The organism is Pseudactinotalea sp. HY160, from assembly GCF_009372055.1.
In the GTDB taxonomy this organism is placed as follows: Bacteria; Actinomycetota; Actinomycetes; order Actinomycetales; family Beutenbergiaceae; genus HY158.
Genome location: NZ_WHMT01000008.1, coordinates 111,754 through 155,940, shown reverse-complemented (window position 1 = coordinate 155,940; position 44,187 = coordinate 111,754). Strand labels below are relative to the sequence as shown.

The 44,187-nt window shown below is 71.0% G+C and carries 41 protein-coding genes and 1 tRNA gene (1 of these 42 only partly in view); 10 read left to right on the top strand and 32 right to left on the bottom strand.

The features are described from left to right. The 8 genes from GCG21_RS09860 to GCG21_RS09815 form a co-directional block, all read right to left on the bottom strand. The coding region (locus tag GCG21_RS09860; RefSeq protein WP_194165038.1) for a MucBP domain-containing protein at window positions 1–1,629 on the bottom strand (1,629 nt) is incomplete at its 3' end. A gap of 497 nt (window positions 1,630–2,126) precedes the next feature. Next, window positions 2,127–2,729 carry a disulfide bond formation protein DsbA gene (locus GCG21_RS09855; protein WP_152909504.1) on the bottom strand — a complete coding sequence of 201 codons (603 nt, stop codon included), beginning with the start codon at window positions 2,727–2,729 and terminating at the stop codon, window positions 2,127–2,129. A gap of 103 nt (window positions 2,730–2,832) precedes the next feature. Continuing rightward, entirely contained in the window at window positions 2,833–3,291 is a 459-nt protein-coding gene (locus GCG21_RS09850; protein WP_152909503.1) for a PTS glucose transporter subunit IIA, read from the bottom strand. Beyond that, the gene (locus GCG21_RS16265; protein WP_194165037.1) at window positions 3,288–5,402 is read right to left on the bottom strand and encodes a hypothetical protein; all 2,115 of its coding nucleotides are present in this window, start codon (window positions 5,400–5,402) and stop codon (window positions 3,288–3,290) included. Before GCG21_RS16265 ends, GCG21_RS09850 begins: the two co-directional genes overlap by 4 nt. A 109-nt stretch (window positions 5,403–5,511) precedes the next feature. Further along, window positions 5,512–5,745 carry a glucose PTS transporter subunit EIIB gene (locus GCG21_RS09830; RefSeq protein WP_153878540.1) on the bottom strand — a complete coding sequence of 78 codons (234 nt, stop codon included), beginning with the start codon at window positions 5,743–5,745 and terminating at the stop codon, window positions 5,512–5,514. A 154-nt stretch (window positions 5,746–5,899) separates the two neighbouring features. After that, a complete protein-coding gene (locus GCG21_RS09825; RefSeq protein ID WP_152909499.1) occupies window positions 5,900–6,685 on the bottom strand; it encodes an ATP-binding cassette domain-containing protein in 786 nt (261 codons plus the stop codon). After that, window positions 6,675–7,706, bottom strand: coding sequence for an ABC transporter substrate-binding protein (locus tag GCG21_RS09820; RefSeq protein WP_194165036.1), 1,032 nt, complete (start codon window positions 7,704–7,706; stop codon window positions 6,675–6,677). The genes GCG21_RS09825 and GCG21_RS09820 overlap by 11 nt, the downstream gene beginning before the upstream one ends. Window positions 7,707–7,786: 80 nt before the next feature. After that, window positions 7,787–8,770 carry an ABC transporter permease gene (locus tag GCG21_RS09815; RefSeq protein ID WP_152909497.1) on the bottom strand — a complete coding sequence of 328 codons (984 nt, stop codon included), beginning with the start codon at window positions 8,768–8,770 and terminating at the stop codon, window positions 7,787–7,789. 452 nt (window positions 8,771–9,222) lie between these two features. Between GCG21_RS09815 and GCG21_RS16260 the strand changes: the two genes are divergently transcribed. The 3 genes from GCG21_RS16260 (at window position 9,223) to GCG21_RS09800 (ending at window position 11,329) form a co-directional block, all read left to right on the top strand. After that, complete coding sequence (locus GCG21_RS16260; protein ID WP_194165035.1) at window positions 9,223–9,423, top strand: LPXTG cell wall anchor domain-containing protein; 201 nt, start codon at window positions 9,223–9,225, stop codon at window positions 9,421–9,423. A 599-nt stretch (window positions 9,424–10,022) separates the two neighbouring features. After that, window positions 10,023–10,451 carry a globin gene (locus tag GCG21_RS09805; RefSeq protein WP_227993610.1) on the top strand — a complete coding sequence of 143 codons (429 nt, stop codon included), beginning with the start codon at window positions 10,023–10,025 and terminating at the stop codon, window positions 10,449–10,451. Beyond that, on the top strand, window positions 10,448–11,329 hold the full coding sequence (locus tag GCG21_RS09800) for an acyl-CoA thioesterase II (protein WP_152909494.1): 882 nt from the start codon (window positions 10,448–10,450) through the stop codon (window positions 11,327–11,329). Before GCG21_RS09805 ends, GCG21_RS09800 begins: the two co-directional genes overlap by 4 nt. A gap of 104 nt (window positions 11,330–11,433) precedes the next feature. Here GCG21_RS09800 and GCG21_RS09795 read toward each other — a convergent pair whose 3' ends face one another. From GCG21_RS09795 to GCG21_RS09760, 8 genes are all read right to left on the bottom strand, one after another. Further along, window positions 11,434–12,864, bottom strand: coding sequence for a glycoside hydrolase family 3 protein (locus tag GCG21_RS09795; protein ID WP_152909493.1), 1,431 nt, complete (start codon window positions 12,862–12,864; stop codon window positions 11,434–11,436). A 130-nt stretch (window positions 12,865–12,994) separates the two neighbouring features. Further along, the gene (locus tag GCG21_RS09790) at window positions 12,995–13,534 is read right to left on the bottom strand and encodes a thioesterase family protein (RefSeq protein WP_152909492.1); all 540 of its coding nucleotides are present in this window, start codon (window positions 13,532–13,534) and stop codon (window positions 12,995–12,997) included. Between the two features lie 138 nt (window positions 13,535–13,672). Further along, window positions 13,673–15,355, bottom strand: coding sequence for an energy-dependent translational throttle protein EttA (gene ettA, locus GCG21_RS09785; protein ID WP_370517429.1), 1,683 nt, complete (start codon window positions 15,353–15,355; stop codon window positions 13,673–13,675). A gap of 90 nt (window positions 15,356–15,445) precedes the next feature. Next, a complete protein-coding gene (locus GCG21_RS09780; RefSeq protein ID WP_194165034.1) occupies window positions 15,446–15,982 on the bottom strand; it encodes a single-stranded DNA-binding protein in 537 nt (178 codons plus the stop codon). A gap of 334 nt (window positions 15,983–16,316) precedes the next feature. Further along, window positions 16,317–17,003, bottom strand: a complete 687-nt coding sequence (locus GCG21_RS09775) for a hypothetical protein (protein WP_152909490.1) — start codon at window positions 17,001–17,003, stop codon at window positions 16,317–16,319. A 121-nt stretch (window positions 17,004–17,124) separates the two neighbouring features. Next, a complete protein-coding gene (locus tag GCG21_RS09770; RefSeq protein ID WP_152909489.1) occupies window positions 17,125–18,336 on the bottom strand; it encodes a hypothetical protein in 1,212 nt (403 codons plus the stop codon). A 225-nt stretch (window positions 18,337–18,561) separates the two neighbouring features. Next, complete coding sequence (locus GCG21_RS09765; RefSeq protein WP_152909488.1) at window positions 18,562–20,010, bottom strand: GTP-binding protein; 1,449 nt, start codon at window positions 20,008–20,010, stop codon at window positions 18,562–18,564. Then, a complete protein-coding gene (locus GCG21_RS09760) occupies window positions 20,007–21,620 on the bottom strand; it encodes a hypothetical protein (protein WP_152909487.1) in 1,614 nt (537 codons plus the stop codon). The genes GCG21_RS09765 and GCG21_RS09760 overlap by 4 nt, the downstream gene beginning before the upstream one ends. Before the next feature lie 130 nt (window positions 21,621–21,750). Between GCG21_RS09760 and GCG21_RS09755 the strand changes: the two genes are divergently transcribed. Then, window positions 21,751–21,823 (top strand) — tRNA-Arg (locus tag GCG21_RS09755). A gap of 90 nt (window positions 21,824–21,913) precedes the next feature. Here GCG21_RS09755 and GCG21_RS09750 read toward each other — a convergent pair. From GCG21_RS09750 to GCG21_RS09710, 9 genes are all read right to left on the bottom strand, one after another. Then, complete coding sequence (locus GCG21_RS09750; protein ID WP_152909486.1) at window positions 21,914–23,158, bottom strand: site-specific integrase; 1,245 nt, start codon at window positions 23,156–23,158, stop codon at window positions 21,914–21,916. 799 nt (window positions 23,159–23,957) lie between these two features. Beyond that, the gene (locus tag GCG21_RS09745) at window positions 23,958–24,209 is read right to left on the bottom strand and encodes a hypothetical protein (protein WP_152909485.1); all 252 of its coding nucleotides are present in this window, start codon (window positions 24,207–24,209) and stop codon (window positions 23,958–23,960) included. Beyond that, complete coding sequence (locus GCG21_RS09740) at window positions 24,206–24,841, bottom strand: hypothetical protein (RefSeq protein WP_152909484.1); 636 nt, start codon at window positions 24,839–24,841, stop codon at window positions 24,206–24,208. The genes GCG21_RS09745 and GCG21_RS09740 overlap by 4 nt, the downstream gene beginning before the upstream one ends. A 470-nt stretch (window positions 24,842–25,311) precedes the next feature. Then, window positions 25,312–25,668 (bottom strand): hypothetical protein, encoded by a 357-nt coding sequence (locus tag GCG21_RS09735; RefSeq protein WP_152909483.1) that lies wholly within the window; start codon window positions 25,666–25,668, stop codon window positions 25,312–25,314. 228 nt (window positions 25,669–25,896) lie between these two features. Then, window positions 25,897–26,151, bottom strand: a complete 255-nt coding sequence (locus GCG21_RS09730; protein ID WP_152909482.1) for a hypothetical protein — start codon at window positions 26,149–26,151, stop codon at window positions 25,897–25,899. Further along, window positions 26,148–26,516: a hypothetical protein gene (locus GCG21_RS09725; protein ID WP_152909481.1), complete on the bottom strand. Its 369-nt coding sequence runs from the start codon at window positions 26,514–26,516 to the stop codon at window positions 26,148–26,150. Before GCG21_RS09725 ends, GCG21_RS09730 begins: the two co-directional genes overlap by 4 nt. Beyond that, complete coding sequence (locus tag GCG21_RS09720) at window positions 26,513–26,716, bottom strand: helix-turn-helix domain-containing protein (protein WP_152909480.1); 204 nt, start codon at window positions 26,714–26,716, stop codon at window positions 26,513–26,515. Before GCG21_RS09720 ends, GCG21_RS09725 begins: the two co-directional genes overlap by 4 nt. 400 nt (window positions 26,717–27,116) lie before the next feature. Further along, window positions 27,117–27,464, bottom strand: coding sequence for a hypothetical protein (locus GCG21_RS09715; protein WP_152909479.1), 348 nt, complete (start codon window positions 27,462–27,464; stop codon window positions 27,117–27,119). 497 nt (window positions 27,465–27,961) lie between these two features. Next, complete coding sequence (locus GCG21_RS09710) at window positions 27,962–28,432, bottom strand: hypothetical protein (protein WP_152909478.1); 471 nt, start codon at window positions 28,430–28,432, stop codon at window positions 27,962–27,964. A 219-nt stretch (window positions 28,433–28,651) separates the two neighbouring features. Between GCG21_RS09710 and GCG21_RS09705 the strand changes: the two genes are divergently transcribed. Together GCG21_RS09705 and GCG21_RS09700 are read left to right on the top strand one after the other, a co-directional pair. Further along, window positions 28,652–29,146, top strand: coding sequence for a MarR family transcriptional regulator (locus tag GCG21_RS09705; protein ID WP_194165033.1), 495 nt, complete (start codon window positions 28,652–28,654; stop codon window positions 29,144–29,146). Continuing rightward, window positions 29,143–30,714, top strand: a complete 1,572-nt coding sequence (locus tag GCG21_RS09700; RefSeq protein ID WP_152909476.1) for an MFS transporter — start codon at window positions 29,143–29,145, stop codon at window positions 30,712–30,714. Before GCG21_RS09705 ends, GCG21_RS09700 begins: the two co-directional genes overlap by 4 nt. A gap of 40 nt (window positions 30,715–30,754) precedes the next feature. Here GCG21_RS09700 and GCG21_RS17270 read toward each other — a convergent pair whose 3' ends face one another. From GCG21_RS17270 to GCG21_RS09670, 6 genes are all read right to left on the bottom strand, one after another. After that, on the bottom strand, window positions 30,755–31,684 hold the full coding sequence (locus GCG21_RS17270; RefSeq protein ID WP_370517428.1) for an NADP-dependent oxidoreductase: 930 nt from the start codon (window positions 31,682–31,684) through the stop codon (window positions 30,755–30,757). Beyond that, entirely contained in the window at window positions 31,681–32,595 is a 915-nt protein-coding gene (locus GCG21_RS09690) for a DUF4349 domain-containing protein (RefSeq protein WP_152909475.1), read from the bottom strand. Before GCG21_RS09690 ends, GCG21_RS17270 begins: the two co-directional genes overlap by 4 nt. A gap of 114 nt (window positions 32,596–32,709) precedes the next feature. Next, entirely contained in the window at window positions 32,710–33,204 is a 495-nt protein-coding gene (locus tag GCG21_RS09685) for an SRPBCC domain-containing protein (protein WP_152909474.1), read from the bottom strand. Between the two features lies 1 nt (window position 33,205). After that, window positions 33,206–33,544, bottom strand: a complete 339-nt coding sequence (locus GCG21_RS09680) for a helix-turn-helix transcriptional regulator (protein WP_152909473.1) — start codon at window positions 33,542–33,544, stop codon at window positions 33,206–33,208. A 92-nt stretch (window positions 33,545–33,636) separates the two neighbouring features. Then, window positions 33,637–34,818, bottom strand: coding sequence for a GDSL-type esterase/lipase family protein (locus GCG21_RS09675; protein ID WP_152909472.1), 1,182 nt, complete (start codon window positions 34,816–34,818; stop codon window positions 33,637–33,639). Window positions 34,819–34,914: 96 nt separating this feature from the next. Beyond that, window positions 34,915–38,469 carry a family 20 glycosylhydrolase gene (locus tag GCG21_RS09670; protein WP_194165032.1) on the bottom strand — a complete coding sequence of 1,185 codons (3,555 nt, stop codon included), beginning with the start codon at window positions 38,467–38,469 and terminating at the stop codon, window positions 34,915–34,917. Window positions 38,470–38,706: 237 nt separating this feature from the next. Here GCG21_RS09670 and GCG21_RS09665 point away from each other — a divergent pair, with 237 nt between their 5' ends. Then, window positions 38,707–39,753 carry a LacI family DNA-binding transcriptional regulator gene (locus GCG21_RS09665; RefSeq protein ID WP_228759928.1) on the top strand — a complete coding sequence of 349 codons (1,047 nt, stop codon included), beginning with the start codon at window positions 38,707–38,709 and terminating at the stop codon, window positions 39,751–39,753. Window positions 39,754–39,764: 11 nt separating this feature from the next. After that, window positions 39,765–40,430 (top strand): phosphatase PAP2 family protein, encoded by a 666-nt coding sequence (locus GCG21_RS09660; RefSeq protein ID WP_152909470.1) that lies wholly within the window; start codon window positions 39,765–39,767, stop codon window positions 40,428–40,430. A 2-nt stretch (window positions 40,431–40,432) separates the two neighbouring features. Here GCG21_RS09660 and GCG21_RS17265 read toward each other — a convergent pair whose 3' ends face one another. Then, window positions 40,433–41,992: a PfkB family carbohydrate kinase gene (locus tag GCG21_RS17265; RefSeq protein WP_152909469.1), complete on the bottom strand. Its 1,560-nt coding sequence runs from the start codon at window positions 41,990–41,992 to the stop codon at window positions 40,433–40,435. A gap of 413 nt (window positions 41,993–42,405) precedes the next feature. Between GCG21_RS17265 and mgtE the strand changes: the two genes are divergently transcribed. Next, entirely contained in the window at window positions 42,406–43,746 is a 1,341-nt protein-coding gene (gene mgtE / locus GCG21_RS09650; protein ID WP_152909468.1) for a magnesium transporter, read from the top strand. A gap of 70 nt (window positions 43,747–43,816) precedes the next feature. Continuing rightward, window positions 43,817–44,187, top strand: the 5' portion of a protein-coding gene (gene orn, locus GCG21_RS09645) for an oligoribonuclease (RefSeq protein ID WP_152909527.1). The gene runs 352 nt beyond the window's last position; 371 of the gene's 723 nt are visible here — the first part of the coding sequence; it begins with the start codon at window positions 43,817–43,819; its stop codon lies beyond the right edge, outside the window.

Sequence of the window (44,187 nt, the reverse complement as noted above, 5' to 3'; positions counted from 1 at the left end):
ATCCTCAGAAGTCGAGGGGAACACCTCGTTACCATCCTCGTCCACATGCTCGACAACAACCGTCGACGACGGCGGAACCGGCTTGTACACGTACGTCACCACAGTGGTGCCCTCGGTGTACCGACCCCCCGCGTTACCCGGGACCTCGATCAACTCGTAACCAGGAATCTCCACCTGCGACGTGTCGTAGTCCGCACCGACCTTGTCCTTGTCAGTGACCTGCGGAGCAAGAACGTTACCGTCCTCATCCACATGGTTCACCTCGAGGTGCCCAGCCTTGGCGTACACGTAAGTGACCGTCGTGGTCTGCCCGTCCTCGGGGAAGGAACCCTCCGAATTCTCCGGCGTCTCAACAAGGATCCAATCCTCGTCCTCGACCGGGACCGTGGAGTAGTCACCCTCAGGCGCCCCATCCTCAGAAGTCGAGGGGAACACCTCGTTACCATCCTCGTCCACATGCTCGACAACAACCGTCGACGACGGCGGAGCGTCCCAAAGCCCGGCATCCACGTTAGTCCGCTCCGGGTTGGCCGCATTGATGGTAATGGTTCCAGTCTTACCGTCCGCGCCGGCGTCCGAGTCGATGCTCGTATCGCTGGTCGCGTACTGGACCGTCGGGACGAGGCCGTCGGGGTAGTCAGCGAACTGTACCGAATAGTCACCGAAGGGGAGTCCGTCGAAACGATACGCGCCATCACTACCCGAGGTCGTTTGAGCGACCACGGCGCCATCGGTGTCGAGAAGCTGAACAGTGACTCCCGAAACCGAGGACTCGACGTTCGAGCGGATGCCGTCGCCGTCATCGAGCCACACTTGGCCATCGATGGAGCCCAGCGGCAGTCGCAGCGAGATGCGCTGCTTGTCGTAGTTGGCCCCGCTTCGGTCGCCCGTCCCTACAATCGTCTCGCCATTCTCGACATTGGCACCATTGATGCCGTCGAAGAGACCACTGGTCGAGAAGAAACTTGAGTCCGTGGCATACGTCGTACGATTGAAAGCCGTGTAGGGAGTTGCTCGGCTCGCGAGTTCGAACGTCAACGTTTGGAAGGTTCCCTCGAGGACAACAGAGCCACAGCCGGCGGTGACGGGGCTGGGCCCATTACCAAGCGTGCTCTTAGCATTGCGGCTGACAGTGCACTGAGTCCAGGTGTTTAGGTCCTCAACCTGGAGGACATTGCCTTCCACCTTAAGATTCGTGGCGCCCGTGGACAGTTGTCCGAAGCCGACACCGGTGGTGGTCAGAGTCCACTCGGTTGCGTTGAACGAACCTCGGGCGGCGTACCCTGCGGACGAGTAACGGTATCCGCCCAGTCCACTGATGTCCATGACCGGGTCCGTCACCGGCTGATCGAAGGTCAGGGTCAGGGTTCCGACGTCGCAGGATCCGTTGAAGTTCTGATGCGCGGACGTGCCGACCGCACCGCCACACCCTCCCGCCGCATTGGTGATAACGCCGAGTGCAGGCAGGCCACCAGGATCGGGTGAACCGGCGAACATATTGCTCTGGCCGCCATAGCTGCTCTGGTACTGACCATTGGTGAGGAAGCTTGTTGCGTCGGTCAGGTCGCTATCTTGCACGAACGTTGCGGTGACGCCGATGGAGCCTAGACCGGTCTCGATCGTCGTCATACCTCCGAGGTGACCACCTCGTTCCGCGCTCTGACTCTCGGAGATGTCCGGGCCGGTCAGGGTCCACGTGTCGTTGAAACCGTAACCGTTCTGCGTGGCTGCGAGCGCCGATGTAGCGAACCCTCCGCCTCCAAGGACAGTGGTCGCGAGGATGCCTGTAGTGGCGATCGCCAGGCTACGCCTCCACCATCCTCCTCCGCGAGGTGTGAGTCTCAAGGAATTTCCTTTCATAGGTTGTCCGTCGGAGTAGCGAAGTCGCCCGACCGAACGTTATGGGGTCTGGCTGATGCTATCGATCAACGCAAGACTAGACAACCGTCTCGAGATATCGGTCACACCGCGGACGCCTCCCGACCAGCCACGATCCGAAGATCCTTGATTTACCCAACACGGAGGGATGAGAAGCATCACAGTGACGTCATAAATAGGGCGCCTACGAATTCGTGGGCGTCCTCACGTGCCTATGCGGAGGGTTCGGCCTCCGCCGATCGAGTGGGTCAGTCGAAGATCGGTCCCTTGGTCCGGGTCCGCTTGAGCTCGTAGAAGCCCGGGTAGGAGGCGACGGCGACGACGCCGTCGAACACCCGTCCGGCCTCCTCCCCGCGGGGGGCGGGGGTCATGACCGGGCCGAAGAAGGCGGTGCCGTCGACGGCCACGATCGGGGTGCCGACGTCCTCCCCGACGAGGTCGAGTCCGCGCTGGTGCGAGGCCCGCAGCGATTCGTCGAGTTCCTCCGAGCCGGCATAGTCGATCAGCTCCGACGGCAGGCCGACCTCGGCGAGCGCCTCGACGATGATCTGCTCGTAGTCACGGCGCCCGCCGGGGTGGATCCGGATGCCGATCTCGTCGTACAGCGGCTTGACGTGCTCCTGCCCGTGCAACTCCCGGGCGGCGTTGACCACCCGCGCCGGGCCCCACGCGCGGTCCATGAGCTTGCGGTACTCGGGGTCGACGTCCTGACCCTCGTTGAGCACCGAGAGGCTCATGATGTGCCAGGTGACGTCGACGTCGCGGACCTGTTCCACCTCCCCCATCCACCGCGAGGTCATCCACGCCCACGGGCAGGTCGGGTCGAACCAGAAGTCGACAGCCGCACTCATATTGCTCCTTCTCTCTCCATTGTCGGCCGGCCCATGCCGGCACCACACATCCGGGTGAACCCACCCGGATCGGTCGTTGTTCCGCCTCCGCGCGGCGATCTCGTCACGCGAGCGTGAAGAGCCGCTCCCCCGGGCCCACCGCGGTCCCGGGTGCGGCGGGCTGCTCGACCCGGGCGGCGCCGAGCGCGATCACGGGCACGAGCGGGCTGAGCGCTCCCAGGGCGGACAGGTCCCACGTGATGAGCGGGTCGCCGGCGCGCACGTCGGCCCCGACGGCGGTGTGCGCCCGGAACGGGGCGCCGCCCAGGGTCACCGTGTCGATGCCCAGGTGCACGAGGATGCCCGCGTCGCCGCTCTCGATCACGAACGCGTGCGGGTGGAGCACGGCGACCCGCCCGTCGAGGGGGGCGAGCACCGAGATCGCGCCCTCGCCCGCCGCGCCGGTGGCCCGGGCCGGATCGATCGCGAGGCCCGGGCCGACCAGTTCCTCGGCGAAGACCGTGTCGGGCACCGACGCGAGCGCCACGATCTCGCCGGCGAGCGGGGCGAGTACAGCGATCATCGCCCGGCCCCGCCCGCAGGCTCCCCCGCGAGTTCACGCAGGTCGGCCGCGATCGCACCGACGAGGGAGGTGAAGCGCACGGATCCGGGCACGTCGTCCACGAGCACGGCCCGCCCGGAACCGTCGGCCAGCGGCAGCCGCCCGCTGGGATAGCCGCCGGCGGGATCGGGCATCGACTGCGGGCGCCGCTCGCCCACCGCGTCGGCGAGCGCCACCGAGACGAGCCGGGCCGGGGTGCGCACGAGCGCCCGATAGAGCGCCTCGATCACCTCCCGCTCCGTGGCCTCGAGCGGGAGGAGGTACTGCTCTCGCAGCGCGGTGAGGGTGCGCTCGCGCCGGCTCTGGACCGCGAGCCGCGCGCCCGGCAGATCCTCGAGGAGGCCGAGTCGATCGGCCAGGTCGAGGTGCTCCCCGGCGAGGAATCCGGCGCTCGGAATCGTATCGACGACGACGCTCGCCAGCGTGGTCGTCGGCAGCTGGGCGGGGCCCAGGTCCCAGACGCGCGCGGTCCGCCAGAACTCGCCCGCGAGCTCGCGCGCGGCATCGGCCTCCGAACCGGCCGCCGAGCCGTCGGCCGGTCCGCCAGCCGGGCCGGGCGCCGGACCGTCGGTCTGATCGTCCCGGGCCTCGCGGGCGTCAGCGCGGCCGGTCGCGGGCTCGTCGAGCACGAGGAGCCGGTTCCCGGCGGCGGCGGCGGCGATGAGGCTGCCCACGTCGGTCAGTTCGGATTCGGCGAGCGCGGGGTGGAGGGGGCGGTCGATGCCGGTGTCCGCAGGCAGGTGCACGAACAGCCCCCCGCAGGTGCGACCGGCTGTGCGGATCCAGTGCGCCCAGCGCAGCGACGGGTCAAGGGTGCACCAGGTGGCCGCGCGGGCCGCCTCCAGGTCGACCGGGGCGAGGATCCCGATCGTCATTCCCGCGATCCGCGCGGCCCGCTGCGCCCGCGCGGCCTGCTCGGTGCCGATCCACGCCAGCCACGTGTAGAAGCGTTCGGGCGAGTCCGTACCGGCCTCCGGGGTGCCCGCGGCCTCGACGCAGGCGCGCGCGTGCTCGGCCAGCAGCTGCCCGCCGCGTTCCCGGAACACGGCGAAGGCCTCCTCGCGGGCCGCGGAGCGTCCGGCCGCGTAGATGGTCTCGAGTGCGGACCGCTTCGCCTCCCAGGCGGCCGCCGGGTCGATCGCGGCGGCGTCGGTGTTCCACGGGCGCACCGCCTCGGTTCCCCACTCCACGAGGGTGCGCTGGGCCCCGGGCAGGTAGGCCACCTCGCGGATGTCCTCGGGGCGGATGTGGATCGGGTCCGGGAAGGGCCCGCGCGGCAGCCCGGATCCGCCCATCCGGGCTGACTCGGCTGAATCTGACGCACCTCCTGCAGCGACTCGATCGGCTGGATCGGCTGGATCGGCTGGATCGGCTGAATCGGCTGGGCTGCCTGCAGCGACTCGAGCGGCTGGATCAGCTGGATCAGCTGAAGCGGCTGGATCGGTGTGACCGGCCGGCGCGAGTCGCGCGACCGGAGGATTGAGCTGGAGGAAGTCGGCCCCGGCGCGGGCCGCGACGACGGCGAGGTCGGCCAGGTCGGCCCAGTCCCCGATCCCCCACGAGCGCGCGCTCCGCACGGCGTGCAGGTCGAGGCTCAGCCCCCAGCCTCGGCCGCCGTACTCCTGCCGGCCGAACCGGGGCGGGCGGTGGATCGCGGCCTGCTCGCCGCGGCCCGGTGGGGCCTCGGGGCCCTCGCCGCCCGCTCGCACGACGGCGGCCTCGAGGCCGTCGGGCTCGGGCGCCACGATGACGGGGGCGCGCGCCGTGCTCAGCTCGCCGGCATGGTCGATCGTGGCCACGAGTTCGTGCCAACCCGCGGGAACGCCCACGAGCGAGAAGCGTGCGCGACCCAGCCGGGCGCCGTCCACAAGCTCGGCGGGAGTCCAGTCCTCGACCTGGGCGAGCAGCGCCTGCCCGCCCTGCTCGAGCTCCGCCCGCAGCAGCACGTGGGCACCGTCGGGAACGTGCACGGGAACGGTCGCGCCGGCGCCCACGCGGCCCAGCACGAGCGGCGGCAGCACCTCGCGCCAGCGATCGTCGACGGTGACGGCTCCCTTGAGCACGTTTTCCACATCTCTCCCCTGGTGTCGGGACGGGTGTTCCATGATTTTGCCAGACGCCGGGCGGGAGCGGACACGACGACGCCCCCGAACGCGCGTCCGGGGGCGTGAAGGTCTCGGTTCAGCTCCGCAGCGCCCGCACGTTCTCGGCGAGCACGTCGGCCTCGGGGCCGACGACGACCTGCACCACCCGCCCGGAACGGACCACGCCGAAGGCGCCGCTCGCGCGCAGGGCGTCCTCGTTCACGAGGCCCGGGTCCGTCACCTCCACGCGCAGCCGTGTGATGCACGGTTCGAGCTCCACCACGTTGGTGCTTCCGCCAAGAGCCGCGAGGATCTCTTCCGCCTTACTCACTGTGTCTCCTGCTCCCGCTTTTAGTGTGACTCAGGCCATTGTAGGCCGACGGACCCGCCGATGCGCCAGGAAGCGGATGATCGGGTTCGAGACCGACGGTCGGCGTCGCCTCCGACGCGATGAAGCGGGTCCGGGTCGCCTCGGGTCGTCGCCGTCAGGCGAAGTCGGTCCCGGTGGCCTCGTGCACGCCGGTGATCATCGCAACGACCTCCTCGGGTTTCGTGTCCCGGGTCTCGAGGTGCCCGACCATGCGGCCGTGCCGCAGCACCCACACCGTGTCCACCAGGTCGAATACCTGGCGCAGGTTGTGGCTGATCATCAGCATGGCGATCCCCTGACGCTTGAGGCCGCGGATGATCTCCTCGACCTTCGCGGTCTCCTGCACGCCCAGGGCCGCGGTCGGCTCGTCGAGCACGATGATGCGCGATCCCCACCCCGCCGCGCGCGCGATGGCCACGCCCTGCCGCTGCCCGCCCGACATGCCGAGCACCGGCGCGTGGAGATCGGGGATCTGCACGCCGGTCGTGGCCAGGATGTCGCGGGCCTTGGAGCGCATCGACTTGACGTTGAGGACGCTGAACGGGCCCAGCCGCAGCCGGTACTCCTCGCGACCGAGGAAGAGGTTGGCCGCCACGTCGAGGTGCTCCGCCAGGGCAAGCGTCTGATACACGGTCTCGATGCCGGCCCTGCGGGCGTCGAGGGGCGAGTGGAAGTGCACGATGCTGCCGCCGAACCACACCTGCCCACGGTCGGGGGTGTCGGCGCCGGTCAGGATCTTGACCAGCGTCGACTTCCCGGCCCCGTTGTCGCCCACCAGCGCGACGTGCTCGCCCTGACGGACCTCGAGGTCGACCTCGGCCAGCGCCTGCAGGCCGCCGAAGCGCTTGCTCACCTTGCGCGCCTGCAGGAGGGGTCCGAGCACCGTGGTGCTATTGGACATACTGCAACCAGGGGTCGTCGTCGGGCAACGGCGGGTTCGAACAACTCGGATCGAGGATGGCCTGATACTTCTCCTCGTTCATGTTGTCGGTCGTGACGGCGTAGATTCCGGTGTCCTCGCTCTTGACCTCGACGCCGTTGCGGATGTGCTGCACCATGGCCACGACCGAGTCGAAGCCCATGCGGAACGGGTTCTGAACGATGAGGGCGCTGATCTCGCCGGTGCCGAGCGACTTGACCTCGTCCGGCGCGGCGTCCCAGCCGACGAGCGTGATCTTGCCGCTGAGCCCGCGCTGCTTCACGGCCTGCGAGGCTCCGATCACGGACGGCTCATTCGATCCGAAGATGCCGTCGAGGTCGGGATGGGCGGTGAGGATGTTGTTCGCGACCGTCAGGGCCTTGTTGGCGTCACTCCCGTCGGCCTGGTCGGCCACGAGTTCGAGACCCGGGTAGTCCTTCAGGCCGGTGGTGAAGCCCTTCTTGCGCTGGTCGTTGGTCATCGACCCGGGCTGGAACTCGATGAGGGCGACCGTTCCCTTGCCATCCAGGTACTGATTCATCAGCTTGGCCACGTGCTTGGCGCCGGCGATGTTGTCGGTCGCGAAGATCGGCACGTTCTGCGGGTCGGTACCGGAGTCGATGTTGAACACCGGAATCTTGGCATCCTGCGCGTTCTTGGTGACCGACACGAGCGCCTTCGAGTCCGTCGCCGCGTAGATGAGACCGTCGACGTGCTGATTGATATAGCCGTTGAGCATGTCGACCTGTTGGGTGATGTCGGTCTCGGCCGAGACGCCGTTCCACTCGACGTTCACCCCGTCGAGCTTCGAGGCGGCGCATTCGGCCCCCGCCTTGACGTGCGTCCAATAATCGAAGCCGACGGCCTTCGGAACGACGGCGATCTGCAAGGTGCCCGAGCTCTCCTCGGCCGAGGGCGACTCGCCGGCGGAGGCCCCGGGCGACGGGCTCTCCGTGTTCGAGCCACTCCCGCACGCGGCGAGGACGAGCAGCGACAATGACATCAGAGACGTGGTGACTGCAGCTTTGACTTTGGTTGACATGATTATTCCGATCCTGAGACGCGTGAGCGAATCACTCCTGACTATGCGGGCTCCTCGACGGATTGAATATGGCTACGGTTGGTGATCTGCTTGCGCCGGAATTGATCCCAGGCAACCGCGAGCCAGATGACGACGCCGATGATGACGTCCTGGACGTAGATGTTGATGTCGAGCAGGACGGACCCGTTGCGGATCAGCTGGATGAGGAACGCGCCGATGATGGCGCCCGACACCCGCCCCTGACCGCCGAAGAGGCTCGCCCCGCCGATGACGGCCGCGGCAATGGCGTCGAGCTCGAGACCGATCCCGAAGTTCGGTTGGCCGGAGGCCACCCGGGACGTGGCGATCATCCCGCCGAACCCGGCGAGTACTCCCTGGGCGATGTAGACCATCACCAGGTAGCGCCGCACCGGGATGCCGACCAGCCGGGAGGCCTCCTCGTTCGACCCGACCGCGTAGGCGTAGCGGCCGAGCTTGGTCCGGTTGAAGATGAAGGAGAAGACGATGATCACGACGATGAGGCATACGGCCGGAACGGGGATCGAGACGAGTTCCCCCTGCCCCAGTACGGAGAAGCCTGCGGGCAGCCCATAGACCGCGACCGAGCCGGTCGCGATGAAGGTCAGCCCCCGTGCCACACCCATCATGCCGAGGGTGGCGATGAACGGCGCGAGCCGGGCCCATCCGACGAGGGCGCCGTTGACGAAGCCGATCAGGCCGCCGATGAGGAGCGCGATGACCGTGGCCACCGGCCAGGACAGGTGCGCATCGACCATGAGCAACGCACCCAACACCCCCGTGAGTGCGGCGACGGAGCCGACCGACAGGTCGATCCCCGCGGTGACGATCACCAGCGTCATGCCGACGGCGATGATCGCCGTGACCGACCCTTGCACGGCGACCGCGCTCAGGTTGGTGAAGGTGAAGAAGTACGGGGACAGGATCGTCATGACGATCCCGACGACGATCACGGCAGCGAGCGCGGCGAGTTGGGAGATCCAATCGCTGACCCGTTGTCGTAGCATGTCGACCCCTTTGGGATGTCCACTTTCGATGCTAAGGAGCACGGAACCGGAGCGTCAACGGGAACGCGACCATCGCGTTTCGGCGATCCGGGCGGCGGGGCGCGCACCGCGCGGGCGCCCCGTTTGCGGCGGTGACGCGATGACTCGATGACGCGGCCGAACGCGGGATGGCACCCGGTCCACGCGAGGTGGCGCCCGGCCCACGCGGGTGGCACCCGGTCCACGCGGGGTGGCACCCGGTCCATGCGGGGTGGCACCCGGTCCAGTCGAGTCGGCCTTCGCGACACCCCGCGTTCGTGGACCGGGCACGGCTGATACCGTCGGCCGCAACGCATGCGTCCCACCCCGTCGACACGGGGCCCGGTCAACACGGGGCGCCGTCAAGACGGGTTCTGGTCCATATGGGGTCCGGTCACCACGGGGCGCTGCCGGCCGAACCGAATGGAGCACCGATGAACCGCACCACCCGCCTGTCCTCGTTCGCCACGGTCGTCCTCCTGCTCTTTGCCCCGAGCGCCGCGGTGGCGGCCGACGGCCGTCTCGCCGACACCGGTTCCACCTTCCCGATCGGGCTCGGCATCGCCGGCGCCATCGTGCTCCTCGGCGGGATCGCCGCGTTCGTGATCTCGAAGGTCCGCAAGCGCAGCGAGTAGCCCGGCGCCCGACCGACCAGGGCCAAACCGCCATTTCGCACGCCCACCAGGGCCAAACCCGTGCTCCACGCACCGATTTCAACGATTCCACCCTGCTCGCCACGCCAGACCCCGAGGCCCGCATTGCTCAGCACTGTGGCCCGACCGATCCCCGAGAGGGATCGGCGACTCGCCAGGTCGACCAGGGCCGATCCCTCGCTTCGCCGGCCGACCAGGGCCGATCCCTCGCTTCGCCCGCCCACCAGGGCCAAACCGCCATTTCGCCCGCCCACCAGGGCCAAACCCGTGCTCCACGCACCGATTTCAACGATTCCACCCTGCTCGCCACGGCAGACCCCGAGGCCCACGCTGCTCGCCACAGCAGACCCCGAGGCCCGCGCTGCTCGCCACGGCAGACCCCGAGGCCCGCGCTGCTCGGCACGGCAGGCCCAATGGCCGACCTGCTCGCCACGGCAGACCCCGGATTCCGCCCTGCTCGGGGCGCTGGGCCCGGCGGCTACCCTGGGGGCGTGAGCGATCCTGCGATTCCAGCCCCCGGTCCCGAGCCCCGCGCGAGCGAGCCGGGCGCGCCCGGGCGACTGGGCGTCGTCCCCACGCAGTTGCGACAGGCGGCCCCGCGGCCGGCGCGGCGACCCGCCCGCGAGGACAGCTTCTGGGCGCAGGTGGGCGGCACGGCCACGTTCACGAAGATCACCAAGCGCTTCTACGAGCAGGTGGCCGACGACCCGGTCATGCGGGAGATGTACCCGGAGGAGGACCTCGGGCCGGCCGAGGAGCGGCTGCGACTGTTCCTCGAGCAGTACTGGGGCGGACCCACGACCTACTCCGACACGCGCGGCCACCCGCGGCTGCGGATGCGGCACGTGCCCTACGCCGTCACGCCCGCGGCCCGGGACCGGTGGCTCGCGTGCATGCGGGTCGCCGTCCGCGACGCCGGGCTCGCGCCCCTGCACGAGGCCACCCTCTGGGACTACCTCGAGCGGGCCGCGCACTCGCTCGTGAACACGTTCGAGGAGGGCGATCGATGAGCTCGACGGACCCGGCACCCGGCCCGCTCGAGGCGGTGCTCGCGGCCCTCGACCTCGAACGGGTCGGCGCCGACGAGTTCCGCGGCGCCACCCTGCCGCAGCTCAACGGGCGGGTCTACGGCGGGCAGGTGCTCGCGCAGTCGCTCATCGCCGCCGAGCAGACCGTGCCCGCGGGCCGGCTGGCCCATTCGCTGCACGGCTACTTCCTGCGCCCCGGGGACCTCGACGAGCCCGTCACGTTCACCGTCGAGCGGATGCGCGACGGCCGCTCCTTCAGCGCCCGGCGCACCCACGCGGTGCAGTTCGGCAAGCCGATCCTGTCGATGATCGCCTCGTTCCAGGAGGATCAGCCCGGGCTGGTCCACGCCGAGCCGATGCCGGTCGTGCCGGGCCCCGACGAGCTGCCCAGCTCCGTCGACCTGTTCAGTGCCATCGACCATCCCGCTGCGCGGTTCTTCTACCGCAACGGTGCCTTCGACATGCGCCATGTGCAGCCCCAGCTGTTCACGGGCCCCGATCCCGAGCGGTCGACCACCCAGCAGCTGTGGCTGCGGGCGCGCTCGCCGGTGCGCGCCGACCAGGGGCGCCAGCGGGCGCTGCTCGCCTACGCGTGCGATCAGGTGATGCTCGAGCCGATCATGCGCGCCCACGGCCTGAGCTGGCTCACGCGCGGGGCGTCGGTGGCCTCGCTCGATCACGCGATGTGGTGGCACCGCGACGTGGACCTGTCCGAGTGGCTGCTGTTCAGCCAGTCGACCCCCTCGGCCCAGGGCGGCCGCGGGCTCGGGGCCGCCACGGTGTACAGCCGCGACGGCCGGCTCGTGGCCACGATGGCCCAGGAGGGCATGATCCGGGTGCCGGAGGGCTCCGGCGACTGAACCGGCGGCAGCCCACCGGGCACCGGCAAGCACCGAACGGTGGATTCGGCCCCTCAAATGGCCTGATCGGGGGCTGGATCCACCGTTCGGCGGCGCCCCGGGACTCAGGGCTTACAGACGGCGGCCGCTGCTTCGGCGTTGGCCACTCCCCCGCCGTAGGCCTGCACGAGGTTGCGCGCCTCGCGCGGCGCGCTGCCCGGGACCCCGGTGTGCACGACGACGATCTCCGGGTGCGCGGTGAGCAGCTCGGCCACGGCCGGGTTCGGGGCGCGGGTCACGACGAGTGCGGGCACGGCCTCCGGATCCCGGGTGAGGGTGAGGCCGAGGCGATCGGCGAGGATCCCGGGCAGCCGGGCGGCGGAGTTGCCGGCTGCAAAATCGACCGTGTGGCGCAGGTCCGCCAGCAGCCCCCCGGGCTGCACGGCCACCCGGCCGCGCACGGACTGCGGCAGGGCGAGGGCGCGGGTGGCCACGTCCCGGCCGACCTGCGCCATAGCCGCGTTGGCCCGCTCGATCGTGGGCACGGCGGCCCGGGTGCGGCGGAGTCCGAGGATCCGGTCGCGCAGTGCGGTGACGCGGGCGGCGGATTCGGCCAGGCGATCGAGGGTGAGGCGCCCGTCCTGGACGGCGCCGATGAGGGCGCCGGCGGCGAGGTGGTACATCTCCTCGTCGTCGCGCTTGGCGGTGTTGCCCAGGCACAGCAGATCCGAACCGGCGAGGATCGCCTGCACGCACGCCTCCTCGAAGCCGGGGTCGACCGCGAGGGCGCCCATGTCGAGGGCGTCGGAGATGACGACCCCGGTGAATCCCATCGCCCGGGCGAGGCCGATGAGCTCGCCGTTGAGCGAGGCGGGCGTGTCGCCGTAGCCGGCCACGCGCAGGTGCCCGACCATGATGGTCTCGACCCCGGCGTCGAAGGCCTGCTGGAACGGGGCGAGGTCGCGCTCACGCAGCAGGTCGGGGGTGACCTCGAGGATCGGCAGGTCCACGTGGGAGTCCGTGCCGGTGTCCCCGTGGCCGGGGAAGTGCTTGGCGCAGGCGGCCACCCCGGCGGCCTGGATGCCCTGGGCGAACGCCACGCCGTGCGCGCCGACCGCCGCCGGGTCGGCGCCGAAGGAACGCACCCCGATGACGGGGTTGTCGTCGCGGGAGGCCACGTCGATCACGGGTGAGATCGCCAGGTCCACTCCGACGGCGCGCAGCAGGTCGCCGAGGCTGCGGCCGGCGGCGCCGGTCAGCTCGGTCTCGCCCACGGCGCCGAGCGCGCATGCGCCCGGCAGCAGCGATCCGGTCGCGGCCTGGATCCGGGTGACGTCGCCGCCCTCCTCGTCCGCGGCGATGATGACCCCGGGGATGATCGCGTTGAGCTCGGCCGTGACCGCCGCGGTCACGGCCGCGTCCGGGGTGTTGTGGCCGAACAGGAGGACACTGGCCAGCCCCTCGGTGTTCGCGAGCCAGTCGGGAACGGTCGTGCCGTTGAATCCCGGCATGAGCACGCCGTTCACGGCGCGGCGGATGGTGTCCAGGTCTGTCATTGCTGCTCCTCGTCGAACGGTGCGATGCGGGTGGGTGCTGCGAATCGGGCCGGATGGGCGGTGGGCGGCGACGTGGTCGAAGACGGCGGACCCGGGTGGCCGGACCGGGGCCGGCGATCGTGCCGGAGGATCAGGTGCGGCGTCGGAACGTCACCGGCTCGTCGAGCAAGGCGGTCAGGGCGGCGCGCTCGTCGGCGCTGAGCCGCCGGGGCCGGCCGGTGCCCGCGTCGACCATGACGATCGACGTGACGGCCCGCGCGCACGAGGCGCCGTCGGGTGAGAACACCTCGTAGCAGACCTCGAGGGAGGCCCCGCCGATCCGGCCGATCCACAGGTCGACCGGGACGGGCCGCTGGGTGTACGCCAGCGGCGCCGAGTACTCGATCTCCTGCCGGGCCACGAGCGTGCGGCTCGTCGATCCGGTGCCGCCGGCGAGCACCTTGGCCACCCGCCGGGCCGCCTTGGACCCGGAGTCGTCCGGGCCGGGCCCCTCTGCCACATCGGCTCCGGCCGCAGCGCCGTCCACGCCGGCCGCGCCGGCAGTATCCACGGTCCAGAACGTCTCGATCCGGGCCTCCTCGAGGAGGGTGAGCATGGCCGCGTTGTTCACGTGCCCGTAGGCGTCCAGATCGGACCAGCGCATCCGGATCGGTACGGTGATCTTTGCCATGGACCGTCTCTCGAGGTGGTGCGGGTGGGGAGGTGCCGGCGCACATCGACACCAGTCTAGGGCCGGATCCACCCGCGGTCGCGTGGTCGGCGGGCTGCGCCGACCGGGAGCACCTGGCTACCGGCCGGCGCCATCCGATCAGTCGCGGGTGAGCTTGCGGTAGGTCACCCGGTGGGGGCGGGCGGCGTCCGGTCCGAGCCGCTCGACCTTATTCGCCTCGTAGCCGGCGAAGTTGCCCTCGAACCAGTGCCAGCGGGCCGAGTTCTCCTCGGTGCCCTCGTAGGCGAGGATGTGGGTGGCCACGCGGTCGAGGAACCACCGGTCGTGGGAGACCACCACGGCGCAGCCGGGGAAGTCGAGCAGCGCGTTCTCGAGCGACCCGAGGGTCTCGACGTCCAGGTCGTTCGTGGGCTCGTCGAGCAGGAGCAGGTTGCCGCCCTGCTTGAGGGTGAGCGCGAGGTTGAGGCGGTTGCGCTCCCCGCCGGAGAGCACGCCCGCCGGCTTCTGCTGGTCGGCGCCCTTGAACCCGAACTGGGACACGTAGGCGCGCGACGGGATCTCGACCTGGCCGACCTGGATGAAGTCGTGCCCGTCGGAGACGACCTCCCACAGGGTCTTGGTCGGGTCGATGTTCTCCCGCGCCTGGTCCACGTAGGAGATCTGGACCGAGTCGCCGATCTTCAGGTCACCGGCATCGAGCGGCTCGAGACCGACGATGGTCTTGAACAGCGTCGTCTTACCCACGCCGTTCGGGCCGATGACCCCGACGATGCCGTTGCGCGGCAGCGTGAAGTCCAGGCCGTCGATGAGCGTGCGCCCGTCGAAGCCCTTCTCCAGGTCCGTGGCCTCGAGCACGAGCGATCCCAGGCGGGGGCCCGGCGGGATCTGGATCTCCTCGAAGTCGAGCTTGCGGGTGCGGTCGGCCTCGGCGGCCATCTCCTCGTAGCGGGCCAGGCGCGCCTTGGACTTGGTCTGGCGCCCCTTGGCACTCGAGCGCACCCACTCGAGCTCGTCCTTGAGGCGCTTGGCGAGCTTCGCGTCCTTCTTGCCCTGGATGTCCAGCCGGGCGGCCTTCTTCTCCAGGTAGGTCGAGTAGTTGCCCTCGTAGGGGTAGAGGCGCCCGCGGTCGACCTCGGCGATCCACCCGGCCACGTGGTCGAGGAAGTACCGGTCGTGGGTGACGGCGATGACGGCACCCGGGTACTTGGCCAGGTGCTGCTCGAGCCACAGCACGCTCTCGGCGTCGAGGTGGTTCGTGGGCTCGTCGAGGAGCAGGAGGTCGGGCTGCTCGAGGAGCAGCTTGCACAGGGCGACCCGGCGTCGTTCACCACCGGAGAGGTGCGTGACCTCGGCGTCGCCCGGGGGGCACCGCAGCGCGTCCATGGCCTGCTCGAGCTGGGCGTCGAGATCCCACGCGTCGGCCGCGTCGATCTCGCCCTGGAGCGTGCCCATCTCGGCCATGAGCGCGTCGAAGTCGGCGTCGGGGTCGGCCATGAGCTCACCGATCTCGTTGAACCGGTCGACCTTGCCCTTGATGTCGCCCACGCCCTCCTGGACGTTCTCGAGCACGGTCTTGGACTCGTTCAGCGGCGGCTCCTGGAGCAGGATGCCGACCGTGTACCCGGGGGCGAGGCGGGCCTCACCGTTCGAGGCCTGTTCGAGGCCGGCCATGATCTTGAGGATCGTGGATTTACCGGCCCCGTTCGGGCCGACCATCCCGATCTTCGCCCCGGGCAGGAACGACATCGAGACGTCGTCGAGGATGACCTTGTCACCATGCGCCTTGCGCGCCTTGACCATCGAGTAGATGTACTCGGCCACAACTCTCCTCAGAGCTAGACAAAAGGGGGATCCAGCCCCCTAGCCTACGGCCGGCGTCAACCGGCGCGGCGCACCGCTCGCCCGCCCGGCTCAGGCCGGCACGTGATCCTCCTCCCTCGTCTCGTCGGCGAGCCCGGCGGCCACGGTCGCCCACTTCCCGGAGACGTCGTGCGCCTCGGCGCCGGCCGGATCGTCGGCGGCCGCATCGCCGGCATTTGCGGACTCGCCGCCGGCGGGGCTCCCCTGCGCGTCGGGGTCGCCGGGCCGCACGGGCCGGACCTTCGTCGCCCGGGCCCGGGCCCGGCGCAGGTCCATCCCGAAGGCGTTCGCGAGGATCACGGCGCTCTTGTGCGTGACGCCCTCGTCGGTCGTGTACTCCTCGATCCGCAGCGGCCCGGTCACGACCACGGCGTCGCCGCGTTCGACGCTCGCCGCGATGTTCTCGGCGAAGTCGCCCCAGGCCTTGACCTGGTACCACTGCGTGGGCCCGTCCACCCACTCCTCACCGCTGCGTCGGCGCGGGGTCGTGGCCACGCTCAGGCGCACGAACGGCTTCTGCCCGCCCGTGCGCAGCTCCGCGCGTTCGCCCGCGTGCCCTCGAATCGTCACGGTCACTTCGTTCGACATGATCTGTTCTCCCATCAGGTTCGGTGAATCCGATGGGGCCATCGTCGACCGGGGCGCCGGGGTCGCGCCCGGCGCCACCGCCCGCCTGTGGACGACGCAGCATCAGCCGCGCGGTTGTGGATCGTTCCGCATCGCGCACCTCGCGCGGGTACGCCGGACAGGCCGCGTGAGCCGGGCGCAGGCCGCGTGAGCCGTGCAGGCCGCGCTCGCCGGGCCGGGCCGGGCCGGGCCGAGCCGAGCGGGGCCGAGCCGGGCCAGCCAGGTGCGCCGAGCCGGCCGGGCCGGGCCGGGCCGGGCCCTCGAGCGTGGCCGGCGCAACCGGGGCGGGCGCGGATCAGGCGGCGGCGACCACGTCCTGCCACTGATCCGGGCGGAGCGCGGCGATCGTGGCCGGATCCGTGCCCGAGCGCTCGTGCGCCCAGGCGATGGCGCTGCGCAGGAGCTCGCGGAGCCGGTCCTGGGCGTCGGGCGCGCTCGATTCCGCGATGGCCCGGGCGGAGACGAGCGTGAGGGACGTCGCGGCCGAGGCGCCGGTCTCGATCCTGCCCATGCGCGCGGCGGAGCGGTGCGCCCAGGCCAGCGCCTCGGCGTCCGCCTCGTGGGTGAGGGCATCCTGGGCGCGCTGCGGCCAGGGAGCGCTCGCCGAATGGGCGTAGTCGCCCGCGCCGGCACCGATCCGGAGCATGCCCAGGGCGATGCTGCGCTCGAGATCCGGCGCGGCCACCGGCAGCGCCGCCGTGGCCGCGATGAGCGCGAGGTCCTCGGCGAAACCGTCGTCGAAGTCCGTCTGGCCGATGACGAGCGGGACGAGCGGCGCGAGCAGCGGCCGCTTCTCGTCCGTGGTCAGGTCGTTCACGATCCGGGCGAGTTGGGCGAGGGCCCAGTGGGTGCAGTTCGGGGCGTCGCTCCACGGCTCGCCCGCAAGGTAGGAGGCGAGCTCCATGAAGCAGGCGCCGTGGCGCGGGCTCTGGTGCTGCCCGCGCGCCAGCATCGGCATGGGGAGGGGTTCCGGGGTCGTCATCTCGGCCACCTTCGTCGGAGGGGAACTGTTCCCTCATTCTCCGCCTTCCACAGCCGAAAGGCCAGAGTTTTATGACATATTCCACTCAAGCGTCATGACGACGCGGTGTCAGCTCCCGCGTCTACCCCCGCTGGAGGTCGGCGACGGCCTTCCATTCGAAGAACAGGATCGCCTTGACGTGGCTGATGTCGAAGTTGAAACGGTCGTCGGCCTGGGCCTGGCAGACGTCGACCCCGCGCACGACCCTCCTGTTGTTGAGCGCGAACTCCCCCGTGGCGGCGTCGGCCTTGACCACGCCGAGGTTCACGAGCGGACTCACGGTGTCGTGGCCCATGATCGCCTCCACGGCGAGCGAGCGGGCACGATCCTCGGCCGCGGGGGTCCGGGCGAGCATCTCGGTGCGGATCCGCGCCCGCGCCACGGGCAGCAGCCGCGGCCAATCGACCGTGTACGCCGCACGCTTCCTCTCCGCGGGGGTCGGCTTCCTCCAGCTGTCGACGTTGACGCCGCGCGGGGTGAGGTCCTTCGTGCGCACGCGCAGGATGTGGTCCGCGGCGAGCAGGATCCTCACGTAGTCGCGACCGAGCGGGGAGTTCATGAACAGGGCGGATACGTCCTGGGTGACCGCGCTCCCGCTCACCGGCTCGTGCGTGCGTCCGACGAGGCGCGCGAGGAGGAGTGGGACGATTCCCTCGCCGGCGGGGTCCCAATCGTTCACCGCCTCGTCGACGATTCCCGTGATCGTCGGGCCCGCCACGTTCCCCTTGTGAAAGTCCTCGTTCTTTCGACTCCACCGGTCGAGATCGAAGATCTTCTCCGCATCGTCGTTCGGGAGCTTGAAGAAGTAGTTCATGTGGTGCGAGTCGTCCTCCTCGACGCGAGCGGTCACGCTCGGAGCGGCATCGTCGAGGCGATAGGTGACGATCGCCTGGTTGACCGCGGCGACGAGGACCGTCAGGAGCTGCACGGCTTCGGCGGCGTCCTCGGCCGTCGGGGCCTTGGGCAGCCCGGTCAGTGCCGTCACGAACGCGTTGGCCTGGTCCTTCAATGCGCCGCCGGCCGAGGGCTGGATCCCGGCGAGGGCCTTGAGCACCCGGGCGATCTCGCCTCGGAGGGGCCGGCCGTCACCGGTGACGGGCACCTTGGTGTAGGCGAGCAATGCGGCTCGCGTGGCGGCGGGGCTGCCGGCGACCGCCGGCGCCCCGGCGATGATCTGCCGGTGCACCACGGCGGTGCCGCCCGCGAGCGCACGGGCGGTGACCCCGTTGCCGACCGCCGTCTGCAACAGTCGGACCCCGTCGAGCGGCGGCGCCACTGCCCTGATCGGTGCCACCGGCAGCGCTCCCACCGGCACCGGCCGCCGCGGCGCCGACGGTGGCCGCACGCCGGTGGGAGTGGCCGTCTCGCTCGATCGCGCTGCCGTTGGCACTGTTCCACTCCCGCCGCCGCGGAACCCCGGTCCCGTGACGCGACCCTAGGCCGCCTCGCAATCCTCCCGGCAGCGAGCCCGGACCACCCTTCGGGCACCCGGAGATGCCCGATCGGGCAGGGGCCGGGGCTATCGCATCGTCGCGTCGAGCACGCTCTCGTGATCGGCGAGGATCCCCCGGGCGGGCTCGTCGAGCTCCTCGGCCACGACACGCGCGAGCTCGCCGTGGACCCGGGCGAGGTATGCGCCCGAGCGGGCCTTCGCCGTCCGTGATCGCATGCCCCGGGCGACGAGCACGCACACGAGACCGGCCACGACCGCGGCTCCGCCGCCGATGCCGGCCCACGCCCAGGCGCCCGTGGCGAAGCCGGCGACCAGGCCCGCGAGGACGCCGAGGGCGACGAGCACGAGGCCGCCGATCCGCACGCGCCGGGCGCGCACGTCGTTCACCGGCGGCAGCGGGACCGCGGTGACGGTCTCGCTCACCCGCGAATAGAACCCGTCGGGACCGGCGACCGCCGCCACGAGCGCGTCCCGCCACCGGGCCGGCAGGGCGCCGCCGACGCGGTCGAGCCAGCCCTCCCGCACGGCCTCGATCCGGGAGGAGGCGGGCGGCTGCACCCGGCTCGAGGCGGAGGGGCCCACCCCCGCGACGGCCAGGCGCACGGAGTCGGCCACGGCGGGGATGCCGCTCGCGCCGGCGAGCTGAGCGGCGGTGTCGTCGGCGGCGGGGAGGGCGGGGGTCGCGGGCGCGAGTTCGCCGCCCACGCGCTCACAGATCGCGTCGAGCTCGGCGCGCATCGTGCGGGCGGCGATCGATTCGGCGGCGATGACCCGGGCGAGCTCGGCCCGCACCATCCCCACGCCGTGCCCGGTCTTGGCCGAGGCGAGGATGATCGCCACGTCGCTCAGGCGGTCGGCCTCGAGGAGGCGGCGCACGTCGGCGCGGATGTGGTCGAGGCCCGACTCGGGCACCGTGTCGACCTGATTGACCACGACGACCATCGCCTCGTGCCGGTGCGTCAGCTCCCGCAGGTACTTCTCGTGCAGCACGTTGTCGGCGTACTTCTGCGGGTCGAGCACCCAGATGAGCAGGTCGATCATCGGCAGCAGCCGGTCCACGAGGCCGGCGTGGCCCTCGGCGATGGAGTCGTGGTCCGGCAGGTCGAGGAGCACGAGGCCGGCGAGCTCCTCCTCGTCGAGGCCGGTGAGCGCCGACTCGCGGCCGATGCGCCGGGCCTCGTCGACGCCGAGGAAGTCGAGCAGGTCCTCGGCCGACCCGCCCCACGTGCACGCGGCGGCCTGCGAGGTCGTGGGCCGGATCACCCCGACGTCGGCGAAGTCGAGCTGGGAGAGGGCGTTGAACATCGACGACTTGCCCGACCCGGTCCCGCCGACGAGCGCGACCACGGTGTGGTGCACGCCGAGGGCGAGGCGGCCCGTGACGCGGTCGAGGTCGGCGCGGGCGCGGGCGCCCACCTCGGGCGGGATGCGGTCCCCGGCGGTCCCGAGCGCGGCCGTGATCGATTCGACCCGGGCGGCGAGTTCGTCGCCCGGCTGCGGACTGGGTGTGTTCACGCGAAGCCTTTCAGCTCACTCGCGCGCAGTCGCAGCGAGGTGGCGGCGGAGGGGTCGTCGACGTCGAGCGAGTCGAGGGCCTCGAGGTAGGCCTCGGCCTCGGCGCGCACGGTCGCCTCGGCCCATTCGGCCAGCTCCCCGCGGAGCTCGTCGACGACGTCGAGGCCGGCGTCGCCGAGGTACCTGCCCACGGCCCGGCGCGGCCCGTCGAGCCCGACGGCGGCCACGGCCACGAGGTCGGCGACGCTCGCGGGCGGCAGGGTCTCCGATCGGCTCACGAGGTCGCGGGCGCGGCCGTCGACCTGGGCGGTCCACTCCGTCAGCAGCGTGCGCATGCGCGCCTCCCGCTCGGTGCCGCCGCGCCGCAGCCGGCCGAGCACCTGCTCGCCGGGCCCCGTGCCCACGAGGGCGTCCCGGATGGCGCGCGCCCCCCGGCCGGCGGCGTCGGTGAGCAGGTCGCGGGCCGCCTGGTCGCAGGTGCGGCGCAGCGCGGCGAGCGCGGCGGCCCGGGCCTGGGCGGAACGGCGGGCGCGCCAGTGCTCGAACGCGCCCCGGGGAGGATTGGCGAGGGCGGCGAGCGGGCCGCCCGAGGTGGCGGCGGCGAGCCACGTGGTCGTGGGGGCGCCGTAGCCGATCGCCCCGGCGCGCACGTCGTCGCGGGCACGACGGCCCACACCCGCCGTGGCGGCGCCGATCTCGTTCGTGAGCGAGAGGTGCGTGCGCCGCTGCACCTCGAGGGCGCCGGCGACCGCGAGCACGTCCTGCCGCAGCGCCGGCCACGCCCCCCGCACCGTGCGGGCGATGATCGAACGCGATTGCGCACCGCGGCCCAGCACCTCGAGCCACCCGGCGAACTCGGCCACGCGGCCGGTGGGCAGGACGCCCTCGTGCGGGCCGACGTCCGCAATCACGAAATACGGAACGTTCCCGAACCCGTGCTCGTTCATGCGGCCGAAGAGGTCGCCGCGCACGGCGACGAGCGCGGCCGGGTCGACGCGATTGAGGACGACGGCCAGGCTCACCCCCCGCTCATCGGCCTCGGTCAGCCGGGTCCAGGGCACGGCGTCGCCATAGCGCGAGCCGGTCGTCACGAACACCCACAGGTCGGCGAGTTCGACCAGTTCGCCGGCGAGCGCCCGGTTGGCGTCGGAGACGGAGTCGAGGTCGGGCGCGTCGAGGATCGCCACCCCGCGGGTGACCCGCTCGTGTTCCACGAGCCGGGCGAGGCCGAGCACCGGATGGTCGGCGAGCAGCTCGGCGTCCTTCGGGTGGGCGACGAGGATCGGCTCCTTCGTCGTGGGGCGCAGGACCCCGGCGGCGCTCACGTCGTCGCCGAGCACCGAGTTCACGAGGGTCGACTTCCCGGCCCCCGTGGGGCCGCCCAGCACGACGATGACCGGGGCCGAGACCTGCCGCAGCCGGGGCAGGAGGTGGTTGCGCACCTGGGAGGCGACGCGCTCGCGCCGCTCGCGGGTCGCGGCGGCATCGGGGGTGTCGAGGACGAGTCGCGCCCCGGACAGCCCGGCGAGCAGGTGTTCGACCATCTCCACCATCGGCAACCTGGGCGACACGCCCCCGGAGCTGGGCTGGGCGGCGGGGCTGACGGTCACCCTCCAACTCTGCCCGGTTTCGGGCCGATCCACCAATGCGCCTCGCCCAGCGGGCACCGATGGTCGCACCGAGCGATTGCCACTACCCTGAGAGCCGTCGATCGCGCGTGGTCCGTGCCGCGTCGATCCGGCCCTCGTAGCTCAATGGATAGAGCAACGGCCTTCTAATCCGTAGGTTGCAGGTTCGAGTCCTGCCGGGGGCACCTATATCGGTGCCATATCAACGATTGTGAGTTGTCGCCCCGTGCCCGCCCCGGCGTCGATTGACAACATATCGCCATCTTTGGCTGTCGTCAGAGCGCGTGCGCCGCGCTGGGAGCGCCTGCGTTACGGCCCAGATACACGCGCATGGTCATGCTCGCGTCAGCGTGCCCCAGCTGGTTGGCGACTTCCACCAAGGGCACGCCTTGCGTGTGCATGATCGTAGCCACGCTACGCCGTAGCGTGTGGACCGTCGCCCAGGACAGCCCGTGGCGGTCAAAGAGAATCCGCATGGCGGCCTGAACGGCGCTCGCGTCGCGTCGAACCTCGCTGCCGTGCTTGGGCGAGGGAAAGATGTACCCGACGCCGGACTTGGCGCGGCGAGCTGAGAGCACTTCGAGCAGCCAGGCGGGCAGATGCAGCACGCGGTCACTCCCGTCAGTCTTCGTGCCCTTGACGTGCAGCGTGCCCGCCGTCACGTCCAAGTGCTCCCAGCGCAGCGCCAGCGCCTCCCCGATGCGCGCCCCGGTGCCCGCGAGCAGTTGCACTAGGTCGGCTACGTCACGCTTAATCGCCAGCTCGTCGGTGGCGACGGCGAGGCGGAATGCGTCTCGCTCATCCTTCGTCAGCGCCCGCGTCGTGTCCCTAGCCCACGCCTTCGCGGGCACTTCGAGCCCTTCGAGGCGCTCACGCCGCTTCGTCGAGCGCACCGCCACGGCGGCGCCCTTCGTCCTGGGGATCTCGACGCCGCGAGCCGCGTTGTTCGGCAGCACGTCGGCCTCGGCCGCGAGTTGTAGGACGCCGCTCAGGACGTTTCGCGCCTGCCGAGCTGCCCCGTACCCGTGAGCGCCAGCCACGGCCTGTAGGTAGTCCCGCACGGCGGCGACGCGGTTCACCTCCTCAAGCGGGCGCGAGGCGAGGGCGTTGGGCAGCAGGTAGCTGCGCAGCGCGTCGCGGTAGACGCGCTTCGTCGTCTCGCTCAGGTCCGTACGTGCCTCTGTACGCCTTCCCCACTCGGTCGCGATCTCTGAGAGCGCGTGACGCCGCGTCAGACCTGCGAGGTTTGAGCGCGAGGGTTCGCGCAGCTCGGCCACTGCGTCGAGCAGCGCCTGCCGCGCCGTTGCCTGCGTCGGTCCGTACCTGCGCAGGCGCCGCGTTGCCGACGCGCTCTCACGGTAAGTGCAGGACGCGACCCAGCGCACGTCAGCGGACTTCGGGGCGCGCGCGCCCCTGGGTAGCGCCTTCCATCCCGTCGAGCCGGTCGACCCCTTCGCCCGATGCTCGCGCGTCACGCTGACGCCCCCGGTCTCGCCTACTGCGAGCTTCGCCCGTGCCATATCCCAACCTCCCGAACCTCTCTATTCGTTGACACACTAGCGTCACTTCGAGCAGCTGGCAAACCTTCGCGCGGCGCGCCAGCTCGCGCAGCTACCCGCGCCGCAGCGCCGTAGACCCCTGGGGGTAGACCTCTGCCGCAGCGCCTGGGGACCGCCATGTCTTAGCCGCAAGCACTTTGTACGGGTTCCAGATGTTTCGAGAGCGGCCCTCGACGACGAAAACGCCCCCACGCAGGCGCAGCGGCCTACGTGGGGGCGTTCGTTCTAGGTGGGATCGATCCAGCGCACGACGGGCGGACCTCCGTCATACTCGCGCGGGATCGCGGCGAGAGCCTGCGAGAGTCGCAGGATCGCTCTCATCTCCGGCCACAGCGTTTCCCCTACTCCCGGGTAGGGGTCGAGCTGAGACCGTCGCTGTCGAGCGTTCTGTGCGCGCCTGACGCGGCGGCAGCTCTCGCATGGGCAGCCATGCTCAGGCTTGATCGGCAGGTAGAACCCTGCGCAGCTCGGGCAGGCTCTCCACAGCTCGGTCTCTCCGGCGTGACGACGCCGGTAGGCGGCTTGCCTGGCGAGACGACGGACCTTCGCCGGGTCTCGCTGGCGCTGCCCCAGATTCCTACAGCTGACGCCGCAGTAGCTCGGCAGCGGGCCTCGCTTCGGCACACGGTCGAGCACTGTGCCACAGGCAAGGCATCGGCGTTCATCGGTCACGATCTCGGCTCCCTTCGCTGTGACGCAGCGACAACGGCGCTCCCTCGGGCTTATACCCGGCCCCGTCGCCGTCGCCGCTGCGAGCCTGCTAGACCTGCGTCCGGCCCCTGTGGCGGGCACGAGCGGCGCTCGCGATGGCCTCGGGAGACTGTCGCTCGCGCGCTCGTTCGGCATGATCGGCACGCAGACGGGCGTAAGCCTCGGTCTCGGTCAAGTGCAGGTCAGCCACGTCCCGCTCCACCTGCTCGGCAATGTACGGCGGGGCGTCGACGAGTCGCTCGGGCAAGTCCACGTCCGCGATGACCTCGCGGATGATCTCGTCAATCGTCGTCCGGCTCACTTGTCGCCCTCCTCGTCCTGCGTCTCGCCGTTCGCGACGGCCTGCGCGGCGTCGAGGTCAAGCGCTGTGTTCACGAACGTCGTCAGCATCGAGAGTGCACTGGTCCAATGCCCGACATCCGTGCCGGTGCGCTGCGCGTACTGGTGCTCGCCGGGGCGTCCGGCGTATTCGAACGCCACGTTCCGCTCCTCCAGGGCCTCGCGCAGGTCGGCGTACGCCTGCTTGGCGCGGGCGTCCTGCTCAAGCAGGCGCTTAGCGGCGGCACGGCGCACCTTGCCCGCGTCCGTACCCCCCAGGGTCTCCTGATAGGCGCGCGCGAGGCGCATACCCTCGGCCGCGTGCTGACGTTCGGCAGCGCTAGCAGAGCGCTGCAAACGGGCGATGTCGTCACGCTCGGCCTGTGTGAGCGCAGGATGCGACATCGTGCGACCGGCGAGGATCTCGTGAATCTCGGCACTATGCTCCTTGCCGACCTCGCGCGCGGCCTCGTTGTGCTCCATGAGCGCATCCAGCGCGTCGCTAGTCCGCTTGCCGGCCAGCTTGAGGCGGAACGCAGGGACTCCGGCGAGGGTCTCGCGTGAGCGGCCTCCGGCGCGCGTGATGTAGGGTCCGGTCGTGTGGTAAGTGACCAATCTGGTTTCTCTCCTTCGGTTGCACCGGCGCAGGTAGCACCGGCGAGTGTGTGATGGTTGCTGGTTTGCGGCTTGCCGTAACGAGTGGCGAGTAGCGACCTGGGGGCCTCCGGCCCCACTGAACGCGGCGACTTGCCGTAACGAGTGGCGAGTAGCGACCTGGGGGCCTCCGGCCCCACTGAACGCGGCGGCTTGCCGTAACGAGTGGCGAGTAGCGACCTGGGGGCCTCCGGCCCCACTGAACGCGGCGGCTTGCCGTAACGAGTGGCGAGTAGCGACCTGGGGGCCTCCTCACGGCTTCCGCCGGTGCCCTAGATAGAGTCATAAGAGGGGCAGCCACCTTTCCGCATACTGGCGCGAGGGGGCGTGCCGCTGAGCAGCATGGGGCGTGCCGCTGAGCGGCACGGGGTGCCGCATGATCTCGCCGGAGGGCGTGCCGCTGAGCGGCACGCCTTGCCGTGTGGCCTCGGTCAGACGTCGTGCACGCAGGCGGGAACGCGGGGGCCTGACCGGAACGCAGACGGCGGGGCGATCAAGCATCGAGCCGTGCTGTCGTGATGCACTGCCCCACGCATTCGGGCACGGGCAATCGCCTTGCGCACGGCCTCGGCTGTGGCGGGCGTGATCTCTCCGGTGTCGGGATCGACCCGATACAGGATCTCTGCCAGTTCGCCAGGGGCGAACGGGGCATGTCCGTGCTCACCGCCGACGCGCGAGCGCATGGCGAACTCGACGCGCAGCCAGTCCGGCAGCTCGGGGTCTCGGGCGCGGGCCTCGTCGGCGTCTGCCCACCAGACGTAGAACGGGCGGACGGGCGCTGCGCTCACAACACCTCCCCGTCGACGCCACGTCGCACCAATTCCGGAGCGGCGGCAGCCAGCGCCACGGCGGGCACGTAGCTCCCTCCCGTGGGAGAGAACCCTTCGCTGATGCGCACGTCCGCCGACCTGAAGCGATCTCCTGAGCACTTGGACCAATACAGTGTGCGGCCCTGTATGCGCACGCGAACGAGGCTGTAATCAGGCAGCGCGCGCAGGTCATCGAGCGAGAGGGGCTCAGGCATCGCCGCCGCCCTCAGGGAAGAGGACCGGCAGACGACGGGCCATCGCGCGGGCACTGAACCGGCGGGCCTCCACAAACTCGCGGTTCGAGACCTTGATGTACCGGTGTTCGCGCCCGTTGTACTGCGTCTCGACGACGCTGCCGATGGGCAGGGCTTGCAGCTGGCGAAGGTCGAGCGTGGCTCGGGCTAGCGCGGGCGGCTTCGTCAGGTTCGGCCCTGGCTTCGGGATGATGAGTGGCTGACTCACGCGCTCACCCCCACCAGATCGTGCACAGCTCGCTCGTGAGTGCCCGTCTCAGGCATCCTAGGTGCCCCAGGTACCTCCTGAGCTGAGACCGGCAGCGAATCGCCTTCTACGGCATTCCAGGCTTCACGACTCGCGGCCTCGCCTGCGACCGTCCGCCAGCCGTTCGACTTCGCGACGGGCAGCGTCGCCACGATCCACAGGCACTCGCCGCACGGCTCGTGCGTCGTGGAGGTGAATCCCAGCTGATGCCCGTAGGCGAGCTGCGCTGCGCAGGCGTGGCACAGTCCGTAGTCGAGCGCGCGATTCTTGACGACCTCCCAGGTCCGGGCCTCGCGCATCGTCTCGGGCCTCGTGTGCGCGCTCATCGAGCGCCCCCGGCCACGTAGGCGTTCAGGTCGCCCACGCGGTAGCGCACGGCCCCGCCGACATAGACGGGAATCGGGCCTCGGCCAAGCCAGCGCCAGTTTCGCAGCGTGCGAGGCGACAGTGACAGATACGCCGCAGCTTCGGCGGTCGTGAGCAGGCGAGCGCCCGCCAGCTCGGCGGGCAGTTGTACGGTGGTCAACGCGGTGATCTCCTGAGATTGTCGAGCACGGCCTCATGCCTTGCTCTCGATCTCGACTGCCACGACGCTGACGACGTTTCCGGGCCTCGTCGTTGAGGTGATCCGGTGCGGGATGAACTCTCTGCCTCCGCTCGCATCAGGGGCGTTAGTCCTGAGCAAGCCCGTGCAGTGCACGGCGTGGGAGCTTTCCGCTCGCTCGCGGTCGCCGTCGAGTGCGACCGTCTCGCGATGCGGACAAGGAGTGAAGGTAGCGGGCCCCTGCCAGTCTGTCAAGCCGCGCAGTCTCGGCAAGGCGTCGCAGCGCCCGCGCTGGGGGTATGGCGCTCGCAGCGTCCTTCACTAAACATAGGGAGTCCCACGCCGTCCCATACAGGGTCGAGCGCCCAATCTGAGACGCAGCTCACATCTGCAAGCTGGTTCGGGCAGCCTTCGCCAGCTCGCGCGCAGCGGCGGCAAGGGTCTCCACATCGTCAGCTGAACTGACCGGCTCAGCGTGAGACAGCCCCAGCACGTCGCGCCCGTCTATGGTCACCCCCTCACGCAGCGGCACCCCGTCCCAACCTTCGAGCAGTTCCCAACCGTCCGCCGCGAGCGCTCGCACGGCGGCGTTCCAGTCGGCGGCGTGCAGCGAGCTGCCAGGCGCGAGGGGGTCGCGCACGTCGTCGGCAGGATCGGGCAGAACAAGCAGCCCCTGGCCGGTCAGGTGGTCGAGGTGGGCAGTGTGCGAGGCGTACGCGACGGTCAGCATGAGGGCATCCTTCGAGGGTCGAGATCGATTGACAGTGCATAGACACGATTGACAGGTTATCGACGTGGCGCTGAGTGACGCTCAGGCGGTTTGAATGGCCGAATGGCGCGGCCTGTGGGACTCTGAGCGATTGCCAGTGACGCAGGGCCTGATTCTCCGTAGGTTGCAGGTTCGAGTCCTGCCGGGGGCACCGACAGACCGGCGATTCGAGCGGGTGAATCGCCCACGTCGCGCCGTCTTCATGACCGCGTTGGAGAAGGGCCGAGGGCCCGAGCGGGGTGAATGCCGCTCGGGCCCTCGGTGAAGTTGCAACAGGGAGACCTGCCCCTGCTTTCGCCTCCTACGGTAGAGCATGCGACGTCATCAATCGACCAGCCGGACGGAGCTCTACGAGATGCTGGAGCCTCACCTCGCGCCGGCGCGGCCGGCTCCCTATGTCGCCGCGACTGGCGGCAACCGGCGACAGGCGATCCGTGCGTATCGACGCCCGAACGATGCTAGCCCGCCACCGGTGTGACCACGAAGGAGATCCAGGGCTCGGAGTCGCTCAGGAGCACCTCGACCTCGTAGTCGGCGTTCTTCACGAGCCCGTTGCCGGTGTCGGCGCCCCAGTAGGAGTCCTCGAAGCCGGCGTCGTTGAGCATCCCGTGCGCCTTCTCCATGTCGCCCGGCTGGTCGTCCGTACGGAAGTTCGCTATCCACCCCTCGGCACTCGTCAACGGGATCGCCGAGGCGATCGGGAGGTCCGGTAGCGGCACCGCCGCGGGGAAGTCGTCCGGGAGCGAGCTCTCCGACCCACTGCCGCCGGCCCCCTCGGCGGCCTGCCCGTCCGACGCATCGGACGTGCCGTCGTCGGCATCCGCGACGGAGCCGGCGGCCACGGAGGCGTCGCCGTCGGTCACCTGCCCGTCGCCTGCGGACGCACCGCAGCCGGCGGTGGCGAGCGCGAGCGACGCGCACAGAGCCATCAGCGGCAGAAATCTCGGCCTGCATGTTTCGGTCACGAAGGCACCCTCCTCTTTCGTCCGGGGCAGTGCATCATGCGCCGCTCACAATCCGCTCACATCTCGTTGTCGACTTGTCGAGTTGTCGCCCACTCCGAGTTACTTGCTTGCGGTAAGCAACTGAAAACTCTACGATGGCGCTCGCGGCGGAACCGGATCCGCACCGAAGAGACAGGAGCAGGAGTGATCGACGATCACCATGCGGGGCAGATCCTCGCCGAGATGGTCCGCATCGCCCGCACGTTCCACCGGGCGGGGCAGAACGGCCGGGAGCGCAGCCTCGCCGGCACGGAGTTCGGCATCCTCCAGTGCCTGCGCGGCGGTGACGCCCGGCTGAGCGAGATCGCCCACCGCATCCAGGTCTCGGCGGCCGTCACCTCGCGCGCCGTCGTCTCCCTGGAGACGGAGGGGCTCGTGGAGCGGCGGACCGACCCGCACGATGCCCGGGCCGCTCGGATCTCCATGACCGCCGCCGGGCGCGCCAGGCTGGTCGAACGCGAGTCGAGGGTGGTCGCCGAGTTCGGCGACGCGCTCGGCGACTGGTCCGCCGCGGATGCGGAGCAGGCCATCGCCCTGCTCGCCCGACTCAACCGGGACCTCGGGGCGGTCATCGACCCACCGGCCCCCGCCGCCACCGACGCCTCGGCCGCACCGACCAGGAAGGACAGCGCCGGATGACGACCTCCCCCACCACGGCCACCGCCACCAGTGCCTACCGGCAGTACTCTCACCGCGAGATCCTCGAGGTGATGACGGCGCTGCTCGCCGCCCTGTTCACCGCGATGATCTCCACCACGATCGTCTCCACCGCGCTGCCCACGATCATCGCCGACCTCGACGGGACGCAGCGCCAGTACACCTGGGTGATCACGGCGAGCCTGCTCGCGATGACCGTGAGCACGCCCGTGTGGGGCAAGCTCTCGGACCTGTTCAGCAAGAAGGCGCTCACGCAGATCTCCATCGTGCTGTTCGTGCTCGGATCCGTGGCGGCGGGCCTGACCACCTCGATCGCGATGATGATGGTCGCCCGTGCGGTTCAGGGACTCGCCATGGGCGGACTCATGGCCCTGGTTCAGGCGATCATGGGATCGATCATGGCCCCGCGGGAACGCGGCCGATACGCCGGCTACATGGGCGCCGTCATGGCGGTCGCGACCGTCTCCGGTCCGCTCCTGGGCGGGGTCATCACCGATTCCCTCGGCTGGCGCTGGTGCTATTTCGTCAGCGTTCCGCTGGCGGTCGCCGCGCTCGTGCTCCTGCAGATCAAGCTGACGCTGCCCACGACCCGGCGCACGAAGGCCCCGCTCGACTACTCGGGCGCGATCCTCGTGACGTTCGTCGCCGCGCTGCCCATGCTCTGGGTGACGTTCGCGGGCAGCGACTACGACTGGATCTCCTGGCAGTCGGGCGCCTATCTCGTGGCGTTCCTCGTGGCCGCGGCCCTCCTCGTCGTGGTCGAGCTCCGGGCGGCAGAACCGGTGATCCCGATCCGGCTGCTGCGCAACCCCACGGCGGCGCTCATGATCGTCGCCGGCATCGGTGCCGGCGTGGCCATGTTCGGCTCCGGGGTGTTCCTGACCCAGTACTTCCAGCTCGGGGGCGGAGCCTCCCCCACGCAGGCCGGACTCATGACGATGCCGCTCATCGTCGCGCAGATGCTGGCCGCGACGATCGGCGGGCAGATCGTCACCCGCACCGGGCGGATCAAGCCGGTCATGCTCGTCGGCGGCCTCGTCATGCTCGTCGGGCTGTTCGGCCTGGGAACGATCGACCACACGATGCCCTACTGGCTCGTCGCCGTGTTCATGGCGCTCATGGGCGCGGGGATCGGCGCGCTCGTGCAGAACGTCGTGCTCGTCGTGCAGAACACGGTCGACGTCACCCAGATCGGCGCGGCCTCGGCCGCGATCGCGTTCTTCCGCTCCCTCGGAGGCGCCGTCGGCGTCTCGGTCCTCGGCGCGGTCCTCACGGCACGGGTGGCCACGAACATCGCAACGGGTCTGAGTTCGCTCGGCTTGTCCGCGGACTCGATGTCGTCCGGTTCGGGCGACACGAAGCTGGACATCAGCGGGCTCCCCGGGCCGATCCAGGAGGTGTTCCACCACTCGTATGCGGATGCGTTCGGCGGCGTCTTCCTCATCGCCGCCATCTGCTCGGTCGTCTCGGTCGTCGCGATCATCGCCATGCGCGAGGTTCCGCTGCGCACCACGATCGCGCTGACGAAGACGGAGGAACGGAGCCGATAGTCCCCGCCGCCCACCCGCGAGGACGATCGCGGCGGCGCTGCTATCGGGCCGCCGGCAGGCGGAGCACGAGCTTGCCGCGGGCGTGGCGCGTGCGCACCCGGGCGAGTGCCTCCGCGGCGTCGTCGAACGGGTAGACCCGCTCGATCTCGACGTGCACCTCGTTCGCGACCACGTCGGCCATGAGCCGGATCAGGTCGGCCCGCACCTGCGCCCGATAGTCCACCATGGTCACGGCGATTCCCCGCTCGGGCATCACCTCGTCACCGGAGACGGTGACGAGGCGACCGCCGTCGGCGACCACGCGCATGGCCTCGGCGCTCGTGCCGGGCTGCACCGCGATCGCGGCATCGATTCCCCCGCCCACCCAGCGCCGGACCTCCTCGACCCACCCGCCGTCGTGATAGTCGACCACGTGCTCCGCGCCGAGTGAGCGCAGGTACTGGTGGTTGCGCGCCGAGGCCGAGGCACCGACCCGCCGGCCGCGCCGGTGAGCGAGCTGGATCGCCAGGGTCCCGATGGCCCCGGACCCGCCCGCGACGAAGATCGAGGCGCGCTCGGGCATGGCCCCGAGCGCGGCGAACGCCCGCAGGGCCGTGTTGCCCGCCACCGGCAGCGCCGCGGCCCGGGCGAAGTCGAGCCCGGCCGGGATCGGCAGGATGAGGGACTGCGCGTCGACCACCGCGTATTCGGCCCACGTGCCGCCCTTCGGCTGCATCGAGCTGACGAAGGCGATGCGGTCACCGGCCCCGTAGCCCGAGACTCCGCCGCCGACCGCCTCGACGATCCCGGCGCCCTCGATCCCGATCGGGTAGTCCGGCCCGGCAGCGGCCGGGAGGAAGGACGAGTCGTGGATCCCCACCCCGACCGCACGCAGCCGCACGAGCAGCTCGCCCTCACCCACCCGGGGCACGGGCACCTCGGCAGGACGGATGAGGCCCGCTGCGGGATCCGACAGCACGAACGCCTTCACCCTTGGACACTATCCGAATCCGTGGAACCGCCGTCGGGACCCTCCGCCCGCTCCCCCGCCGCCACACGCCGGCGCCGGCGCCGGCGCACGAGCAGCAGCACGACCACGACGGGGACGCCGACGACGACCACCCAGGGCACGAGCGCACCGGCGACCACGAGCAGGGAGGAGACGAAGGACAGGAGCGCGTTCCATCCGGTGGCGAGGCCGCCGACGAAGCCGCCCGCGTCCACCTGGGCGGGCCCGGCGGTGGGAACGAGGTCGACCGTGAGCGTGGACATCTCCACCTGCCCGGCCAGGTACTCCCGCCGCGAGAGGTGCGATTCGAGCTCGGCCTGGCGCTCGCTCAGCGCGGCCTCCGCCTCGAGCAGGTCGGAGCTCTCGGTCGCGCCGGCCATGATCTCCCGCAGCCGGTCGGTCGAGATGCGCAGGGCCTCGATCCGGGCGTCGAGATCGACGACCTCCGCCGTCACGTCCTCGCTGGTCTGGGAGACCTCCTGCACCCGGCCGAGGTCGGCGAGTCCCTCGATCACGACGGCCAGTTCCTCGGCGGGGATCCGCAGGGCGAGCGAGGCGCTCGGCGGACCGGACGCATCGCCCTCCCCGGCCCAGGTGTGGCGGCCGTCGACCCAGCCGCCCAGCCCCGTGGCGCGGTCGGCGAGGTCGTCGGCCGCGGCCGCCGGATCGTCGGCCTCGACGGTCGCCGAGGCGGTGGTGATCACCTGGCGCGGGGCGATGTCGGGATCGACGCCCTGACCGGCTGCACCGGCCTCGGATCGCTCGTAGGCCTGCTGATCGGCCACGGAGCGGCCCGCGTCGTGGCCCGCGCTCTCGTCGGCGCCTTCGGCGCTGCACGCCACGAGGCCGGCGGCGATGGCCAGGCCGGCGATCAGGCGCGTCATCGTGCTCATGCCCGTGACCCTAGGCCGCCGGGGGCCGAATGTCCCGATCGTCACCGAATCGGCACGCAACCGTGCCCGCTCCGTGACCGGCCGGCGGCACGCCGGCAGCGGGCCCCCGGCGGGTCAGGCACCCGCACCCGCGAGCAGGCCGTCGATCTGGTCGATCGCCGTCCGCGCCCCCTCCTCGACGCCCATCTCGAGCACGACCTGCAGGTCCGCGACCGTGTCGTACGAGGTCTCGTACACGGCTCGGGTGCCCCCGGCCACGGTGGTGAAGGAGTACACGTTGTGCGAGACCGGCAGCTCCGGATTCGGCGTCAGATCCTCGTGGGCGAAGCCGTCGTCGAAGGTGAACCCGTTCGGCTCGTCGACGTCGGTGATCGCCCACCAGCCGGCGAAGCGCTGCCCGTCGGGGCCGGTCATGTAGTAGCTCGAACGTCCACCGGGCACGAGATCGTGCTCGATGAATGTGGCTGGGAACTCCGGCGGCCCCCAGACCTTCTCCAGCCGGCGCGGGTCGGCGTACAGCGCCCACACGCGATCGAGCGGGGCCTTGAACTCCGCGGTGATGACGAGCCGGCGGCCCTCGATGTCCTTGACGATGTCGATGACGGGCATGTCACTCCTCCTTCGGTGGGATCGCGAGCAGGTCGTCGATGCGGGCGATGCGTCCGCGCCAGATGTCCTCGAACTCGTCGAGGATCGAGGCGACCGAACGCACGGCCTCGACGTCCCCGCTCGCGAGTTGTTCTCGTCCGCGTCGCCGCTTGGCGAGCAGGCCCGCCCGCTCGAGCACGGCGACGTGCTTCTGCACCGCGGCGAAGCTCATCTCGTATTCCGCCGCGAGATTGGTGACCGAGTGCTCCCCGGCCAGGACCCGTCGCAGGATGTCGCGACGTGTGCGATCGGACAGCGCGTGGAAGAAGGCATCGGCCCGCTCCTCACTCGACTCGTCCATGGACTAAACATACAACCAATCAGTTGTATGTTGTCAAGGCCTTCATTCGGATTCACGCGTCGGGACGACGTCGCTCGCCCCCCGCCCGAGCGTCACCTCTCCCTCGTCCGGCCCACCCCGGCGAACGCCCCGCCGCCGAACACCGACCGGGCGAACCGCTCCCCCATGAGCCGATGCGCCTCGGGCCCCGGATGCAGGGCGTCGGGCAGCGGGAGGCGAGCGGCGTCGTCCGCGCCGAAGAGGGCGAGCCCGTCGAGGTAATGCAGGTGTTCATCCTCCGCCCGCCGCTCGGCCACGATGCGGGCGAGCTCTGCGCGGATCGTCTCGAGCGTGAGCCGCCCGGCCGCGACCTCGGCCGGATCGCCGCTCGAGGTGAAGACGACCCGCCCCTCGGCCAGCGCGTCCGGATCGAAGGCGGCCGGGCCCGGGGTCGTCTCGACGATTCCGCAATGGATCGGTGAGATCACGAGCAGCGGGGCGCTCGGGTGCCCATCGCGGATCTGATCGAGGTAGCCGTGCACGGCCGTGCGCATCGCCCGCAGCCGCATGACGTCGGAGGTCACGAGGTTGATGCCCAGTTCCAGGCTGATGACATCGGCCGGCCGGTCGCGGATCGTGCGTGCCATGAACGGGTCGAGCAGCGCGCTGCCGCCGAAGCCGAGGTTCGTCAGCTCCGCGCCCGCACTCCGCGCCGCGGCCGCCGCCCACGTCCCGGTCGGCCGGGTCGCGTTCGACCCGTGGCCGATCGAGCTGCCGTGATGCAGCCACCGCGGCCCATCGCTCGGCGCGGGCTCGGCCGGCGCGTTCGCGCGCACCTCGATCAGTTCGGTCGCCTCGTTGTGGGGCAGCCAGAGCTCGATCGTCTTCTCCCCCGGCCCGAGGCCGTCGAAGCGAGCGGTGAAGGGCTCCCCCTCGTGCATCGTGACGGCTCCGGTGAGCGGGTCGAGCTCCGCGACGGTGCCGCCCGAGGTCACGACCTCGGCCATCACGCACGAGTCGACGACCAGTTCCACCACCCCGTCCGGCCGCGGCTCGAGCCCGGCGAACGTCGCGCGCGATCGCCGGGCGGTCAGCTCGACGGACGTGGCCCGTGTGCGCAGCGCGACGCGCACGCCGGCGGTCTGTGCCGCGTTCGCCCGCAGCCGCGGGTCCGCGGCCTGCCGCAGCGCCCATTCGTCGAGTCGCCAGGGCGCCACGCCCCGCGCCGTCCCCTCGAGCCGCAGCGCCCCGCGCACGTAGTCATCGGTCAGGGGGATCGCGTGGGTCGGTGTCATCGGATCAGTCTAAGGACGACGAACGGCGCCCCCCGTAGGAGAGGCGCCGTTCGTCGTCGCGCGAGTGGCCGCCGGATCCCGCTGGACCCCGCTCGATCAGAGCGTGCCGGTGGCCCGCCTGCGCAGCACCATGGCCGCCGCCCCGGCGATGAGCAGCAGCATCGCGGCCGCGGCGTAGCCGGTCACGGCCGCACCGGTGTCGGGCAGCGGCTCGGTCACGTCGGGTACCTGCGCGCCGTCGGCGCCGGCGCCGTTCGACCCGTCCGGACCGTCAGCACCGGTAGCACCGGCAGACCCATTCGAACCATCGGACCCGTCGGAACCGCCGGAGCCGTTCGACCCGCCGGACCCATCGGAACCGTTCGAACCATCCGAGCCGTTCGAACCATCCGAGCCGTTCGAACCATCGGACCCATCAGACCCATCAGACCCATCGGAACCGTCAGACCCGTTCGAACCATCGGACCCGTTCGAACCATCAGAGTCGTCGGACCCATCGGACCCATCGGAGCCATCGGACCCGTCAGAACCGTCGGACCCGTCAGACCCGTCGGACCCGTCGGAGCCGTTCGAGTCGGCGGGGACGACCGTGAGCTGTGCGTCGGCGGCGGCCCCGGTGGTGGTCCCGGTCGCGGTCAGGGTGTACTCCCCGCCCTCGACGCCGGCGGCCACGGGGATCGCGACCTCGGCCCGGCCCTCGGCGTCCGCCTGCGCGGTCACCGACTCGGCGCCGTCGGCGTCGAGTGCGAACTCGACGATCTCGCCCGGGGCGAAGCCCGTGGCCACGGCGGTGACCTCCTCGCCGGCGGTCACCTCCCCGGCTCCCACGCTCAGCTCCGGGGCATACTCGGGCGCCGGTGCGGCGGGACCGGCCACGGCGATCTCACCGGCGGTCGCCCAGACGAAGCCGTGCACCTCGGAGAGCCCGGTGAGCATGACGTAGCGGGCGCCGGTGGCCGGGAACGGCGCGAGCTGCGGCTCGCCGGTGTTGACGAACGTGCCGGTGGCCACCGGCTCGCCCCAGTCCTCGCTGTCGAACGCGCTCACGGTGTCCGAGGCGTACACCTCGTACTCGGCGATCCGTCCGTTGGCGCCGCCATCGCCGCCGCTGTCGCGGCCGGTGTACCAGAGGCCGCACACGTCGCTCGACTCGCCGAGGTCCACGACGATCGAGTGCGGGTAGCCCGGTTCGGACGGCGACCACTGCGAATGCCAGTACGTGGCGGGGTCGCCGTCGATCGCGGCGGTGGCCACGCCGCTGCCGGCCGCCTCGCCCGTGGTCTGCTCGCTCGAGACGCTCGCGATGGCGACCGGGGTGATCCGCTCGACCGAACACATCGACGCCACGTCGCTCGAGGCCGTCGAGATCACGGTGCCGTCGCCATCCACGAGCTCGAACGTGACCGGCCCGGAGAGGGAGTCGCCGGAGACGTTGTACAGCGTGACGCCCACGTCGGCGGACTCACCCACGCCGATCTCGGCCACGGGGGTGCTGCCCGGCAGTACCGTCCAGCCCGCCGGGAGCGAGGCCGCCCGCAGGGTCGCGCCGGCGAGGGTGGTGCCGGTGAAGTTCCCGAGCCGCACCGTGCCGGAGATGCTGTCACCGGGGGGCGCCGCCGACGCGTCGAGCTCCAGCCGCATGGAAAGGGAGCCCTGGAGGGCCCACACGGTCGTTCCCCAGTCGGCCGGGGTCTGCACGATGAGCCCGTCGGGCACGTCCTTGAGGTCCTCGTGGGCCACGGGCACGTCGGTCAGGCCGTCGGAGATCGACAGGTACTGCTGGGAGGCGGCGTTGATCAGGTGGAAGCCGCCGTCGGCGCGCTTGACCTGCCACTGCTGCACCGTGGTGTCGCTGCAGGTCGAGAGCACGACGTCGGCGCCGATCTCGACCGGGACCGCGAGACGCATCGTGCCCTCGTCGGAGAGGCTGAGGCAGCGGCCGTCGTTCGTGGTGATCGTGTAGTAGCCGGCGTCGTTGCTCGTCAGGGTGAGGTCGAGCCCGTCGCCGTCCGCACCGAGCCGCAGCGTTCCGCCCTCGCCCGCGGCGAGGACGCCGGAGCCGTCGGCTGCAGACATCGTGAACGCACCGTCGGGAACCGGGAGGCGTTCGACGTTCTCCCACAGTGGCGGACGCCCGATCTCACCCATGGCGGCCTTGAAGCCGTTGTAGTCGCTCCACGGCCGCGAGTCCGCCCAGGTGGCCTGGGCGATGAACCGTAGCGGCTCGAACATCCGCTCTTCGGTGGTGTTCTCGGCCTCGTTCGGGGTGCCGGCATCCGGCCAGGCACTGATGCGCGCACCACGGATCTGGTCGAGGCCGCCGGTGATCGTGCCGTTGTAGAAGTCGGTCGGGCTCCAGCCGGAGTTGTACAGGTTCCGAACGTTCACGCCATAGCCGCCGCGCACCATGTACAGGGAGTTGGAGACGTTGACGATCTCGTGGCCCCAGTCGATGAAGTCCTGTGGGTTGACGTGGGAGGCGGCGTTGTTCCAGTGCTCGATCACGATATCGGTGTCGAAGTCGACGAACTCGTTGTCGGTGATCACGCCGTCGTTCCAGATGCGCAGGGTCTTGCCCTGGGACTTGACGTAGTCGTTCACCTTGTTCACGTACCAGGCCACGACGTCGTTCTGGGTGGCGGTGGGACCCCACTGGGCCTCGGCGAACGCCTTGATCTGCGGGAAGTTCGCGTATCCGGAGCCGAGCATGTACTCGTCCACGCCCATGTGCCAGTAGTCGGAGTCGAACACGTCCGCGTACTCGTCGATGAGGTCGGTGTAGAAGTCGAAGGAGGCCTCCTTCGTGATGTCCATGCGGACCTCGTCCTTGACCCCCGTGCTCTCGTTCGTCAGCTGCAGCTCGGGCATGTTCTCGAGCCAGATCTCCATGTGACCGGGCGAGTTGATCTCCGGGATCACGTCGATGCCGAGCTTGTTCGCCTTGGCCACGAGCGTGCGGATGTCGTCCTTGGTGTAGTACGACCACGTGTTGGTCTGGGGATAGGCGTCGACCTTGACCTTGAGTTCGATCATGAGTGTGTTGAGCTTGAGGTAGCTCATGTCCTCGAGGAGCCGATCGATGAAGTCGGTCGAGATGTTGATGACGCAGGCGCACAGGGTGACCCCGCGCTCGGAGTACGCGGGAACGTCGATCGCCGAGCCGTAGGGCAGGTCGAGCTGCTGGGTGAGCAGCTGCACGAGGGTGCGCGTCCCCCAGAACGTGCCGGTCTCGGTGGCGCCGGTGATCGTGATCTGCTCGTCGATCTCGAGTTCGTAGCCCTCCTCGCCCAGGTCGTCGGCGCCGGCCCGGGAGGAGTCGACGATGAGCTCGACGTCGCCCGCGGCGGCGGCCCCCGAGCCGGCCTCGACGCCGGGCACGATCGTGTCGAGCTCGTCGGCGAGCAGCTCGGCGGAGGAGGTGAGCCGCTCGTCGTCCGCGGCGGCGACGACGGTCAGGTCGCCCGTCGCGGTGAAGGTGCCCTCGGCGCCCTCCCAGCCGTCGAGCGAGGGGAGCAGCTGCGGCAGGTCGGGGGTGTCGGCGGCGGCCATGGGCGCCAGCGTCAGCGGCGCGATCGCCGCGAGCGCGGCGGTGGCGAGGGCTGCGACAAGGGTTCGTGCGCGGCCGGGGCCGCGCGGCGTGGAGCTCAACACTCGGTACTTCTCCGTTCCGTGTGCGCTGTGCGCTACGTGCTGTGTGTGCGGACGACGACTCGCGCCGACCGCTGGCGACCAGTGACGGCCACTGGTGACCACTGATGACCACTGATGACCACTGACAACGCTGTGCGAGTATGGCATCGGTAACATACGACGTCCTGAGCGAACATGTCAAGATCGCCCACACAACGTCACGTTCGCTCACACGCGTGCCCGAGAGGAGGAACCGCCGTGCCCACGTCCGCCTCCCGCGCCCCGGGCATGACCGACGTCGCCCGGCTGGCCGGAGTCTCCCCGCAGACCGTCTCGCGGACCCTGCGCGGACACTCCTACGTGAGCGCCGCCACCCGCGAGAAGGTGATGGACGCCGTCCATACGCTCGGTTATCGGATGAACACGGCCGCGCGGGCGCTCTCCTCGGGGCGAACGCGCACGATCGGGGTCATGACGATGGCCACGGGCTCCTACGCCGGCGCGGTGACGCAGATGAGCATCGACCAGCGGGCGGCCGCGCACGGCTACGCGGTCGTCGGCGCCCAGGTCGGCGTGGTCGACCCGCGGGCGATCGGGGCGGGCCTGCAGCGCCTCGCGGCCCAGGGCGTCGAGGGGCTCGTGCTGGCGCTCCCGCTCGGCACGATCGACCCGGGGAGCGAATCGCTCCTGCGCGCCCTGCCGACGGTCACGATCGGCGGATCGGCCACGACGGTCGGGGAGTCCCTCGCCCTCGATCAGCGGGTGGTCGCCGAGCTGGCGACGGCCCACCTGCTCGGCCTCGGGCACGGCACGGTCCACCTCCTGGCCGGCCCGGACGACTGGATCGACGCCGCCAACCGCACGGCGGGCTGGCGAACGACGCTCACGGCCGCGGGCCGGCGCGCGCCCGCCCCGCACCACGGCGACTGGAGCCCCGAGTCCGGATACCAGGCGGGGCTCGCGCTCGGGCGCGATCCGGACGTCACGGCCATCCTCGCGGCGAGCGACGACATGGCCTTCGGCGTGATCCGGGCCCTCCACGAGCTCGGGCTGCGCGTGCCGGAGGACGTCTCGGTCGTGGGCGTGGACGACATCGACCTGGCCGCCTACTGCAGCCCGGCACTGACCACCGTGGCCCAGCCGTTCCGGGAGCTGGGCCGGGCCGCGGTCGACCACGTCGTGGCCCGGCTCGAGCACCGGCACCCGAGCGACGAGCCGCCGGTCCCGGCGCCGCGCCTGGTGGTGCGCTCCTCGACCGGCCCGGCGCGCCGCCCGGATCGGCCGGGGGCCGCGCCCCGCCGATAGGCTGGGCGGCCATGAGCCATCACGGCGCGGTCCACACCGCGGACGACCTGTCCACCCGGGCGCTGCTGCGCACGACCCTCATCGTGGTCGGATCGCTCGCGCTCGCGGCCCTCGTCGCGTTCCCGCTGCGCGAACCGATCTTCGTCGCCGTGGCCGGCGGGCTCGGCGACTCCCCGCTCGGCCCGCTCTTCGCGGCCGTCGCCGAGCACGGCATGTACCTGTTCGTGCTCGCCGCGGCCGCCGGGGCGGTGTGGACCTGGCTGCGCGACCGCGCCCGGTTCTGGCTGCTGGCCACCGGCGGGATCGGCGTCATCGCGGCCTATCTGCTCAGTGAGCTCGTCAAGGTGATCGTGACCGAGGAGCGCCCGTGCCGCACCCTCGACGTGCAGGGGGCCCTCGCCTGCCCCGCGGTGGGCGACTGGTCGTGGCCCTCGAACCACTCGGTGCTCGCCGCGGCGTTCGCGACCGCGCTGCTGCTCACGTTCCCGTGGGCCGCGCGCTGGCTCATCGCCTGGGCCGCCCTGCTCGCGTTCTCCCGGCTCGCCGCCGGCGTGCACTACCTGCACGACGTGCTCTCCGGGCTCGCGCTGGGCACGCTCGTGGTCGTGGCGGTCGTGCTCGCGATGCGCGCGCTCGTGCTGCGCGTCGGCGCGCGGCCGGGCTCCGGCCTCGGCTGATCTCAGCGGCGCCGCGCCAGCACCACCGCGTCGGTCAGCTCGGCGACCTCCCCGGTCGGCGAGGTCGCCGAGCGCACCCGCGATTCGGCCACGAGCACCTCCCAGTCCGGCCCGTCGAGCCCGAGGCCGGTGACCGCCTCGGCGGCGCTCGGGAAGGCGTGCAGTTTCTCCCCCGCCTCGTGATCGTGCCCGTGATCGCGCGCCGCCCACGGCGGGAAGTCCACGTGTCCCACGATGAGGAACGAGCCCCCGGGGGCGACGGCGGCGGCGGCCCCGCGCAGGATCTCGTCCCGCGGGAACTCGAGCTGGGAGTGCAGGAAGCAGGCCGACACGAGGTCGTAGGTCGCGGCGGGCCGCCAGTGCGCCAGGTCGGCGCGCTGCCACGTGATCCGATCCGCGACCCCGCGCCTGCGGGCCTCGGCCTCGGCTCGCCCGAGCGCGGTGGCCGAGATGTCCACGCCGGTCACGTGCCAGCCCTGCTCGGCGAGCCAGATCGCATCGGCCCCCTCCCCGCAGCCGAGGTCGAGGGCGGTGCCGGGGGTGAGCGCGCCGGTCTCCTGCACGAGCGCGGCGTTCACGCGCCCGCTCCACATCGCGCCGCGTTCCCGGTAGCGGCCCTCCCAGTAGGCCTTGGTCTCGCTCGCCGGCCCGGCCGGCTGCTCGAGCCCGAACCGCGTACGGACGACGTCCCGGTCGGCCTCGTAGCCCTGCGCGCCATCGCCGGTGGTCGCCATCGCCCCGACCGCGGCGGCGAAGTCGATCGCCTCGGCGAGCGGGTGCCCCTCGGCCAGGAACGTGGCGAGGCCGCCGACGAACGCGTCACCCGCCCCGGTCGTGTCGATCGGGTCGATCTCGAACGCCGGCCGCTCGCCGGGGCCCTCCGCCGTGTGCCAGAGCACGCCCGCCGCGCCGAGGGTGACGACCACGTCGACGCCGTGTCGCGAGTGGATACGGGCGGCCAGGTCGGCCGTGGCGGCGGACTCGTCTTCGAGCACGATCCGGGCCTCGGTCTCGTTGACCACGAGCAGGCTCACATCGCCCAGCAGGTCCGCGACCGGGGCGCCGGGGGCCGCGTTGAGCACCGTGACCAGGCCGCGGGAGCGCCCGTAGGCGAGGGCCGCGGCCGTGGCCGCCATCGGTATCTCGAGCTGGCACACGAGCACGTCGCCGGCCTCGGCGAACTCGAGTCGCCCGGGGACGCCGGCCGGGGAATGGGAGCCGTTCGCGCCGGCGATGAGCACGATCTGGTTCTCCCCGTCCGCGTCCACGGTGATGAGGGCCTGACCGGTGGGGGTGTGCGGCTCGGAGCGCAGCCGGCTCAGGTCGAGACCCGGCTCGGCTGCCAGGGCGAGGCGGACGGCCTGGCCCCGGGCGTCGTCCCCGATCGATGCGACGATCACGGCCTCGGCGCCCATGCGGGCGGCGGCGACGGCCTGGTTGAGGCCCTTGCCGCCGGGCGCGGAACTCGACCTGTGGGCGTGGATCGTCTCGCCGGGGCGGGGGAAGGCCTCCACCCACACGGACGTGTCCAGGTTGGCGCTGCCGTAGACGATGACCCTCACGCTGCTCCTTCGGTCGGTTCCCTCAACCTAGCCGGTCGGGGGCGCGCCGCGGGGAGAACGCACCCGCGGCGCACGGAGCAGCCCGGGCCCCGCGGAGGCACACGCGCGCACACGGCGGCACACGGGGGTGCTTCGTGCCACAGCGAGAGCCGCCCGGAGCGGTTACACTACGAGGGTCATTATCGCCGCGAGACGCACCGAAGGGGGATGGCCATGGAACCCGGCAGTAGTCGAGATCATCACGCCATCAGGAGTGCGTACCGCGCCGGCGCTTCCTGACCTGGGCGTTCAGGGCGCACCCGGGCCGCTCCCGCAGCGGGCCCGCCATGGCGGCGGGTTCGAGGTAGGAGACATCGGCCACCGATAGCGGCCGCGCCGATGCCGGCCGCTGGCAGCAGCGCGGAGGATGACCTATGACGATGACCGAGACCCTCACCCACGTCCACGACCTCGTGGAGCGCACGGACCTGGTCGAACTGGCCGGATTCCTCTCGGATGCGCCGTTGCCCGAGGTGTCCGAGCTGCTCGACCGGCTCCCGGCCGCCGACGCGGCCGTGGTGTTCCGGCTGCTGTCCAAGGACACGGCGATCGACGTGTTCGAACGACTCGAACCGGCCGCCCAGGCGGACCTGATCACCGAGCTCGGCGACGCCGAGGTGGTGGGGGTCTTCGAGGCGCTCGACCCGGACGACGTGGTCGGGCTGCTCGACGAGCTGCCCGCGAAGGTGACGAAGCGGTTCCTGCGCGAGCTCAGCCCCCGGCAGCGCCGCGCCACGGCCCCGATCCTCGGCTTCCCGCAGGGGTCCATCGGACGCCGGATGACCCCGGAGTACCTCACCGCCCACCCGGACGAGAACGTGGCCACGGTGCTCGAGCGGGTCCGGCGCAACGAGGCGAGCGCCGAGACCATCTACGTGGTGCCCGTGGTCGACGCCTCCCGCACCCTCGTCGGCATCGCCAGCCTGCGGGACCTGCTGCGCGCCGAACCGGAGGAGTTCGTGCACGAGGTGATGAACGCGGCCACCTCGGTCGTCGCGTACGAGGACGACGAGGCCGCCGCGCGCCGCTGCCTCGACGTCGGCCTCATCGCGATGCCGGTGGTGGACCGGGAGGAGCGGCTCATCGGGCTGCTCACCATCGACGACGCCGTGCGGATCATCCGGGCCGCCGAGGACGAGGACCGCGCCCGCGCCGGCGGCCACGAGCCGCTCCGGCGCACCTATCTGCTCACGCCCATCCTCTCGATCACGAAGGCGCGCGGCCCCTGGCTGCTCGTGCTGGCGATCTCGGCGATCCTCACGGTGCAGGTGCTGCACATCTACGAGGCCCCGCTCGAGGAGCTGACGACGCTCGCCCTGTTCATCCCGCTGCTCACCGGCACGGGCGGGAACACCGGCTCCCAGGCCGCTACCACCCTGACCCGGGCGATCGCGATGAACGAGATCGGCAACCGGGACGTGGGGCGGGTGGCCTTCAAGGAGCTGCGCACCGGGTTCTCCCTCGGGATCGCGCTCGGCACCCTCGGTTTCGTGATCGCGACCCTGGTGTTCGGGATCGACATCGGGATGGTGATCGGGCTGACGCTGCTGGCGATCTGCACGATGTCGGCGGTCGTCGGCGGGGTCATGCCGATCATCGCGAAGCTGTGCCGGGTCGACCCGGCCGTCTTCTCCACGCCGTTCATCTCCACGTTCTGCGACGCGACCGGCCTCATCATCTACTTCTCGATCGCCAAGGCGATCCTCGGGTTGTAGGCCTGCCTCGGAACGGGCGGACGCGGCGAATGCCGGCGGTCGCCGTTAGGCTGGCCGGGTGAGTGTGAAGATGCAGAGCCCCAGCAGCGACCCGATCGTGTGGATCGACTGCGAGATGACCGGGCTGGACCTGACCAAGGACGCCCTGATCGAGATCGCGGTGATCGTGACCGATTCCGAGCTGCACCCGCTCGGGCCCGGGCTCGATCTCGTGATCGCTCCCCCGCCGGGGGCCACCGACGACATGGTCCCGATCGTGCAGGAGATGCACACCGCCTCGGGCCTGCTCGACGAGCTCGCCTCGGGCACCACGCTCGCCCACGCGCAGCAGCAGGTGCTCGACTTCATCAAGCAGTGGGTGCCGAAGGCGGGAACCGCGCCGCTGGCCGGGAACTCGGTGGGCACCGACAAGATGTTCCTCGATCGGGACATGCCCGAGCT

Excerpts from the sequence above, each read along its gene's own strand:
- GCG21_RS09855 (WP_152909504.1), bottom strand. The coding sequence starts at position 2,729 with ATGAGTGCGGCTGTCGACTTCTGGTTCGACCCGACCTGCCCGTGGGCG.
- GCG21_RS09850 (WP_152909503.1), bottom strand. The coding sequence starts at position 3,291 with ATGATCGCTGTACTCGCCCCGCTCGCCGGCGAGATCGTGGCGCTCGCG.
- GCG21_RS09825 (WP_152909499.1), bottom strand. The coding sequence starts at position 6,685 with ATGTCCAATAGCACCACGGTGCTCGGACCCCTCCTGCAGGCGCGCAAG.
- GCG21_RS09820 (WP_194165036.1), bottom strand. The coding sequence starts at position 7,706 with ATGTCATTGTCGCTGCTCGTCCTCGCCGCGTGCGGGAGTGGCTCGAAC.
- GCG21_RS09815 (WP_152909497.1), bottom strand. The coding sequence starts at position 8,770 with ATGCTACGACAACGGGTCAGCGATTGGATCTCCCAACTCGCCGCGCTC.
- GCG21_RS16260 (WP_194165035.1), top strand. The coding sequence starts at position 9,223 with ATGAACCGCACCACCCGCCTGTCCTCGTTCGCCACGGTCGTCCTCCTG.
- GCG21_RS09800 (WP_152909494.1), top strand. The coding sequence starts at position 10,448 with ATGAGCTCGACGGACCCGGCACCCGGCCCGCTCGAGGCGGTGCTCGCG.
- GCG21_RS09795 (WP_152909493.1), bottom strand. The coding sequence starts at position 12,864 with ATGACAGACCTGGACACCATCCGCCGCGCCGTGAACGGCGTGCTCATG.
- GCG21_RS09790 (WP_152909492.1), bottom strand. The coding sequence starts at position 13,534 with ATGGCAAAGATCACCGTACCGATCCGGATGCGCTGGTCCGATCTGGAC.
- GCG21_RS09780 (WP_194165034.1), bottom strand. The coding sequence starts at position 15,982 with ATGTCGAACGAAGTGACCGTGACGATTCGAGGGCACGCGGGCGAACGC.
- GCG21_RS09775 (WP_152909490.1), bottom strand. The coding sequence starts at position 17,003 with ATGACGACCCCGGAACCCCTCCCCATGCCGATGCTGGCGCGCGGGCAG.
- GCG21_RS09750 (WP_152909486.1), bottom strand. The coding sequence starts at position 23,158 with ATGGCACGGGCGAAGCTCGCAGTAGGCGAGACCGGGGGCGTCAGCGTG.
- GCG21_RS09725 (WP_152909481.1), bottom strand. The coding sequence starts at position 26,516 with ATGAGCGCGCACACGAGGCCCGAGACGATGCGCGAGGCCCGGACCTGG.
- GCG21_RS09715 (WP_152909479.1), bottom strand. The coding sequence starts at position 27,464 with ATGCTGACCGTCGCGTACGCCTCGCACACTGCCCACCTCGACCACCTG.
- GCG21_RS09710 (WP_152909478.1), bottom strand. The coding sequence starts at position 28,432 with ATGGCTCTGTGCGCGTCGCTCGCGCTCGCCACCGCCGGCTGCGGTGCG.
- GCG21_RS09700 (WP_152909476.1), top strand. The coding sequence starts at position 29,143 with ATGACGACCTCCCCCACCACGGCCACCGCCACCAGTGCCTACCGGCAG.
- GCG21_RS09690 (WP_152909475.1), bottom strand. The coding sequence starts at position 32,595 with ATGAGCACGATGACGCGCCTGATCGCCGGCCTGGCCATCGCCGCCGGC.
- GCG21_RS09685 (WP_152909474.1), bottom strand. The coding sequence starts at position 33,204 with ATGCCCGTCATCGACATCGTCAAGGACATCGAGGGCCGCCGGCTCGTC.
- GCG21_RS09680 (WP_152909473.1), bottom strand. The coding sequence starts at position 33,544 with ATGGACGAGTCGAGTGAGGAGCGGGCCGATGCCTTCTTCCACGCGCTG.
- GCG21_RS09675 (WP_152909472.1), bottom strand. The coding sequence starts at position 34,818 with ATGACACCGACCCACGCGATCCCCCTGACCGATGACTACGTGCGCGGG.
- GCG21_RS09660 (WP_152909470.1), top strand. The coding sequence starts at position 39,765 with ATGAGCCATCACGGCGCGGTCCACACCGCGGACGACCTGTCCACCCGG.
- mgtE (WP_152909468.1), top strand. The coding sequence starts at position 42,406 with ATGACGATGACCGAGACCCTCACCCACGTCCACGACCTCGTGGAGCGC.